At 57.7% G+C, this 46,900-nt stretch carries 57 protein-coding genes and 2 pseudogenes; 29 read left to right on the top strand and 30 right to left on the bottom strand.

All coding sequences use genetic code 11. The annotated features are described in order from the left end of the window. Positions 1-874: IS21 family transposase (istA, locus tag JNB91_RS28475; protein ID WP_346269418.1), on the bottom strand; the 874-nt coding region annotated here is incomplete at its 3' end. Positions 875-1,275: 401 nt separating this feature from the next. Beyond that, a complete protein-coding gene (locus JNB91_RS28470; RefSeq protein ID WP_220328821.1) occupies positions 1,276-1,461 on the bottom strand; it encodes a hypothetical protein in 186 nt (61 codons plus the stop codon). Between the two features lie 463 nt (positions 1,462-1,924). On the opposite strand from JNB91_RS28470, the gene JNB91_RS28465 reads away from it, so the two are divergent. Both JNB91_RS28465 and JNB91_RS28460 read left to right on the top strand, forming a co-directional pair. Next, positions 1,925-5,113 (top strand): PAS domain S-box protein, encoded by a 3,189-nt coding sequence (locus JNB91_RS28465; RefSeq protein ID WP_220328820.1) that lies wholly within the window; start codon positions 1,925-1,927, stop codon positions 5,111-5,113. Further along, positions 5,106-5,468 (top strand): response regulator, encoded by a 363-nt coding sequence (locus JNB91_RS28460; protein ID WP_220328819.1) that lies wholly within the window; start codon positions 5,106-5,108, stop codon positions 5,466-5,468. The genes JNB91_RS28465 and JNB91_RS28460 overlap by 8 nt, the downstream gene beginning before the upstream one ends. 193 nt (positions 5,469-5,661) lie before the next feature. On the opposite strand, the gene JNB91_RS28455 is transcribed toward JNB91_RS28460, so the two are convergent. Together JNB91_RS28455 and JNB91_RS28450 are read right to left on the bottom strand one after the other, a co-directional pair. Continuing rightward, a complete protein-coding gene (locus JNB91_RS28455; RefSeq protein WP_222857657.1) occupies positions 5,662-6,042 on the bottom strand; it encodes a response regulator in 381 nt (126 codons plus the stop codon). A gap of 2 nt (positions 6,043-6,044) precedes the next feature. Next, positions 6,045-7,751, bottom strand: coding sequence for a PAS domain-containing protein (locus JNB91_RS28450; protein WP_220328818.1), 1,707 nt, complete (start codon positions 7,749-7,751; stop codon positions 6,045-6,047). Between the two features lie 91 nt (positions 7,752-7,842). Between JNB91_RS28450 and JNB91_RS28445 the strand changes: the two genes are divergently transcribed. From JNB91_RS28445 to JNB91_RS28435, 3 genes and pseudogenes are all read left to right on the top strand, one after another. After that, the gene (locus tag JNB91_RS28445; RefSeq protein WP_220328817.1) at positions 7,843-7,989 is read left to right on the top strand and encodes a hypothetical protein; all 147 of its coding nucleotides are present in this window, start codon (positions 7,843-7,845) and stop codon (positions 7,987-7,989) included. A gap of 259 nt (positions 7,990-8,248) precedes the next feature. Further along, positions 8,249-8,488, top strand: a pseudogene (locus JNB91_RS28440) (chromate transporter); the annotation flags it as partial. Between the two features lie 60 nt (positions 8,489-8,548). Continuing rightward, positions 8,549-9,439: an MBL fold metallo-hydrolase gene (locus JNB91_RS28435; protein ID WP_220328816.1), complete on the top strand. Its 891-nt coding sequence runs from the start codon at positions 8,549-8,551 to the stop codon at positions 9,437-9,439. 85 nt (positions 9,440-9,524) lie between these two features. Here JNB91_RS28435 and JNB91_RS28430 read toward each other — a convergent pair whose 3' ends face one another. Both JNB91_RS28430 and JNB91_RS28425 read right to left on the bottom strand, forming a co-directional pair. Next, positions 9,525-9,764: a hypothetical protein gene (locus JNB91_RS28430; RefSeq protein ID WP_220328815.1), complete on the bottom strand. Its 240-nt coding sequence runs from the start codon at positions 9,762-9,764 to the stop codon at positions 9,525-9,527. Continuing rightward, positions 9,764-9,964 (bottom strand): hypothetical protein, encoded by a 201-nt coding sequence (locus JNB91_RS28425; RefSeq protein ID WP_220328814.1) that lies wholly within the window; start codon positions 9,962-9,964, stop codon positions 9,764-9,766. Before JNB91_RS28425 ends, JNB91_RS28430 begins: the two co-directional genes overlap by 1 nt. A 236-nt stretch (positions 9,965-10,200) precedes the next feature. Between JNB91_RS28425 and JNB91_RS28420 the strand changes: the two genes are divergently transcribed. Next, the gene (locus tag JNB91_RS28420) at positions 10,201-10,401 is read left to right on the top strand and encodes a hypothetical protein (protein WP_220328813.1); all 201 of its coding nucleotides are present in this window, start codon (positions 10,201-10,203) and stop codon (positions 10,399-10,401) included. A 392-nt stretch (positions 10,402-10,793) separates the two neighbouring features. Here JNB91_RS28420 and JNB91_RS28415 read toward each other — a convergent pair whose 3' ends face one another. The 3 genes from JNB91_RS28415 to JNB91_RS28405 all read right to left on the bottom strand — a co-directional run bounded on the left by JNB91_RS28415 (position 10,794) and on the right by JNB91_RS28405 (position 13,122). Next, positions 10,794-11,804 (bottom strand): sensor histidine kinase, encoded by a 1,011-nt coding sequence (locus JNB91_RS28415; protein WP_220328812.1) that lies wholly within the window; start codon positions 11,802-11,804, stop codon positions 10,794-10,796. Positions 11,805-11,935: 131 nt separating this feature from the next. Continuing rightward, positions 11,936-12,331, bottom strand: coding sequence for a hypothetical protein (locus JNB91_RS28410; RefSeq protein ID WP_220328811.1), 396 nt, complete (start codon positions 12,329-12,331; stop codon positions 11,936-11,938). A 581-nt stretch (positions 12,332-12,912) separates the two neighbouring features. Continuing rightward, the gene (locus tag JNB91_RS28405; protein WP_220328810.1) at positions 12,913-13,122 is read right to left on the bottom strand and encodes a cold-shock protein; all 210 of its coding nucleotides are present in this window, start codon (positions 13,120-13,122) and stop codon (positions 12,913-12,915) included. Positions 13,123-13,525: 403 nt separating this feature from the next. Between JNB91_RS28405 and JNB91_RS28400 the strand changes: the two genes are divergently transcribed. Then, entirely contained in the window at positions 13,526-13,771 is a 246-nt protein-coding gene (locus tag JNB91_RS28400; protein WP_220328809.1) for a hypothetical protein, read from the top strand. Between the two features lie 463 nt (positions 13,772-14,234). Here the strand turns inward: JNB91_RS28400 and JNB91_RS31015 are convergent. Next, a pseudogene (locus JNB91_RS31015) lies at positions 14,235-14,472 on the bottom strand (histidine kinase); the annotation flags it as partial. Positions 14,473-14,692: 220 nt separating this feature from the next. Between JNB91_RS31015 and JNB91_RS28395 the strand changes: the two are divergent. Beyond that, positions 14,693-15,073: a response regulator gene (locus tag JNB91_RS28395; protein ID WP_220328808.1), complete on the top strand. Its 381-nt coding sequence runs from the start codon at positions 14,693-14,695 to the stop codon at positions 15,071-15,073. 5 nt (positions 15,074-15,078) lie between these two features. Here the strand turns inward: JNB91_RS28395 and JNB91_RS28390 are convergent, their stop codons facing one another. Both JNB91_RS28390 and JNB91_RS28385 read right to left on the bottom strand, forming a co-directional pair. Beyond that, complete coding sequence (locus JNB91_RS28390; RefSeq protein WP_220328807.1) at positions 15,079-15,576, bottom strand: sigma-70 family RNA polymerase sigma factor; 498 nt, start codon at positions 15,574-15,576, stop codon at positions 15,079-15,081. A 178-nt stretch (positions 15,577-15,754) separates the two neighbouring features. After that, positions 15,755-15,958, bottom strand: a complete 204-nt coding sequence (locus JNB91_RS28385) for a CrpP-related protein (RefSeq protein ID WP_220328806.1) — start codon at positions 15,956-15,958, stop codon at positions 15,755-15,757. 469 nt (positions 15,959-16,427) lie between these two features. On the opposite strand from JNB91_RS28385, the gene JNB91_RS28380 reads away from it, so the two are divergent. After that, positions 16,428-16,667 (top strand): DUF982 domain-containing protein, encoded by a 240-nt coding sequence (locus JNB91_RS28380; protein ID WP_220328805.1) that lies wholly within the window; start codon positions 16,428-16,430, stop codon positions 16,665-16,667. Between the two features lie 6 nt (positions 16,668-16,673). Here JNB91_RS28380 and JNB91_RS31010 read toward each other — a convergent pair whose 3' ends face one another. Beyond that, positions 16,674-16,847 (bottom strand): hypothetical protein, encoded by a 174-nt coding sequence (locus JNB91_RS31010; protein ID WP_223218443.1) that lies wholly within the window; start codon positions 16,845-16,847, stop codon positions 16,674-16,676. On the opposite strand from JNB91_RS31010, the gene JNB91_RS31810 reads away from it, so the two are divergent. After that, positions 16,797-16,997: a DUF982 domain-containing protein gene (locus JNB91_RS31810; protein WP_223218441.1), complete on the top strand. Its 201-nt coding sequence runs from the start codon at positions 16,797-16,799 to the stop codon at positions 16,995-16,997. The genes JNB91_RS31010 and JNB91_RS31810 overlap by 51 nt on opposite strands. Before the next feature lie 62 nt (positions 16,998-17,059). Here JNB91_RS31810 and JNB91_RS31005 read toward each other — a convergent pair whose 3' ends face one another. From JNB91_RS31005 to JNB91_RS28355, 4 genes are all read right to left on the bottom strand, one after another. Then, on the bottom strand, positions 17,060-17,512 hold the full coding sequence (locus JNB91_RS31005; protein ID WP_223218439.1) for a hypothetical protein: 453 nt from the start codon (positions 17,510-17,512) through the stop codon (positions 17,060-17,062). A gap of 213 nt (positions 17,513-17,725) precedes the next feature. Then, entirely contained in the window at positions 17,726-18,001 is a 276-nt protein-coding gene (locus tag JNB91_RS28365; protein ID WP_220328803.1) for a hypothetical protein, read from the bottom strand. A 212-nt stretch (positions 18,002-18,213) separates the two neighbouring features. After that, positions 18,214-18,438 (bottom strand): hypothetical protein, encoded by a 225-nt coding sequence (locus JNB91_RS28360; RefSeq protein ID WP_220328802.1) that lies wholly within the window; start codon positions 18,436-18,438, stop codon positions 18,214-18,216. Positions 18,439-18,559: 121 nt separating this feature from the next. Further along, positions 18,560-18,769 carry a cold-shock protein gene (locus JNB91_RS28355; RefSeq protein ID WP_220328801.1) on the bottom strand — a complete coding sequence of 70 codons (210 nt, stop codon included), beginning with the start codon at positions 18,767-18,769 and terminating at the stop codon, positions 18,560-18,562. Positions 18,770-19,238: 469 nt separating this feature from the next. On the opposite strand from JNB91_RS28355, the gene JNB91_RS28350 reads away from it, so the two are divergent. Together JNB91_RS28350 and arsK are read left to right on the top strand one after the other, a co-directional pair. Then, entirely contained in the window at positions 19,239-19,598 is a 360-nt protein-coding gene (locus tag JNB91_RS28350) for an ArsR/SmtB family transcription factor (RefSeq protein ID WP_220328800.1), read from the top strand. Beyond that, on the top strand, positions 19,591-20,793 hold the full coding sequence (arsK, locus tag JNB91_RS28345; RefSeq protein ID WP_223218438.1) for an arsenite efflux MFS transporter ArsK: 1,203 nt from the start codon (positions 19,591-19,593) through the stop codon (positions 20,791-20,793). Before JNB91_RS28350 ends, arsK begins: the two co-directional genes overlap by 8 nt. A 4-nt stretch (positions 20,794-20,797) precedes the next feature. Here arsK and arsH read toward each other — a convergent pair whose 3' ends face one another. From arsH to JNB91_RS28320, 5 genes are all read right to left on the bottom strand, one after another. Beyond that, positions 20,798-21,544 carry an arsenical resistance protein ArsH gene (arsH, locus tag JNB91_RS28340; RefSeq protein WP_220328798.1) on the bottom strand — a complete coding sequence of 249 codons (747 nt, stop codon included), beginning with the start codon at positions 21,542-21,544 and terminating at the stop codon, positions 20,798-20,800. Continuing rightward, complete coding sequence (gene arsC, locus JNB91_RS28335; RefSeq protein WP_220328797.1) at positions 21,501-21,926, bottom strand: arsenate reductase (glutaredoxin); 426 nt, start codon at positions 21,924-21,926, stop codon at positions 21,501-21,503. The genes arsH and arsC overlap by 44 nt, the downstream gene beginning before the upstream one ends. 2 nt (positions 21,927-21,928) lie before the next feature. After that, positions 21,929-22,987 (bottom strand): ACR3 family arsenite efflux transporter, encoded by a 1,059-nt coding sequence (gene arsB / locus JNB91_RS28330; protein WP_220328796.1) that lies wholly within the window; start codon positions 22,985-22,987, stop codon positions 21,929-21,931. 106 nt (positions 22,988-23,093) lie between these two features. Then, a complete protein-coding gene (gene arsN2, locus JNB91_RS28325) occupies positions 23,094-23,558 on the bottom strand; it encodes an arsenic resistance N-acetyltransferase ArsN2 (RefSeq protein ID WP_223218437.1) in 465 nt (154 codons plus the stop codon). Further along, complete coding sequence (locus JNB91_RS28320; RefSeq protein WP_220328795.1) at positions 23,528-23,881, bottom strand: ArsR/SmtB family transcription factor; 354 nt, start codon at positions 23,879-23,881, stop codon at positions 23,528-23,530. The genes arsN2 and JNB91_RS28320 overlap by 31 nt, the downstream gene beginning before the upstream one ends. A gap of 288 nt (positions 23,882-24,169) precedes the next feature. On the opposite strand from JNB91_RS28320, the gene JNB91_RS28315 reads away from it, so the two are divergent. The 10 genes from JNB91_RS28315 to JNB91_RS28270 all read left to right on the top strand — a co-directional run bounded on the left by JNB91_RS28315 (position 24,170) and on the right by JNB91_RS28270 (position 35,694). Then, positions 24,170-24,553, top strand: a complete 384-nt coding sequence (locus JNB91_RS28315) for a response regulator (RefSeq protein WP_262928041.1) — start codon at positions 24,170-24,172, stop codon at positions 24,551-24,553. 86 nt (positions 24,554-24,639) lie between these two features. Beyond that, positions 24,640-26,577 (top strand): methyl-accepting chemotaxis protein, encoded by a 1,938-nt coding sequence (locus tag JNB91_RS28310; protein ID WP_220328793.1) that lies wholly within the window; start codon positions 24,640-24,642, stop codon positions 26,575-26,577. A gap of 4 nt (positions 26,578-26,581) precedes the next feature. After that, positions 26,582-28,015 (top strand): chemotaxis protein CheW, encoded by a 1,434-nt coding sequence (locus JNB91_RS28305; protein WP_220328792.1) that lies wholly within the window; start codon positions 26,582-26,584, stop codon positions 28,013-28,015. A 2-nt stretch (positions 28,016-28,017) separates the two neighbouring features. After that, positions 28,018-29,103, top strand: coding sequence for a protein-glutamate methylesterase/protein-glutamine glutaminase (locus JNB91_RS28300; protein ID WP_220328791.1), 1,086 nt, complete (start codon positions 28,018-28,020; stop codon positions 29,101-29,103). After that, entirely contained in the window at positions 29,103-29,969 is an 867-nt protein-coding gene (locus JNB91_RS28295; protein WP_220328790.1) for a CheR family methyltransferase, read from the top strand. The genes JNB91_RS28300 and JNB91_RS28295 overlap by 1 nt, the downstream gene beginning before the upstream one ends. Further along, positions 29,970-31,928: a chemotaxis protein CheA gene (locus JNB91_RS28290; RefSeq protein ID WP_220328789.1), complete on the top strand. Its 1,959-nt coding sequence runs from the start codon at positions 29,970-29,972 to the stop codon at positions 31,926-31,928. Then, positions 31,925-32,179, top strand: coding sequence for a hypothetical protein (locus JNB91_RS28285; protein ID WP_220328788.1), 255 nt, complete (start codon positions 31,925-31,927; stop codon positions 32,177-32,179). The genes JNB91_RS28290 and JNB91_RS28285 overlap by 4 nt, the downstream gene beginning before the upstream one ends. A gap of 95 nt (positions 32,180-32,274) precedes the next feature. Next, positions 32,275-32,661: a response regulator gene (locus JNB91_RS28280; protein ID WP_220328787.1), complete on the top strand. Its 387-nt coding sequence runs from the start codon at positions 32,275-32,277 to the stop codon at positions 32,659-32,661. Further along, positions 32,658-33,296, top strand: a complete 639-nt coding sequence (locus tag JNB91_RS28275; protein WP_220328786.1) for a chemotaxis protein CheX — start codon at positions 32,658-32,660, stop codon at positions 33,294-33,296. Before JNB91_RS28280 ends, JNB91_RS28275 begins: the two co-directional genes overlap by 4 nt. A 31-nt stretch (positions 33,297-33,327) precedes the next feature. Beyond that, a complete protein-coding gene (locus JNB91_RS28270) occupies positions 33,328-35,694 on the top strand; it encodes a PAS domain-containing hybrid sensor histidine kinase/response regulator (protein WP_220328785.1) in 2,367 nt (788 codons plus the stop codon). Positions 35,695-35,722: 28 nt separating this feature from the next. Here JNB91_RS28270 and JNB91_RS28265 read toward each other — a convergent pair whose 3' ends face one another. Continuing rightward, a complete protein-coding gene (locus JNB91_RS28265) occupies positions 35,723-37,768 on the bottom strand; it encodes a response regulator (RefSeq protein WP_220328784.1) in 2,046 nt (681 codons plus the stop codon). Between the two features lie 386 nt (positions 37,769-38,154). Between JNB91_RS28265 and rpsU the strand changes: the two genes are divergently transcribed. Together rpsU and JNB91_RS28255 are read left to right on the top strand one after the other, a co-directional pair. Next, positions 38,155-38,397 carry a 30S ribosomal protein S21 gene (gene rpsU / locus JNB91_RS28260; protein ID WP_220328783.1) on the top strand — a complete coding sequence of 81 codons (243 nt, stop codon included), beginning with the start codon at positions 38,155-38,157 and terminating at the stop codon, positions 38,395-38,397. 70 nt (positions 38,398-38,467) lie between these two features. Beyond that, positions 38,468-38,704, top strand: a complete 237-nt coding sequence (locus JNB91_RS28255; protein WP_220328782.1) for a hypothetical protein — start codon at positions 38,468-38,470, stop codon at positions 38,702-38,704. 265 nt (positions 38,705-38,969) lie between these two features. Here the strand turns inward: JNB91_RS28255 and JNB91_RS31350 are convergent, their stop codons facing one another. From JNB91_RS31350 to JNB91_RS28240, 3 genes are all read right to left on the bottom strand, one after another. Continuing rightward, positions 38,970-40,244, bottom strand: coding sequence for a diguanylate cyclase (locus JNB91_RS31350; RefSeq protein WP_220328781.1), 1,275 nt, complete (start codon positions 40,242-40,244; stop codon positions 38,970-38,972). A 464-nt stretch (positions 40,245-40,708) separates the two neighbouring features. Continuing rightward, a complete protein-coding gene (locus JNB91_RS28245) occupies positions 40,709-41,005 on the bottom strand; it encodes a DUF982 domain-containing protein (protein WP_220328780.1) in 297 nt (98 codons plus the stop codon). Positions 41,006-41,101: 96 nt separating this feature from the next. Then, positions 41,102-41,572, bottom strand: coding sequence for an Hsp20 family protein (locus JNB91_RS28240; protein ID WP_220328779.1), 471 nt, complete (start codon positions 41,570-41,572; stop codon positions 41,102-41,104). A gap of 455 nt (positions 41,573-42,027) precedes the next feature. Here JNB91_RS28240 and JNB91_RS28235 point away from each other — a divergent pair, with 455 nt between their 5' ends. Then, a complete protein-coding gene (locus JNB91_RS28235; RefSeq protein ID WP_220328778.1) occupies positions 42,028-42,273 on the top strand; it encodes a hypothetical protein in 246 nt (81 codons plus the stop codon). Positions 42,274-42,354: 81 nt separating this feature from the next. Here the strand turns inward: JNB91_RS28235 and JNB91_RS28230 are convergent, their stop codons facing one another. After that, positions 42,355-43,086, bottom strand: a complete 732-nt coding sequence (locus JNB91_RS28230) for a Crp/Fnr family transcriptional regulator (RefSeq protein ID WP_220328777.1) — start codon at positions 43,084-43,086, stop codon at positions 42,355-42,357. Between the two features lie 265 nt (positions 43,087-43,351). Between JNB91_RS28230 and JNB91_RS28225 the strand changes: the two genes are divergently transcribed. Further along, the gene (locus JNB91_RS28225; protein ID WP_220328776.1) at positions 43,352-43,591 is read left to right on the top strand and encodes a hypothetical protein; all 240 of its coding nucleotides are present in this window, start codon (positions 43,352-43,354) and stop codon (positions 43,589-43,591) included. A 48-nt stretch (positions 43,592-43,639) separates the two neighbouring features. Continuing rightward, positions 43,640-43,858 carry a hypothetical protein gene (locus JNB91_RS28220; protein WP_220328775.1) on the top strand — a complete coding sequence of 73 codons (219 nt, stop codon included), beginning with the start codon at positions 43,640-43,642 and terminating at the stop codon, positions 43,856-43,858. Positions 43,859-44,054: 196 nt separating this feature from the next. Here JNB91_RS28220 and JNB91_RS28215 read toward each other — a convergent pair whose 3' ends face one another. Continuing rightward, on the bottom strand, positions 44,055-44,849 hold the full coding sequence (locus JNB91_RS28215; RefSeq protein ID WP_220328774.1) for an SDR family NAD(P)-dependent oxidoreductase: 795 nt from the start codon (positions 44,847-44,849) through the stop codon (positions 44,055-44,057). 125 nt (positions 44,850-44,974) lie between these two features. Between JNB91_RS28215 and JNB91_RS28210 the strand changes: the two genes are divergently transcribed. Continuing rightward, the gene (locus JNB91_RS28210) at positions 44,975-45,916 is read left to right on the top strand and encodes a GlxA family transcriptional regulator (RefSeq protein ID WP_220328773.1); all 942 of its coding nucleotides are present in this window, start codon (positions 44,975-44,977) and stop codon (positions 45,914-45,916) included. 112 nt (positions 45,917-46,028) lie between these two features. Here JNB91_RS28210 and JNB91_RS28205 read toward each other — a convergent pair whose 3' ends face one another. After that, positions 46,029-46,229: a hypothetical protein gene (locus JNB91_RS28205; RefSeq protein WP_220328772.1), complete on the bottom strand. Its 201-nt coding sequence runs from the start codon at positions 46,227-46,229 to the stop codon at positions 46,029-46,031. A gap of 176 nt (positions 46,230-46,405) precedes the next feature. Continuing rightward, entirely contained in the window at positions 46,406-46,549 is a 144-nt protein-coding gene (locus JNB91_RS28200; protein WP_220328771.1) for a hypothetical protein, read from the bottom strand. Positions 46,550-46,775: 226 nt separating this feature from the next. Between JNB91_RS28200 and JNB91_RS31805 the strand changes: the two genes are divergently transcribed. After that, a partial coding sequence (locus JNB91_RS31805) for a DUF2934 domain-containing protein (protein WP_220328823.1) occupies positions 46,776-46,900 on the top strand: 125 nt, incomplete at its 3' end.

The following is a 46,900-nucleotide window of genomic DNA, read 5'->3' as shown; positions in this document are numbered from 1 at the left end:
TCTCGAATATCTCCTGGCGGGTTTGGCCCAACCGCTTCATGACGTGCGTGTTGATCCGCTCGACGGCTCCGCGGATGGCGGCATTGGCTTCCTCCAGCGAGAAGAAGGTCTGATTGCGCATCCGGCCGAGAATGCAGCTCTGGGCGAAACGTACGCCGGCCTCGACTTTTGGCTTGTCTTTCGGCCGCTTCGGTCGCGCGGGGAGGACACCGATGCCGTAGTAGGCGGCCATGGTGCCGTAGCTGCGATTGATCTCCGGGTCGTAGAAGCTCGCCTTGTTGACGCCGGACTTCAGATTATCCGGTACGATCAGGCGGGGCACGCCGCCGAAGAAGGCGAACATGCGCACGTGCGAGCCGATCCAGTCCGGCAGGGTCTGGGTCCAGGTGGCTTCTGCAAAGGCATAGCTTGATGCGCCGAGCACGCCGACAAAGATCTCCGCCTCGCGGATCTCGCCGGTCTTGCGATCGACGATAGGCAGCTTCTTGCCGGAATAATCGACGAACACCTTGTCGCCAGCAATGTGGACCTGCCGCATCGTGGGCGTCAGACGCCGCTCAAAGCCGCGGAACAGGTCGCAGAACCGACTGAAGCCGTAGCCATCAGGATGGACGGCCCGATATTCCTCCCACAGGATCGTCAGCGTCACGCCGGGCTTCTTCAGCTCGACCGCAACGACGCTCCAATCCGGCTCTGGTAGTCGCCGTAACCCTTGTTTGGTGCCTTGCCGGGCAAAAAGTTTGCCTTCCAGGACGTCGTCAGTCAGATCGGCGGGCAAAGGCCAGGACAGCCCTGCAGTCGCAGCTCGCCCGATCCCGTCTTGCACCGTGCTGCGGGCAATCCCGAGCAGATCGGCAATATCGCGAACGCTCACGCCGTCTGATCGCAGTCGAAGCAAATGTCGTAGTTGTCTCATGGTCAGCCTTCGTCTCTTCGACATGCCATCTCCTAACGTTCGAAAGGAAATGCATGCCAAGGTTGCTGACCCAGGGGCACTGCTTACGTTGAAAAACTGTCCGGTATCAAATCGGAATCGCGTCCGGTTAATTCTCGGAATCGCGTCCGTTTTTTGATCGGAATGCCGTCCGGTGAATCATCGGAATCTACACAAGAGCACGTCTTGACCCTTAGTCACCACCGCCTACGGACCATTTGGTGGTAATGGCTGAATAGTACGCCTCAGGATTGAGGAGTCCAGACCATTAACAAATCGTGATACCAACTCAGGTAAGCTGTGCTGCTGCGCATCCTACTGCTCGAAGGGCTAGGCCACAGTCAACCATAGTTTGGCACGGGAGGTATTCGTTCAGCCACATCGAGTGGGTCAACGTCATCTTGAAACATAGAACCCTTGAGCGTCATTCTCTCGGCCATAATGTCAGCCATCGCATCGCAGAAAGCTTCCATGCCATGCTCGTTCTCGTATGCGAAACACGCGTCGCGTAATTCTTGCTGGGTCATGTCCGTAACCTCCAATGGACAGCCGCGAACAAACCCAAGATCACGTAGTTCCATTATCGGAAAAAATTTGCCTCATTTGCCGGAGCCAAATTGGACGAAAGCCATCGAAGGCGGAAAAGTCGGAACCGCGCTCGTCTGAATTTGTCATTCTATTAATAGGCATGGAATTTCTCGATGGAGAGGACTTTGCATGTTTCTCAAGAAAGAACTCTAACTTAAGAGGGTTCGGCATTGGCCTGGCGATCTTAAAGTGCGGCTGCCTTGGAGCCCTTGGCTCAAGGCTGCCGGTCGAACCAATCGCAATAAACCTGGCTCACGCGCCGTGGCCGCAAAAAATCTTCCCCATCCGAAACATGGTATGCATGGCAGCGCCAATTCTATAGCCTCAACTCCCGATAATCGTGATTTTGAACCGCCGACGCCGTCGGCAGTTAGGCAGCCATAACGAAGAGGAGAGCTGCCGATGAGCGATCACCCGCGATCGGACAACGCGTTCGAACAGGATAAGCCAGGCACGGAGGCTCGCGACCGGGTGGAGGCGAGGATCGACGAGCTGCGGCAGCGCGGCGGCGTGTTCGTTGAGGCAGTCCGCGCCACACGCATGGCCATGGTGCTGACCGATCCGACATTGCCCGGCAATCCTATCGTTTTTGTGAATCAGTCATTTCTTGATCTCAGCGGCTACCGCATGGATGAGGTGCTTGGGCAGCAGCCTTACTTCATGAACGGAACGGGCACGGACCCGGACGACGCCGAGCGATTCCGGACCATTTTGAAGAATGATCAGGACGGCGTGGTCGAGACCGTTCAATATGCAAAGGACGGCCGCCGCTTCGTGGCGACTGTTCTCCTCAGCGCCTTCAAGGACGGTGCAGGCGATACGATCCACCATTTCCTCTCATGGGCCGACATCACCCGTCAGGTGGAGGCGGAAGGCGAAGCAGATGATTTGCGTGAGGCGCAGAAGGCACTCCATGCGAGCGAGGAGCGTCAGTCATTCTTGCTTGCACTGGGTGACGCCATGCGGGCTCAACCCGATGCAACCGCGGTCATGGAGGTCGCAGCCCGCATGCTGGGCGAGCGCCTGAACGCCTCGCGGATCATGTTCGCGGAGTATGACCACAAGAACCGCTTGGCCGATATCTTCCACGGGTGGTTTGCTGATGGTGCCACGCCCTTTCCAGCGGTCTTACGCCTAGACGATTTCGAGGGACATATTCTGGACGACCTGCGGGCCGGCCGAACAGTGCGCATCGACAATACAGGCCCTCCCTTCGAGAGACCCGATCTCGCGGCTGTCGCTGAACTCGGCGTCAAGGCGCTGCTCAGCCCTCCCCTGATCGTCAATGGCACGCTGGCGATGAACGTGAGCGTGCACCAGCATGAGCCTCGTCGCTGGACCGATAACGAAGTTTCACTCGTCCAGGAGGTCTCCGAGCGTCTTTGGGCTGAACTGAAGCGAGCCCGCACCGAAGCCGCCCTGCGGGCAAGCGAAGAGCGGTATCGCGAACTATTCGAGCGGATAGATGAAGGCTTCTGCATCATCGAGGTCATCTTCGATGATAGCGGTAAGGCCGTCGACTATCTTTTTGTCGAAGTCAATCCTGCATTCGAGCGCCACACCGGCATTTCTGGCCCCGTAGGTCGGAGAATGCGCGACATTGCACCCGAGCATGAGGAGTACTGGTTCAAAACGTATGGCGAAGTCACCCGGACCGGCCAAGCCGTGCGGATCAAAGCCCCTGCCAAGCAGTTGGGAGACCGCTATTACGATCTGAACGCATTTCGCGTAGGCAGTCCCGAGCAACGCCTTGTGGCGATCATCTTCAACGATATTTCCAAACGCAGACGCGACGAGGCAGCCCTGCGCGAGAGCACGGAGCGCTTGCGCCTGATCGTCGAGAGCGCACGCGACTACGCCATATTCACCATGGATTGCGATCGTCAGATCACGCAGTGGCTGCCGGGCGCGCAGGCGGTATTCGGTTGGACGAAGGAAGAGATCGAGGGCCGCTCGGGAGACATCCTGTTCACCCAAGAGGATCGCGAGCAGCAGGCTCCACAGGCCGAGGCCGACACTGCCTTGCGAGACGGTGTCGCGGCCGACATCAGATGGCATTTGCACAAAGATGGCCGGCGCGTGTTCATAGAAGGCCAGGTTGTCCCACTTTCAGAAGGCGACGACGAGCGCGGATTTCTGAAGATCGGGCAAGACGTCACGGCTCGCCGCGCGGCCCAGGAAGCCTTGCGTGAAAGCGAAGAGCGGCTTCGCCAGTTCGGCGAGGCCTCGCAGGACATACTTTGGATACGAGATGCCGAGACGTTGGCCTGGACGTATCTCACACCGGCTTTCGAGGAAATCTATGGGCTCAGCCGCGAGGAGGCGCTTCAGGGCGATACCTTCCGCAACTGGCTAAAACTGGTTGTCCCCGAGGATCGGGAGCATGCTCGATCCATGATTGATCAGGTCTGTGGCGGCGACCCTGTGACATTCGAGTATCGCATCCGCCGTCCCGCTGACGGAGAAATCCGATGGGTCCGTGACACCGACTTCCCGATACGAGGCGAGAATGGCCAAATCGCCAGCATCGGAGGCATAGGCCAGGACATTACATCCATGAAGGCGGCTGAAGAACTCCTGGCGACAAGCGAGGAGAGATTGCGAAATGCCGCAGAAATCGCAAACTTCGCGCTCTGGGACTGGAATGTGCAGACAGGAGACGTCGCCTGGTCGGACGAGCACTTTCGCATGGAGGGATACCAAGTCGGCGAAGTCAGGCCCAGCTATGAAGCGTGGGTCGCGCGCATACACCCCGACGATCGCGCCCAGACGGAAGCCGCGATCGCTCAAGCCCGAGACACACGCAGCGAGTACGTCCACGAATTCCGGACACTCCACCCCGACGGCTCGGTTCATTGGCTCTCCGCACACGGCCGCTTCTTTTATGATGTTGCCGGAAGTCCGGTGCGGATGATCGGAGCCATGCTTGACACCACGGAGCGACGGGAATGGGAGGAGCGGCAAAAGGTGCTTGTCGCCGAGCTGCAGCATAGGACCCGCAATCTGATGGGCGTGGTCCGGTCTATGGCTGACTCGACCGCGCGAACGAGCCTGGACTTTCCTGATTTCCGGGAGCGGTACCGAGATCGCCTGGCAGCACTCGCAAGGGTCCAGGGTCTTTTGTCACGTCTGAACGAACACAACCGGGTGACGTTCGATGAACTGATCCGCACGGAATTTTCGGCGATGGGTGCTGGGCCGGAGCGTGTTACGCTTGAAGGGCCAAGGGGTGTTCGTCTGCGGTCCTCCACTGTTCAGACATTGGCTATGGCCGTCCACGAGCTGGCAACGAACGCCTCGAAATACGGCGCATTGATGCAACCAAACGGGCGGTTACTTGTTCGGTGGTCCTTCGAGCGTGTCGGGGATGCCGGCAAGCCGTGGCTTCACATCGAATGGCGGGAGACCGGATTGATCATGCCCCCAATTGACGCCGCCCCACAAGGCACGGGCCAGGGACGCGAACTGATCGAGAAAGCACTGCCCTATCAGCTGGGGGCGAAGACTTCCTACAAGTTCGAAACGGACGGCGTGTATTGCACGATCTCGGTTCCGGTTTCGGCGACCATTGCGGAGATGATGGATGCCTGAGCACAGTCTTCATGGACGTCGCATACTCGTCGTGGAAGACGAGTACATGATCGCAAACGACCTGCGAAACGAGCTCGAGCAAGAAGGTGCCGTGGTCGTTGGTGCCGCTGGTCGTCTCGATACAGCGTTCGAACTCCTCGAGAGCAAGGTGCAGATTGACAGCGCGATCCTTGATGTCAACCTGGGCGGCGATGACGTGTTCCCGATCGCTGCCGCGCTCATTGAGCGGAACGTTCCGTTCGTATTCGCCACTGGCTATGAGGCTTCGACCATTCCTGCGAGGTTCAATGGCATCCCTGTATGCGACAAGCCTATCGAGATGCACAAGATCAGAAAAGTGCTGACCGAGATCTGAGGCACCCGGTCGGCTGCACACGCGGCAAAAGCCATTCGAAACGTTCTCCAGATCGACAGGCCCGCCTCTGTCTCGTCTCAAATGCTGAGCGCTAATCGAGGTTTTAGTGGCCCTTCCCGCGCCAGACTGTAACAAATGCGGATCCTTCCGTACTCAACCGCCATTAATTGGGCAAAGAGAGACCGTTTGGTCATTACGTTCTGGCGATCTCCTCGATGTGCTTGAGCAAGCGATTTGGATCGAACGGCTTCGTGATGAACAGGCTGTTTTCCGGCATTTCGTCCAGTTCGATTTTTCGCATACCGGACGTGACCAGAAGTACGGTCGGCGGGTAACGGTCGCGGATATAGTGTGCCAGTTTCAGCCCGTCCATTGAACCAGGCATCTGGACATCTGTTAGAACAATACGGATCGAATCGTGTGCCTCAAGAATGGCGATGGCCTCGTCCGCGTCAGCAGCATCGTAGACATGGTAACCAGCGTCCATGAAAAAGTCCGCAAGGTCGAACCGCAGGATCGCCTCGTCGTCGACGATGAGGATCGAATGGGTGTTGAACGGTTTACTCTGCCCCATATTCAGCTTTCCAGACTTCCAGCCGCCTCAAGCGGACAATCAATTTCAAAACGGAGACCTTCAGCCCGGTACTCGAGCTTTGCTTCGCCTTTAAAATAGGCTCTCAGCGATCTTTCGATCATCGTTGAACCGAAGCCTCGGCGAGAGGGTGGCTGAACCGGCGGCCCACCAACCTCTTCCCACAACAGCTTCAGTCTCGGTCCATTTCCGTCATCAGCCTCGCCAGCAGACCAGGTCAAGCGTACTTTTCCGGTCTCGTTCGACAAAGCGCCATACTTCGCCGCGTTCGTGGCAAGTTCATGGAGCGCGAGTGCAAATGCCATTGCGGCCTGCGGATGCAAGACAAGCTCGGGTCCGTCAATGATGATGCGGTCGCCAATATCGGCGTGATGTCCAAGCACGGTGCGGACAAGCTGGCGGATTCCGGCCGACGACCACTCGTTTGCCGTCAGAACACTTGCAGCCTCTCCAAGCGCGACGAGCCGCGACATCAACGCGGTGTTTGCAGAAGCAAGGTCTTGCGATTGCCTGAGGGTTTGTGATGCGACAGACTGGACTACCGACAAGACGTTCTTGAGCCTGTGGCTCAGTTCGTCATTCAGCAGACGCTGTCGCGCCTCGGCGTTTTTTCGTTCTGTGAAGTCGCGGGTGACCGTGCCATAGCCGACGAGCTTGCCATCGGTATCGGTCACTGGGAATACGTTGTACAGAACCGGTATGAGCTGACCCGTCACGAAGTGCCGAAACGACAGCTCACCGATCCAGTGCCCCTTCTCCGCAACGGCGGGAAGGACTTCCTTTTCCACCTGCGAGGCATCGTCCGGCGGGAAGAAATCCGTGACATGCACCCCGCCCAACCGCTCCCTCGACAGTCCGACCATGTTGAGGGCGGCGTCGTTGAGGAAGTATACGACACCGTCCAGATCGGCCATGCCAACGAAATCCGTCGTTGTTTCGACAATCCGGCTAAGCTGGCGATGTTGCTCTTCGTTGTAGCGTGACGCTGTAATATCGCGGGAGACCGAAAGAATTTGCTTCGGCTGGCTGTCAGCACCTAGGATCGGGCTAACCGCCACATCCCACCACTTCTCGGTCCCTCCCATAGTACTTGCCCTGGCAATGAAGCTGCTGGACCTTCCTTCCCTGGCGGCCTTGACTGCCGCTTCAGCCTGGACGTTGCCCGCACCATTCCAGAAAATAGGCCACGGACATCCGGAGATTGCATTGAAATCGCTCACTTCCATAACCTTTTGTCCACCCTCGGACATGAAGGTCAGCCGTCCATCCAGATCAAGCACCTTGATACAGTCAGTCGAGCTCGCGAGCACACTAGCCAAAAAGGCCTCTCGCTCCCCGAGCAAAATATTGGTCTCGGCATTCGTTTCCGTTAGACCCCGGTTGCGCGTGAACGTGTAGCGCAGCTCTCCCACCAGAACGGCAAGTCCCAGCACCACAAGAAGGAACAGAATGCTGCCCGCCCATTGCGGGCCGGTCATCCAGAACGCGTGGTCGGAGTTTCCAATCGTGAAGCCCGCGACAATCGTCGCAAGCACGCTTGCGAAAATCCCGGCGTCGCGGCTCAACAACAGAGCGCTTGCGATGATCACGGGTATGAAGAAAAGCCACGGCACAAGCTCCGTGATGAAAAGACCTCTGACGAGGCCAACCACGAACACAGCCACGGCCACGATTGCGAACTGACGCGACAACGAAAAGCGGTTTGCAATGGACCATGCCAGGGCCTTATCAAGGGTAGCGGAATTTTGCAGAATGAGATCCTCGGCCGGGTAGCAGACATATATGGTGCAGCAGACGGTCAATGGAAGAGAAGCATTCGAAATCGCGGGCTTCTTCGCAACGTCAGTTCAAGCATCGGCCGAAGCGTTAAGGCCAGCCGAAAATATCAATGATCGTAAAGACTTTTTGACTGAGCAGGTTACAGATTGAGACGCTGCTTCAAAGTGCGTCCCTCCTTTTGGCAGGGAAGCGCGTCACGCTCACACGGTCTCGCCGACCGCATTGTTGGCGCCAGCTTACCGTGGTAACAGCGCGCGTTTCGTGCCTGTCCGGATCGTCTTTCTTCGAAATTTAGCAAACCGGTCGGGCGCGGTCGAGCGGCACACGATCCACGCGTAAATATAGTGTCATCATTCTGTCATGGGCAGAATAGTACGGCGTACATATCGGAAAGCTGAGGCATAAAGATATGGACGCAATATCGAGTGACCGACAGACAGCGTCACAGCCGCGGGGATCAGCTTCCGAAGTCTTTTGGGCGTTCCTGAAGCTAGGCCTGACGTCCTTTGGTGGCCCCGTCGCCCATCTGGGCTACTTCCGGGACGAACTCGTCACTCGCCGCCAGTGGCTGGATGAAAAGGCTTACGGCGATATCGTCGCGCTTTGCCAGTTCCTTCTAGGACCTGCTTCAAGCCAGGTAGGGTGGGCCAAAGCGACGATGGAACTTTGAAGAGCGCGGCCGGTTCGCCCGCCACACAAGGAGCCTCTCGTGACCCTACAGCTCGCCCTCGACGAAGAAGATCTCGCACCGGTAACGCAGGCAGGATCCGATACTTCGATCATCGCCCCTGATCTTTCCTATCGGCGGATGTCGATCGTCAATGTCGTCTTCTATGGCGATCCCGCCAAAGGCGAAGGATGGGTGCTGGTAGATACGGGGCTTCCGACGTCGAAGAACGCGATCATCGAGGCCGCAGAGCACCGATTTGGTCGCAACACCCGGCCATCGGCAATTGTCATGACCCATGGTCATTTCGATCATGTGGGCTCTCTGGAGGCGTTGGCACGACACTGGGATGTGCCGGTCTACGCTCATCCACTGGAATTTCCGTATCTGAACGGGCAATCCTCCTATCCTCCGGCCGACGCATTTGTCGGCGGAGGAGCAGTCGCGTTGATGTCGCCGCTCTTCCCCCGCTCACCTGTCGATGTGAGCGCTTGGTTGAAGATGCTTCCACGTGATCAAAGCATCCCCGAGATGCCAGGCTGGCGATGGTTGCATACTCCCGGCCATGCGCCGGGACACATCTCTCTTTGGCGCGAGAGCGATCGGACGCTGATTGCAGGCGACGCTATTGTCACGACCGGCCAGGAATCGGTCTATGAGGTCATTACCCAAAAGCCGGAAATGCACGGGCCACCTCGATACCTGACACCGGATTGGGAGGAGGCGGAACGGTCAGTTGCCATCCTCGCTGCACTTGAGCCGGAGCTCATCATAACTGGCCATGGCCGCCCCGTGCGCGGAGAGAATGTTCGCAAACGGCTGCAGGAACTCGCTACGAACTTTGTGGCAATCGCGGTACCGGAAGGTCGACGATATGCGCTGGATCCTGCTAAACCGGGCAAGAGCGATAACGACGTCTATCGTTCGTCCTGAGGACGATGCCGCTGGGTTGGCGCCCCGATCAGTCGAGGCTCTCGCCTGCCGACGTCGCCGAATCTATCGGCGAGATCATATAGACTTAGTTCCGCCCTGCGAGCTCGATCCAAAGCAGCGACCAGCGATCATCTGCGTGTGTCGGCTCCTTGTAGTAACCCTGCCCTTCATGTTGCATACGCAAGGTTCGCTCAATGATCGGCCTTGACGGCGAGGTTCCCGGCAAGCCTGATGCGTCCAGATAAGCTTCCAGCTCGTCGAGCGTCCCGATAGCTTCGAAGTCCGGCCGACCCGGAGCCGAGACTTTCCATGCGTAATACGACATCAGGTATTCTCCCCAGTGCCATCTTCGGAAAGCTTGCTCACGAAGGTGCTGGCCCGGCCCTTCGACACTGCGACGCCGCCCTGAACGCCATCCTTGCTCATATCCACCTCTTCGAGATTAAGAGACGCAGATCGGTCTTGGCGCTTGCTAACCATCGGAGCAGGAAAGTCGTTCTTCGGTTCAGATTTACGGTCTGCCATTGGCTGTACTCCTTCGCCGTCGACGGACTGAACCCGCCTTAACAGGACAGATCCATAGTTGATGGCGCGCGAACTGGTGCAGTCGGCGCAAGTTCCATTCCGTCTGAATGGCTTCGCGTCTGTACGCTGGCGACGAGGACAACCATACGCCATGCATTGGAAATTGTCGTTGAAGTGGGGTCAAGCGCGGAACTCCCGTGGGTTTGCGATGTTGGCTGCGGAATAGGAGATTAACGATGGGTATCGATTCACCAAAGGACGGCGCACCGGGCACCACGGACCAGTCGCCACGTTGGGAAGGTCCACAGGAGAACAAGCCGCGAGGCTATCTACCGGCGAAGGACGATCCGGATACGGAAGAAGATGCAGTTGGCGAGACCAACGCCGATCCGGTCAAGCGCAAGGTTACCGATGCGATGAAGACCAAAGGCGACTAGGTTCGCTTCGGTCGGCTCGCGTTCTTTGCCCAGCTCGCAGTGGGCTTAACCGTCGCGGCCGACACGTTTGCGCGGCATTGCCCTTTTGTCACCCCGTCTCGCGGAATTTTCTCAGTCGAGTTGCTGCCGCGTGTACTGCGGCTAGCAGGGCGACTGGTGTGAGCGCGGCTAGACGCGTCACGATTTTATTGACGAGGCCCGGGACCGCCACGGCTTTTCCTTTCATAAGCGCCTCGAAAGCTACGAGTGCGCGGTTCGGGTGTTTGGCCGGAGCCACGGTGATGCTGCAAATTTATTCGTGTATCTTCGGACAGATTGATTCAGGCCGAACTCGCGATCCCGGTTACCGTGGGAGCGCGAGCGGATCGCTTCTCCCGCGAGGATAAAGACAATCAATCTCGGTGAATTCTTACCCGTGACAGTGGGGCAATCAGCGTCCAGACCAACACATCACCCTCGACACGCCACTCGCTGGTCCCGCCCAAGGCGGTCGCGACAATGCGTCTGAGGACCAGCGACCCGAAACCGTTTCCCTGCGATAGAAGATCAGCATGGAGGACGTTGCTTTCCTGCCAAGTCAGCTCAAACATCGCGCTGTCAGAGCCATCCCCCAAAATCCGCCAAGAAACCTTGACGCGTGAACGTTCCGGGTCGGCATATTGAACCCGGTTGGTGATGAGCTCGTTCAGCGCCATCCCGATATTCAGGACAGCGTTCGCATCCAGCAAAATGTCCGATCCTGACAGGGCGAATTCGCCACCGGTATCGAATGGTTTGACCTGATGAGCAACCAGCTCTCGCAGATCCACCCCGGACCAATCCACTGAGGACAGCAAGTCATGAGAATGTGATAACCCCATGATGCGTTCTCGCACGCGGCGCTCAAATACTCGGATATCCTGGCTTCGGGCCGCGGTCTGCGAGATCACGGCTAAAATAACTGCGTATTGATTTTTGACGCGATGATTGATTTCCCGCATCAGTAGCCGGAGGCGGCGCTCGGTTTCCTTTGCTTCGGTAATGTCTCTCGCGATCTTCGACGCGCCAACGATTTTGCCGCGCTTATCGGCAATGGGCGAAATCGTGATGGAGACCTGCACGCGCTCACCCGTGCTCTTCTGGCGCACTGTCTCGAACGTTTCAATCTGTTCACCAAGCTTAAGACGTCGGATGATCTCGACTTCTTCCGCGTGTCTGTCACCAGGGATAATCATGTAGATCGATTGACCGATCGCTTGCTCGGCCGAGAAACCAAAAAGCCGTTCCGCCGCTCTGTTCCAGCTGACGATCGTTCCGGATAGATCTTTGCTGATGATGGCATCGAATGAGGAGTTTACGACTGCTGCAAGCCGCGCCTCGCTATGGTTCTTTTGTCTGCCCTTGGAATTCTTCTTCTCAACCATTGCTTACTTCACTTGAGCGTCGGCTAATCAAAGCCACGAGCCGAAACACGGTTACGGAACGAACGGTGGGCGTCGGCGGCGTGGCACCCCGGGCATCCTGTTTCCCTTATCACTGGCCAAGCACTGGGCGTTTAGCGATCACTTAGCAGGACCCGAAGTGCTTCATGTTCAGGCCCCCTCGGCGCCAATGCGAGGAAGGAGCCAACGGACATCCGCGTTTCATGTCCACCCGAGCGGGGATTGCTACGATGCAGGACAAAAATTTCATCTGCCTTTTCATGCTCGCAAAGTAACCAACGATCGCCGTTCGAACTCGCGTAAAATTCGACGTCATTGTCCCGGCTGAGTGCCACCCGCGTCGCTGCGGGCTGGAGATAGTCGTCAGGTGCAATCATGCCGGACCGGATTTGCGCGATAAGAGCAACCTCCGCCAAGTGATTTGCGCCCGCTTCGGGCTTAAGATCGAGCGTGGCATAGTCTGCGCGCTTGAGAAGCCTGCGCAGCAGCAACTGCTTCATGTCGCTCATGTTCACCATAGCCAGCCTTTCCCAATCATAATCATGACGAACGAAAAGCTGATCATACTGACGACTGCTGGAGTTGCGCTAAAACAGTAGCGCGAGATCTTTTCTGGGGCGGGAAACATATCCCCTCCTCTTGTTTCAAATGCGGACGGCCTTCGAACGAGCGGAGCAGCATGACCGCCCCAGCTGAGCGGCGCTCACAGCCATACTGCTGGTGCTGCCTTTCGACGCCGAGGCGGCCGATCCACCTCTGGCTCGATCGGCTGCGCTTCGCGTAACTGACGCAGCCGCGTTGTTTTGCTGACCCGGTCAGCCGTTTCCATTTCTGTGATTTGCCGCGCGACATCTGTCGTGGTTTTGGCCTTGTCCCGAGCGGAAATCTTTTCGGGTTTGAAAAACGCATCTTTCGTGGCTGTCACGATGATCTCCCTTAACTTGCGTGGTGCACCGTTTCGGCCTCCGATGAGAAACACCCAAGAGAAGCGCCCAGTCGAAAACAAAAAGGCCGGGCGCTAGCCCGACCTTTCAAAGTCACTCAGCCCTGCTGCCAGTACATCCGTGGTCAGCGGAGCGAATGTGAACTTTTACGCTGCCTGAAGGTTTTCGGCCGAGCTTTTGCCGGACTTTCGGTCCTCAACGACCTCGTACGAGATCTTCTGGCCGTCCGAGAGCGAACGCATCCCGGCGCGCTCGACAGCAGACACATGGACGAAGACGTCCGCGCTACCGTTGTCGGGCTGAATGAAGCCGAAGCCTTTGGTGGAGTTGAACCATTTAACTGTGCCAGTGTTCATGACGATTTCCTTTCAGAGCAATCGTTGATGCTCCCGCGATGCCTTGCGGGTTGAGATCGATTATTTGAGAGGAAATCCGACGGGAGCGAGGCTCCGGACCAACGTCACAAGCAATGGTCGATGAAGTCTATATAGGTACAATTTCTGATGTTGCAAGGGAGCGGGGACAAAGCCGGACATTTTTCGGATATTGCGTCTGCACCTTGAAATGCTGCTTCTTGTTTGAGTCGTAGCGTCAAAGCGAAAGAAGAGGCAGCAGCGCAAACAAACTCCTCGAATGAGAAACGTTCTGTATCTGGAGCATTTGTTTCTCATTCCCTCCCCTTTACCCGCAGCCGGCTTCGGTGTTCCTTAAGCGTTTCCTGAACAATGCCGACCCTCAGCGCTTCTAAGGGAGGTGATGATGAACCGAAGACATGTCTTGCTGCTTTTAGCCCTGAGCTTACGTGTCTATCGCGCTTTGCCGAAGGGCGTTGGCATGAAGACCGTCATCGAAGCAGAAGCGGCCGGCTGGATCGTCAAGTCCGGCGACTTCCGTGCCGACCGGATCAGATGCAAGCTTACGCCCGCTGGGCAACGCGTAGCGAGGGAGCTTTCTCACGGTCTTCGGACGCCTGTCGAACTGCCGCGCGGACGAGATTATGCATAACGCAGAACAACGCATTCTCGAGGGACGGGCCCTCCAGCAAATCCGGATCGTCGCAGGAGCTGCTGATCGTTCGCTCGACAAGACGACGTTGTTCTAAGGGGTCAGGCGTGTACGTCTTAGCCCGTCGTTCCAGGATTTCCTTCAATCCCGGTTGGATGCCAACTGTCTGAAGCATGATGACGCTCCCTGTTCTGGCAGGCGGGAGCACGTAGTACTCTCAGTCGCCACCGCCCACGAACAATCGGGTGACGATGGCTCGGTTTAGCATAGATGCGAGGTTGAGTCGAATTAACATCTCATGACAGCCGGGCGGCGCCAATGGCAACTTGAGCGGACCTGCCAAAGCGCAGGTGCGACTGTTTTTTCGTTCTTCGGCGGGCATTGCCACTCAGATTTGACGAGCTTTGGGATGTTCGGTCCAGGCCGTGTTGTGGTTTCACTCCGAATAGGCCGACGGTACCAAGATCGTCGAAACGGTCTGTCCATTGGGAACGTTCGCAGCGAGAGAGGCGACCGCTTCGTCGCATTCAGCTGTATCAAGGTGCCGCCGCACGGCCGGCATCGAGGTTATTGCCACAAGGAGAGACCGCAGCCCCTCAACGATGCGCTCCACTTCTGATGACGCTTGTCGGGCGGCCTGACCGGCCAGCGCTTGGACCTCGTCGTTGCTGGCGCATCACGATCCCGTTGTAACCGAGCATAGTAGCCACTGGCACAAGCGCTGCCACTGCGACCGCAATGAGCTTCAGTCTCCTCGTTCGCGGGACAGATAGCACGTGAATTGCTGGGGCGCTATTGCGAGAACTGTGAAGGAAAGCGCGGAGAAGACACGCGGGAGCTGCCGCGCCAACCTAATTTTAAGCCGCGAAACTTATCCTGACCTCGCCGGTTAGCGGCCATGCTCGATAAAGGATCCGAGTGTTGTCAGCACTGAAAGCCTTCCGTGGCAAAAACATACTGGTTGTTGAGGATGGATCGTTCTTGAAGAACGATGTTCGTGCGATGTTCGTCGCGGCGGGAGGCAGGATCGTGGGTCCCACGGCCATGGCCGAAGATCTTATCTACTATCTACGAGGTGACATCGATGGTGCGATCGTAGATGTCGAGCTTCCCCAGGAAACGGTCCTGTACATCAGTGAAGTGCTAGAAGCCCGAGCCATTCCGTTCGTGTTTGCAGCGAATGCCAGCCCAATGCGTGATGTGCCGTCCTTCGGCGGCTTCTTGCTCGTTGCTGATACCATCCAACTGAACAAGATAGCAGCAGCGCTGTTTGATAACACCTCACCAAAGACGCGACACTGATCGCCTTACCGTTCCCCCAAGGACTTCGTGATTTCGAGACGAGCACGATTAACGCGGCTCTTGATCGTCCCAACCGCACAATTCGACCTCGTTGCGGCCTCGTCGTAGCTCATCCCCTCGATGAAGACCATATGGAGAGCCGTGAACTGATGCGAAGGGAGATCTGCGAAGGCGCGGTTCAATTCCTGGCCTCTGATATGCCATTCCTGGGTGGGGGCGGTGACGGCTCGGTCGCAGATGTCGTCTTCGATGCCGACCACTTCTCGCTTCGCAATACCATACCGCGTGCAGAAGCAGTTGCGCATGATGGTGAACAGCCAGGATTTCAGGCGCGTCCCGCGCTGAAATTTGGCGGCATGAGCTAATGCCCGTGTGAGGGTTTCCTGCACGAGATCATCTACATCCTCCTCTTTCGAGACGAAGCGCCGCGCGAAGGCTCTCAGTGGCTGGACGAGGACAAGAAGTTCGGCTTGCGAAAAGCTGGAGGGGGCATCGACAGTCATGTGCGGCTCTCCTTGGAAAGGAGAACAACCCTGGCGTGAGGGTTATGTTCCTGCGACTGCCTTCAAAACCATCGCATGTACGAAACCGGACGGTCGCCATTGTTGCGGTTGGTTCGCCTGCGTGGATTTCGGGCGTTTGCCGGACCAAAAGTTCACGACGGCCTCGCTCGTCAGCCCGTCATGAGAATGCTCTCGTCGCATTCTCGATATTCCAGCCAAACAACCAGGCTTCTGCTTTTTGCACCCAGCTGTCTCTTTCTTTCGAACAGATCGCAGTCTCGAGAAAAGGCACGACAGGGTTTTTGCTCACGGAAAGACCAAGCACTCGGGCATTCATTCCCCGCTGTTGCCAGTCAAGCATCGTATCGACGTCGAAAGTCATCTCCGATCCTCATGATCGCTGCTTGGCTTCCGCAAGCATCTGGGTTGCCACGCCCTCTTGCGGCCTGAACCTTGCGTGAACCTTGCCCAACAGCGCGATAGATCCGTCGAGATGGCAGACACCTTTAACTTCGCCAGCGTACAGAATGTTCTGCAACAGTAGGCTTTTGGCCATTTCTTGCTGCTGATTGCTGAAGACGGTAAAACGGTGGCCAGCGTAAGCCCAGCCAGTTTGCGGATTTGCTTTTCCGCGTGTCTCAAACTCTCTGACAAACGCTTGAGCGTCAGGTCTTCCTCTTTGAGAACTGGATAGTCAAATCGGCTCGTGGCAGCGGCCGGTCAGAATTCCTCATTGTCGGAAATCGCTGCGCTGGAAATCGTGCCAGGACAGTCGTTTCGAATCGGGGTTCTGCCTTATTTCTCGTCTTCGCTCATTGGCGCGCTATCTGAGTATTTTTGGGAGTACGAAAATGCGCACCGTTTACTGGGATAAGCCGGTTGATTTTGATGGCCGCCTGATCTTCGGGCCGATGGAAGCGTACAAGTCTATGATGGGCGCCAGCTGGGTCACGATCAAAGATCGTACGTTTGCGGCTGCAGCAAACGGCATCAACGACGCTCTGAACGGTCGCGTATCGCCAGATTTCGCTCGCGAATTATTCGAAATGGCGCTGATATCCCGGCGCCGTATTCGGTTGCAGCTTAAGTAGCAGCGTTCAGAGCTCGAATGTTCGCAGCTCCCAGGCATTTAAACCCATCGGAAAGGGAAGCTCGTGAACTCGGTAATCCCCGTGGGCTTCGGCCTCCAATGGGAGTTTGCTGTCTTCGTTCAGGACGGGCTGCTTGATAAGCCCATCACTGGACCAAGAGCGGCTCTCAAATTTCTTCATGAAGATTTTCGACATCAAACCGGGGCGCCGTTCAGAGCTGCGATCGCTGACTGCAACAGTGCTCTCAGATATCGCTGCGACGCCGAGATTGCCAGATTGTCTTTTATTGCGGCCTATGCAGTGTACAGGGTGAAGCTCGACCGCCTCTAATGCTAAGACTCCAGGCAGAAACAGGCGGCACCTGGTTCTCTGTCAGCCCGTACCATCGACGATTATCGTTCGCTGATGCTCGGCAGGTGCAGCGCAACGTCTCGTCGACCTTTTTCATCGAGTATTTCGACATTGGATTGCCAGAAAGCCTCTGCTTCGGAAGGATCTTGCTCCCATGAGCGGGTGGTAACGATATTGTCGTCTACTTTCGCCCGGCGTCGTCCACCGAGATTGAGGTAGCGCATCGCGGTCGCATAGGAGGATGTTTCACCGTTATCCTCGCTGAGCTGGCTTTCCGGCCTCGGATGCGATTGACCCAATATTTGCAGCAGGGCCTCATATTCAGGCTTGCCCACATTGCGATTGAGGAAATCCGCTACAGGGATGCGGGTTACCTGTCCGCCTGACGACGCGTTCGCTTCGTGCACCACCACCGCTTCACACGACACCTGATGCTTTTCAAGCGACCATCGGTCGCCATTTGAACTGAATGAGAAATCTCGTTTGTCTATCATTTAATGTGGCTCCTCACGGTTGCCGATCGACATGCAAAGGCACGTACGATCTGTTTGATAGGAAAGCTATAATACTCACAGCCCCGGCAACCGAACGAGCCACGCATGGCGCTGTTCCGAGTGCTTTTATGCTCCACCTCGATCGCACACCGTTTTCCGGTCAGGCACTATGGTCGCACTCAGGCGTGGCCACTTGCTTCCTGAGGGTGGCGATCAAGCCCGATCGTAGGTAAAGGATGTCAGGAGCGTTGTGACAAAGTTGCTCGCCCGCTCTTTGACCAAAACCTCAGTCCACTCGTCCGTGCCACGAAGCCGCAAGTCCGTTTGGATGCTGTCGACCGCGGCTTCTTCGATCCGTTTGATATGTGTATTGAAAGCTTCTTCGCCGCTTCCGTGGTACATATCGCGTATCACCATCCGCAGGATTTCCTGGATCGCAATCTGCCAGGCCGTATTGATCGCCTGCAGTTCGTTTTTGTCTGGTGACATGGTATGCTCCTGATGCGCGCCCTCACTGGAGCATCGCTTCGTCAAGCCGGCACCTTGACCCTGTCTAATCTGCCGGCGATCTAGGCTTGGCGAGCTTTGCGGTTCGCATAGCGGCGATCATGCGCGTGCTTTCCGGGCAGCATCAACCTCAATAACCAGCTCGGTGTCTCCAAAGTTTTTCAAACGGTATTCATGAAGCGCCGATGGCGCAGTCAACGCGCCCTGGCGCGTTTGGCAACTAGCGCGGCGGTCGCCGACATCCGTTCAGCCTGCTCCTTCGCAAGCCTCGCCTCTCTAAGCCGTAACGTCTTCGCCTCGCGCGCTTGTTCTTCCGACTGCAACTCTTCCAGCGCATTACTTTTGGAAAAGAAATGGGATTGGACGTTGCCGAAGGCGACTTCGGCCTGCTGGCGAGTTTTGCTGTATGTTTCAGTCATGGATTCCTCCATCGTCGGTCGTTCGACCAAATTAAAAAGGCCAGGCAAGCCGCCTGGCCTCAGACTGATAAGTGCTTCCGGCAATGCCAGTACATCCGTGGTCAAAGGGAAGCAGATATCACTAAGCAAACTGCAGATTGCAGGCCGACATCTTGCCCGACTTCATGTCGCGCTCGAGTTCGAAGCCGATCTTCTGGCCTTCCACGAGCTCGCGCATTCCAGCGCGCTCGACAGCCGAGATATGAACGAAGGCGTCAGCGCCACCGTTGTCAGGTTGGATAAAGCCGAAGCCTTTGGTCCAATTGAACCATTTTACTGTGCCAGTGGTCATGATGAACCCTTTCAAAGCATAGATTGAGGGACCGCTAAGCTGACGCTACGCGGAATTGAACCGACTATTTTTGAAAGAGAAGTTCGCTTAGAACGCGGTGCCAATCACGCCGTAGACAAGCTCGGCAAGCAAAAGATCGATGTCCTAGATATAGAGCGTAAACGGATCGGCGTCAACGTTTAGTTTTCTAACTAGAGAAAGGCACCAGTTAAGGTTGTCATAACTGAGCACATCGCGTCTCGTGCAACATGTGGTGCACCTCGGTCGTCAAACCGCGCTTTGGAAGACCTTCACCTCGATGACATAATAGCCGACCGGTCGGAAGTGCCCGTCATAGTTAGACCAAACGCATCCGGCGCCTCCGCATAAATTTCGAGAACTGGCCACGCTGATACTTCTAAAAAACGGACTTGCCGATCGCGCTCATACGGGCTATCCCTCTATCCAATAATTCTAGGATTATTGAAGTATGGATGAACGTCAAGTCCTTTCATCGTTCGCGGCATTGTCGCAGGAGACGCGCCTTGCCATCGTCCGAGCGTTGGTCGTGGCCGGGCCTGAAGGACTGGCCGCAGGCGTGATCGCCGAGCGCATGGGCGTTTCCGCCACGAATGCCTCGTTCCATTTGAAGGAGCTGGAGCGGTCAGGATTGATCTCGCAGCGAAGGGAATCCCGCTCGATCATCTACAGCGCCAGCTACGAGGCGCTCGCGGATCTCATCAAATTCCTGATGGAGGACTGCTGCGCCGGTCATCCGGCGATCAGGGGAAATGTCGAGCGAGGTGACGACTGCTGCATCGCCGCCGACAAGGGTGACGTCATTGCATAGTCCGAAAATCCCGGCCGGGCTTGTCTCGGCTCTCGGCCTGACGCAGATCATCGGTTACGGCACCCTCTATTACAGCTTCAGCATCCTCGCCCCCGGCATGGCGGCGGATCTCGGCTTGTCGCTGGCCGAAGTGTTCGGAGTGTTCTCGGTGTCGCTGTTCATCGGTGGCCTGTCGGCTACCTATATCGGCAAACAGATGGACAGGATCGGCGCCGCCACGATCATGACCATTGGCTCGACCCTCGCAGCGCTGACGCTCGCGCTATGCGCCTGGTCGCCCTCGGCCGCGATCTTCGCCACCGCCATCATCCTGCTCGAAGTGTCGTCCGGTATGGTTCAGTATCAGGCAGCATTCGCGGCGCTGGTCGAAAGCGATCCCCGCACGGCCTCCCGCAGCATCACCTATCTGACGCTGATCGGCGGCTTCGCCTCGACGATCTTTTGGCCAATCTCAACCGCGCTCAACGGCTATCTGTCCTGGCGGGAGATCTATCTCGTCTTCGCGGCGCTGAACCTGTTTCTCTGCATGCCGCTGCACTTCTGGATCCGAAGCCTCGGAAAGAAGGCAGGCGAAGCATCCAGCCGGCCGCGCGAGACGGTGATCGGCGCGATCCAGCCGCCCGCCCGTCGCCGTGCCATGGTGATCGTCTCCTCTGCCTTCGCGCTCCTTGGCTTCACGCTCGCCGCCATCCTTGCCCATATGGTGCCGATGCTCGGCGCGATCGGACTGGACGCGGCCGCCGTGGTGATCGGCTCGCTGTTCGGCCCTGCGCAGGTCCTGAGCCGTCTGATCAACATGGTTTTTGGGAAGAACCTGACGCCTCCGGGGCTTGCCGTGCTGTCGGCCGTGCTGATCGTCTTCGGTGTCCTGATCCTGCTGATGACCGGCAACTGGCTGCCGGGTGCGGTCGCCTTCGCCATCTGCCTCGGGCTCGGTTCCGGCATCAACAGCATCGCGCAGGGAAGCCTGCCGCTCTTTCTGTTCGGCTCGGACGGATATGGCGCCATCACCGGCAAGATGGCCGCCGCCCGCCTGGCCGTCGGCGCAGGAGCGCCTTTCGTGTTTGCAGCAGCCATGGAGAATGTCGGGCTGAGCTTCGCTCTCATCGCAAACGCCTGCCTCGGAGCGGTCAGTATTGCGGCATTCGTCACGGTAGCCGCCTCCTGCCGGCAACCTACCGCCGCGACGGCCTGATCCGTCAGATCGACTTGAGCAAGACGCGTTTCTCGAGCTCGACGGCCTCTTCCTTCCGCTCGCTGTAGCGGTCGGTCAGATAGGACGAGGCATCGCGGGTCATGATGGTGAACTTCACCAGTTCCTCGCAGACGTCGACAACGCGGTCATAATACGACGACGGCTTCATCCGGCCGTCGGTGTCGAATTCCTGAAACGCCTTCGCAACGCTGCTCTGATTGGGAATGGTGATCATCCGCATCCAGCGGCCGAGGATGCGCAACTGGTTCACAGCGTTGAAGGACTGGCTGCCACCGGAGACCTCCATCACCGCTAGCGTCTTGCCCTGCGTCGGGCGGACGGAGCCGAGCGACAGCGGGATCCAGTCGATCTGCGCCTTCATGATGCCTGTCATAGCGCCGTGCCTTTCCGGGCTGATCCAGACCTGGCCTTCCGACCATTGGGAAAGGTCGCGGAGTTCCTGCACCCTGGGGTGAGTGGCCGGAGCCTCGTCCGGGAGCGGCAATCCGGCCGGATCAAATATCCGCACCTCGCATCCGAGCCGTTCGAGCAGCCGAGAGACTTCGAAGGCAAGCAGGCGGCTATAAGACACTTCCCGGAGCGATCCGTAGAGGATCAGGAATCTCGGCTTGTGGGTGGAGAACGCCGGGCGAAGGGCTTCTGGCGAGATCGGCTGAAGATGTTCGTCATGCAGTGCGGGAAATGTTTCAGACAATGCGTTTTCCTTCCTGATCGAGGACCTGTTCGCCATCTTCCTTGGTGAACGGTCCTTTGAAGGCGTCGGCCGGCAGGATGTTGAGCACGACTTCCGAGGGGCGGGCAAGCCTTGTGCCAAGCGGCGTGACGACGAGTGGTCGGTTGATCAGGATCGGGGTGGTGATCATCGCGTCCAGCAACTGTTCATCCGTCACGCCCGGGTTGTCGAGGCCGAGTTCCGCATAGGGCGTGCCCTTCTCACGGATCGCTTCGCGGACCATCAGGCCGGCATCTGCGATCATCTTCGAAAGCTGCGCGCGCGACGGCGGGTTCTGCAGGTATTCGATGACGGTGGGCTCGATTCCGGCGGCGCGGATCAGCGCCAACGTGTTCCGAGACGTGCCGCAGGCCGGATTGTGATAGATGGTGGCGTCCATGGTCAGGTCCTTTCGGTGATAGTGTTGCGGGAGACGGCCGGTGATGCCTCATACCAACCCTTCGAGCGGTTCACGATCCAGACGACCGACAGCATCACCGGCACCTCGATCAGGACACCGACGACGGTGGCCAGTGCCGCGCCCGACTGGAACCCGAAGAGGCTGATGGCGGCGGCAACTGCAAGCTCGAAGAAATTGCTCGCACCGATGAGTGCGGACGGCCCGGCGACGCAGTGGCGCTCGCCCGCCAGGCGGTTCAGAAGGTAGGCCAGCCCGGAGTTCAGATAGACCTGGATCAGGATGGGCACGGCCAGCAAGGCGATGATGGCCGGCTGGGCGATGATCTGCTCGCCCTGGAACGCAAACAACAGGACCAGCGTGGCGAGGAGTGCGACGAGCGATACCGGCTGCAGCTTAGCAAGCAAGCGATCGAGCGCGCCTGTTGTGCCGTCGGCTGTCAGGCGGCTGCGCAGCAGCTGGGCGACGATGACAGGCACAATGATGTAGAGCGCGACCGAAAGGGCAAGCGTCGCCCAAGGCACAGTGATGGCCGAGAGACCGAGCAGCAGGCCGACGATCGGCGCAAACGCGACGACCATGATCGCGTCATTCAGGGCGACCTGCGACAGAGTGAACAGCGGCTCGCCTCGCGTCAGGTTCGACCAGACAAAGACCATGGCCGTGCAGGGTGCTGCAGCAAGGATGATCAGGCCTGCAATATAAGAGTCGATCTGGTCTGCCGGCAGATAGGGCCTGAACAACCAGCCGACGAACAGCCAGCCCAGCAAAGCCATCGAGAACGGCTTGATCGCCCAGTTGATGATCAGCGTGACACCGATACCCCGCCAGTAGGAGCTGACCTTCGCCAACGACCGGAAATCGATCTTCAGCAACATCGGAATGATCATCAGCCAGATCAGGATCGCAACCGGGATATTGACCTTGGCGATCTCGGCGCTGCCGACGATCTGGAAGACGCCGGGCATCAGGTGGCCGAGGGCAACGCCGACGGCGATGCAGAGGAAGACCCAGATGGTCAGATATCGTTCGAAGGTGGACATCAGGCGTTGATTCCAATGAGAGGTGTAGCAGGAACAGAGCGTGCGGACCTGCTCGTGCCGAGGAACAGCGCGTTGCAGGTCTTTTCAGTCATGGTCGTGGTTCGTGTTAGGTCGGCGGCCTGATGAGCTTCATGATTGTCGTCGACGATGGGCAGATGGAGGAAAGCTGGCGGGTCGCAAGCACCGCAGCCGGCACTTCGGCTCGTGGCACCTCGGAAAACCCAATTGTCGAGAAGAACGGTGCGGCACTTGTGGTTGCGAGATAGACATCACCGCTTTTAACTTGTTGCAAGGTCGCCTCGACTATCGAACGTCCCAGGCCTTGACACCGGTGCGCCGGAAGCACGACGACCGATCGCAGAAGGTAATCGGCGCCGCAGCGCTCGATACCGGCATATCCGATCGCTTGGCCGTCGCCAAATAGGGCTTCGAAAAACGCGCGGCCTCCGTCTTCGATATCATCGGTCGGAAGATGCGCGGCACAAAGCGCCTCACGGAGGCGGGCGTTGCTGCCAGCTACTTCGTGCAATGCAATCGCGCTCAACATGACTTCGCCCCCGGCGCGCAGCATGGCGTCAGTTCCGCAATCAGCGGGGCGCAAAGTTCCGCCGATCCACCGCAGCAGTCCTTCAGCAGAAACAGCGTCAGGTCGCGGAAACCATCGAGATCGGCGCGATAGATGATCGATCGGCTCTGGCGCTCGCTCTTGACCAGTCCCGCACGGGATAGGGTCGCGAGATGCGCTGACATCGTATTTTGTGGGACGTCGAGCAATCGCGCAAGTTCTCCCGCGGGCACGCCGTCGGGTTCATGGCGCACTAGCAGCCGAAACGTCTCGAGGCGTGTGCTTTGAGCCAAGGCCGCAAGGGCCGCAATCGCGCTTTTATTTTCCATATATCCAGATTATTGGATATATTAAACTTGTCAAGGTTTCAGCGTCACGCCGTTTCAAGCCCTTGAAAGGAGCTGAACTGGTGTCCCGTAGTTGTCTATGCCCCCCGCGAAAGCAATCTCGTCTAAGTTCAGGAACTTACGGCATTAGTTACTCCACCAGCCGTTTACTGCTTGATGAACCCTGCCAGGAGGCGCGGGAACTTTTCTCGCGATCTAACGTTTCCTGCGGAGTTAAGCCATCAGTGCTACTTGGATTCGCGATTTATGACATCAGACGCACACCTGGTTTTGATCGTCGAGGACGAGGGACTTATCCGTTTGAGCCTCGCGGAAGATCTGGAGTACGCCGGATTTCATGTTCTCGAAGCCGCCACAGCGGATGAAGCGCTGAACGTGCTGGAAGCCCATCCCGAGATTGATGCAATCGTGTCCGACATCGATATGCCGGGCTCGATGAACGGGCTGAAGCTGGCGAAAGTGGTACACAAGGTCCGCCCCGACATGGCAATCATCCTGACGTCCGGCTTCCTAAAGATTCCGAAGATGGACCTGCCGAGCAGAATTCCCTTTCTTTCAAAACCCTATGACGTCAGCCACGTCATAAACCATATCCGTGAGCTTATCCTCCGTCCAAGCGCGAACGATTGCTTTGTGCAGCCCTTTAAGTCATAAAAATCAAGTAAGTTAGCTGCCTTATGAGTGTCCTTCGCCTTCTTCTTTGGGCGTGCATCTGAGGCCCAGAGACGGTGGACATCCCTATGGCACTCGTGAAGACCTCCCAATTGGGCTCAAAGCCGGCCGCGAGCAAACAGGTCACGTCGGGCCCGGCGCCAAATGCTGGCGCTGAAAAGTCCGCGGCCTCCCGCCGCTCTCATGATCGTTCCCGCGTCCGTCGACAGAAGGCCGCCGAGCGGATCGGAGCTGCCACGGAGGAACTGTCGAGTGGCGTTACTCAAGCGGCTTCGGCGGCAGAGGAGTTGCGCCGCGCGCTCGAGCAAATCGCTAGCGGCGCGGAGGAAGCAGCCGGGGCGGCGCATGAATCCCTGTCCGCTACCACTCACCTTTCCGCGCGTTTCAGCGAGTCCAGGTCTGAAGCCGAGGCTGCCCGCACGCGTGCCGAGAAGCTGCAGGGTTCGGTGCTGGAGGCTGCTGCACAGATCGATGCGTCGATCAAAGCCATCGAGACAAATGCCTCGCGCCAAATCGCCTCGATTGCCGTCATTGAAAAGCTCCAGTCGCAGGCCGAAACGATTGGTGCGACTACAGCCTCCGTTGCCGATATTTCCGATCGCACCAACCTTCTCGCCCTGAACGCCGCGATTGAGGCTGCTCGTGCAGGCGATAATGGTCGGGGTTTTGCGGTGGTCGCCGACGAAGTGCGCTCACTGGCCGAAATCGCCGAGCGCAGCTCCCGTGACGTGAACAAGCATGCCGATACGATTGTTGAGGGCGTACGCCGAATTGCCGAGCGTATGAATTCGGCTGCCACCAAGGCACGCGAACAAACAGCCTCCGGCCAGTCCACCGCCGAGGAACTGCACGCCATCCGTTCGGGCCTGACCTCCCTGTCGCAGAATAGCCAGACCATCCTGATCGCAGCAGTTGAAGCGGAAGTCGCGACACGGGAGGCGCAAAAGGGTGCCGAAACGGTCGCGTCTGCTGCCGAAGAGCAGTCCGCAGCAGCGTCCGAAGCGCAACGCGCGGTTCTGCAGCAGAGTTCAGCGTTAGAGCAAAGCCAGAAGACGGCGCAAGCGCTGGCCACCCTTGCCGACGATCTCATGAACGAAGGGGGCCGGGCCTCGCAGGCGGAGGAACTGAGTTCAGCCGCCGAGGAATTGTCTGCGACCGTCCAGGAACTATCCGGCGCCGCGGGCGAAATCCTTATTGCCGTCGAGCAGATAAGCCGAGGTGCCGAAGCCCAGGCGGCGGCGACCCAACAGGCCAACGCCGCGATGGTCCAAATCGAAAAAAGCGCTTCCCGAGCCCAAACCGCTGCGGAAAATGCGAGCGAGCGAGCCAAAGAAATCAAGCGGCTGCTTGCGAAGAACAAGGCTGGCCTGACGGGCATTGCATCCGGTATTTCCGACGCTCTGACGGAAACCCGTAATGCGTTGGCAGACCTTACCTCGCTCGGCGAGATCGGGTTTCAGATCGAACGGACTGTGGACCGTATTGTGCTTGTGGCCGTCCAAACCAATATGCTGGCCGTCAGCGGCTCGGTGGAAGCGGCAAGAGCCGGTGACGCTGGGCGAGGGTTTGCCGTCGTGTCCACCGACATCCGCAAGCTCGCCCAGGACGCCGCGGAAAACATCGATGGCGTGAAAGACAGTGTGCGGTGGATCCAGATCCAGATCCTCGCCGTCCAGCGTGAGCTGGACGCGATCATGGCGGCTTCCGAGGCGGAGATCTCCAAGAGCAGGCTGATGGTCGATTTACTTTCCGCTGCGGAAGCCGATACCGAGACGATGGTGCGCGGGAATGCGTCCATCCTGGAAGCAGCTCAGGCAATACTCATTGCGGCCACGCAGGTTCAGGCAGGCACGCAGCAGATCGCCTCCGTAGCCCAAGAGGCAAGTGCGGCCTCGGAACAGGCTGCGACCGCAGCACGACAGCAGGCCCGCGGCGCGGAAGATCTTGCGGCTGCCGTCGAGGAAATCGCATCGTTGGCAGACGAACTCCAGATGTCGGGAAGCTGACGAAATGGAAAGCTCACCCTCGAAGGCCGACTTTCGCCGCCGGCTCGTGTTCAGGGTCGGACAGCAGCTCCGTGAGATCGACGCCGACAGGGTTCTTGAGGTTTTTAAGGCTGGCCACATCACCCGAGTGCCGAATGGTCCGGCGGCGCTGAAGGGCATTGCCAACCTAAGGGGCCGCCCAATAGCGGTCCTTTCGATGGGGCAGATCCTCACCGGAGACGATGGTGCTTCATCTCACGATGGCATGATCATTGTATACGACCACGGCGGAGCGGTCGGCCTGCTCGTCGACAACGTTCTCACGCTTTCGAAAGAAGCCACCGCATCACCGATGGAAGGCCTGAGCGATCTTCTCGATGCTGCGTTTAAAACCACACGGCGTGCGCCGGTGGGGCGAACGGCCTCTGTCGAACACGACGCGGGCATAGAGGCAAGCACGACGCTGATTCCGATTTTGTCATTTCGCGCAGCGGGCCAGCTTTACGGACTTCCGCTCGAGGATGTGCGCGAAGTGGCTTTTATACCACGCGAGGTCGCAATCATGCCGAACGGACAGGAAGCGGTGCTGGGACTTATGTCTCTGCGCGACAGCGTCCTACCGCTTGTTTCACTCGCCTCGGTGATGGGCCTGGAAATCAACCGATCGGCGGCTGAAAATGCGCGGATCGTGATCATCGCGCATGCCGGCGACCTGGTCGGCCTTGTTGTCGATGAGATGGATGTCATCTATCGCCTGCCAGAGCAGGCTATCGATACCGTACCAGCGGTCTTGCAACGTGGCCGGGGCAATGCGCAGATAACGGCAATCGGCAGAATTGCAGATGGCGGACGACTGATCTCGATCCTGTCGCCGGAAAAGCTATTTGGTCACGACGAGGTCGCACAAGCCATCGGCCAGAAAACGGGAGCCGCACCAATGGAGATAGCGCCTCAAGTGGACAGTGCGGTCGAGAAATTCCTGATCTTCCAGCTGGGCGGGGAAAACTACGGCCTTCCGATCACCTCGGTGGACGAAGTCATCAGAGTGCCAGCCGATGTCACCCGCATGCCCGGCGCGCCTGCCTTCGTCACCGGAGTTATCAACCTGCGCGGTAGGGCCGTTCCGCTGATCGATCAGCGAAGCCGCTTCGACAGTCCGACCTCAATGCAAACAGCCGCTGCCCGCGCCATCGTCGTGACGATCGGCAGGCTCCAGGCGGGCTTCGTCGTGGATGCCGTGTCGGAGGTCAAGGCACTTCCGGCCGCGGCCCTTTCCGCAGCGCCCGAGTTCTCCTCCGAGCAGACGGATGTTTTTGATCGCATTGCTCACATCGAGGCGGATGGCCGCATGATACTTCTGGTCGATCCGCAAGAGCTTCTGACACGAGCGGAGCGGGACGTGGTCGCCGCGATCACCGAGGACAAGGCCGGCACTGAGGAAAAGACGGGCGGCATTTGACCATGATCCGTCTCCTGATTGTTGAAGATTCCGCCCTGATGCGGAAGTTGCTGGGCCAGATTTTCGGCGCTGAGCCTGATTTCGAGATCGGGTTCGCCCGCGATGGCGATGAGGCGCTGAAGATTATATCGAACTTTCGCCCCGACGTGGTGACCCTCGACATCCACATGCCGCGGATGAATGGCCTTGAATGCCTCGATCGCATCATGCTCGAACATCCCTGCCCAGTTGTGATGGTATCCTCGCTCACCGAAGAGGGTGCGGACGAGACCTTCGCAGCCCTTGAGATCGGCGCCGTCGACTTCATCGCAAAGCCGAGTGGCGCCATTTCACTCGGCATCGAGGAACTGGCACCCCGCCTGATAGAGAAGGTCCGCATTGCAGCCTCCGTGCGCATCCGGCGCAGCAGGCGCCTCGCCGAACGCGTCCGCCTCGCGCAGTCCCAACCCTCTGCGGTAATAAGGGTATCCAAACCCCGAGAGACCGAGCCCCGTCACGTAGCCGAAGGCAGGACAGGCCACGGCCTTGTCCTCGTCGGCACTTCGACAGGTGGCCCCCCGGCGCTGGATGCGGTGCTCGCCCGGTTGCCGTCCGGGTTCGAATGGCCGGTGGTGGTGGCGCAGCATATGCCGGCTTCCTTCACCGGCGCCCTCGCCCGGCGCCTCGACAAGATATGCGCGATGACGGTGTCGGAGGTAACTCGGCCAACAAGGCTTGAGCCGGGCAATATCTATATCGCCCGGGGTGACGCAGACATCCTGATCTCTTCCCGCGCCGGAAATTTGGTGGCAATGGCGGCGCCGAGCGACCCAGAGTATCGCTGGCATCCGAGCGTCGATCGGATGGTACGCTCGGCGATGAAGCATGTGCCGGCGAAAGCGTTGATCGGCGTGCTGATGACCGGCATGGGAAATGACGGGGCAGCGGCCATGACCGACCTCAGATCGGCCGGCGGTTACACGATTGCCGAGGCGGAGGAGACTGCTGTCGTGTGGGGAATGCCGGGAGATTTGGTGCAGCGCGGCGGGGCAACCGAGGTGAAGCGGCTGGATCAGATCGGCCAGCATCTGCTGGATCGGGTCTGCTGATGACCATGCCACCGATCGCTTCGCAGGAATACCGGGTGGAGCCTCTTTCTGCGGGCGACCTCGAGGAAATCTGCGCCCTCATCTACAAGAGCAGTGGCATGGTGTTCGGTGAAACGAAGCGATACTACATCGAGCGTCGCATCACCGATCTGGTACGACAGCGGGGGGCACAATCGGTCAGGGATTACATCTCGATATTGCGCGGCGATCTCGGTGAATCCGAACTGCTGATCAACAGCTTCACGGTCAACGAGACCTATTTCTATCGCGAACCCCACCAGCTCGCATGCCTGAGCAACTCGATCCTTCCAGACCTCATCCGTGCGAAGGGCCCGGGTGACCGTATCCGCATCTGGTCCATGCCCTGCTCCAGCGGCGAGGAACCCTATTCCATAGCAATCTGGCTTCTCGAAAACTGGCCGCTCGTGGATGCCTACAATATCGAGATCGTCGGCTCGGATATAGATACCGACATCTTGCGCCGCGCCGTCGATGGCAATTTTGGTCAGCGGTCGCTCTCGAAGCTTCCCCATGAGCTTCTCGACCGCTATTTTGAACCCCAACAGGACCAGCAGCGTCAACTGATCAGCGACCTCAGGGAATCCGTCACCTTCGCCAAAGGTAATATCGTCGATCGTCAGAGCCTTAACGCGCTCGGTCGTTTTGACGTGATCTTCTGCCGCAACCTGCTTATCTATTTCGACGAGGCGGCCCGCGAGGCTGCAGCGCGAAACATTCATGAAATGCTCTATCCGGGCGGCTATGTATGCCTTGGCCATACCGAGTCCATGTCCAGGATATCTGAGACGTTCGAACCAGTGCGTTTTCCCGATGCCATCGTTTATCGAGAAACGAGAGACAAATAGATGGATGAATTGATCGAACAGTTCGCCATCGAGGCGCGCGAGCTCGTCCAGCAGGCCTCGGACGACCTGATGGCGCTCGAAGCGGATGCCGGCAATCGAGAACATCTCAAAAGCGCCTTCCGAGCAATCCATACGCTGAAGGGCTCGGTCGGCCTCTTCGAGCTGGGACCGATGCAGGACGTGCTGCACCACGCAGAGGATCTTCTGTCCCAGGCTCGGGCAGGCACCATCGCTGTGGATGCGACCTTCATAGATCCGCTTCTGTCGGTGGTCGAATGGGTGGATGACAGCATCGACGCGATCGTCGAGACCGGGCATCTGTCCGACGCTCACGACAAGCAGGCCACGCGGCTTCTCCGGCTTTTGAACAGCGAGATGACCGAACGCGAAGCCGACGAACCGACCGCCCCCTCGAAAGTGATACCGAATTGGGCCCTCTTGCTCGCCGAACGCCTACCCTCCGCCGACACCTCCGAAACAACGATCGCCATTCGCTACGAGCCGCACCCGGAATGCTTTTTCAACGGTGACGATCCTCTGGCGACAATCTCACGCCTGCCGGATCTTCGACATCTGTCACTTTCCCTCAGAGAGCTGACTCTATCTCTGAAGGATTACGATCCTTTCCGTTGCAACGTGGTGATCGAGGCCATCTCTGGTGGACCGCTGTCGAAACTGGAAGCCGCGTTCCGGCTCATCCCCGATCAGGTGACGCTGGTAGAGTTGCCGCAGTCGGATGATCAGCGGCCGTCTGCCCCAACAGACACGGTGCCGGAACGTCTCGCTGATCGCCAGAAGACGATGCGGGTGGATTCGGCACGGATCGACCGGCTGATCGAGATCGCCGGTGAATTGGTCACAGCCAAGAACGGCCTCGTGCCACTTGCCGAGCAAGCGCGAGGCCACGGTGATGGCGCGCTTGCCAGAAGCATCGGCTCCAGCCATGAGGAGATCGAACGGCTGGTCGCGTCCCTCTACAGCGCCGTGACCCATGCGCGGATGATTCCCCTCGAGCATACCTTCCGCCGTTTCCCACGACTGGTCCGCGAAACGTCAATGAGGCTCGGCAAAACACTCGATCTGGTGATCGAAGGCGAAACCGTCGAAGCCGACAGGGAAATTGTAGGCAACCTGTTCGAGCCACTCCTCCATCTCATTCGCAACGGGCTCGATCACGGTATCGAACCGGAAGGCGAACGGTTGCAATTTTCGAAGCCGGCGAGAGGGCGCATCCTCCTTCGAGCGCGAAAGCGGGGCGATCAGATTGAGATCGACGTGATCGACGATGGCCGTGGCATGGACCTCGAACGCATCCGCAAGACCGCCGTGGACCGCGGCTTGATGACCGCAGCGCAGGCCGCGGTTCTGCCGGACCGCGAAGCAATGCAGCTCGTTTTTGCACCGGGCTTTTCGACCGCTTCAGACGTTTCGGACCTCTCGGGGCGAGGCGTCGGCCTCGATGTCGTGCAGCGTTCCATCCAGCGGCTCGGCGGTATACTCGACATACAGAGCGCGCTCGGATCGGGTACGACCTTCACTTTCAGGGTGCCGATCAGCTTCTCGATGACGAAGCTGATGGTCGTCGAAGCAGGCGGAGAACGTTACGGCATCCCGATTTCCGACATCCTCGAAACCCAGAAACTGCCGTCAGCGGCCGTTCAACCGATCAGGGCCGGCCGCGCATTCATCCTGCGCGATCGCACCATCCCCTTGCTTGATCTCGCTGACCTTCTCAAGATCCCGCGCGCCAAGGGCGCCTGCGCGGACCTGCTTGTTCTGGTAGTTCGGGCCGGCGATGACCGGATCGGCGTGGTGGTCGATGCAATTGCTGAGAGGACGGAAACCCTGACGCGGCCCCTGTCGGGCGTTTTGCAGGGTGTGCCAGGCATAGCCGGCACCACCCTGCTCGGCGACGGTAGAGTCCTGCTCGTCCTGGATCTCGAGGAGCTAATAAAATGACTGTTCAGGTCGATGAGAAGGCTATCCGGTTGACCGGGCAATGCGGCGTCGAGGAAGTCGAAACGCTGGTGGGCTACATGTATCGCCATCCTGACCTACATATTGATCTGAGCGCCGCGACGACGATCCATACTGCCATTTGGCAAGCCTTGATGGTTTTTCGTCCGAATCTGATAGGATTTCCGGTATCATCCTCGACTTCGGACAAAATATTGAGTGAAATCGACGCTTATTTGAGGCAGGCACGCTGACTATAGGCTATTCAAGTCGCGTGATGTTCGTCATGTGAATAAGTGTTGCGGCAGATGAGCGATGTATAGGATCGCCCAGGTTTGTGGGGTATGAGATGACGGTCACGGTTTTGGTCGTGGATGACAGCAAGCTGGCTCGTATAGTGGCGGGTAAGGCAATCGCCGCTTTGCAGCCTGATTGGACCCGTGTCGAAGCCGGTAGCGCAGCTGATGCGTTGAGTCTCGTCGGCTCCCAAAGTATCGACGTGGCCATTCTGGATTTCAACATGCCCGACAAGGACGGACTTGAACTGGCGTCGGAACTGCGTTCCGCCCATCCTCACATGCCGATCGCCGTCATTACCGCAAACGTTCAGGACGAGATCGTCGCCAGGGTGCGTTCCCTCAACGCCACCTTTGTCGCTAAGCCTGTAACCCAAGATGCGCTCAGCCCATTCATCGCGGGAGCCGCGCTCAGGCTCAAGAAAAAGGCCGGCGCATGACCGCCGATACGGTTGATCTGGACGAACTCGAGCGCGACGCGCTCACTGAACTCGTCAACATTGGCGTTAGCCGCGCGGCCGCCAGCCTTCGCAAGATGGTCCATCGCGAAGTCCTCCTGTCGGTACCTTCGGTCGAGATCGTCACCCGCAAGTCGGCCGCGTCCCTTATCGGCCAGCGGGAGAGCGAATCGCTTGTAGCTGTCCAGCAGCAGTTCGAGGGTCCTTTTTCTGGCCGGGCACTGCTGATCTTTCCGCAAAGCAACGGTCTTTCACTGGTGCGCGCTATCGTCGGCGATGACATGGAAGAGGCCGAGCTTCTCGACATGGAAGACGAAGCGTTGGCCGAAACTGGCAACGTCATTCTTAACGGCTGTTTGGGCTCTATGGCGAACATGCTGCGACATGGGTTGAAAATGTCGCTGCCCGATGTCCGCCGGGGAGACAGCACGCTGTTGTTTGAGGACTCCGACGGCAGGGGCGATGGAGGCTTCGTGCTTTTCCTCTATATCAACTTCTCGGTGCGAGAACGCGATATCCGTGGATATATCGCGATGATCATGGATCTGCCATCTTTGGAAAAGTTGAAACAACTCATTGCCGATTTTATCGAGCGCGTGATGACCGAGACTGAGTGAGCATGAGCTTGATGAGTGTGGGCGGAGCGAAATGATTGAAAATGCGAGCGGTCCGATCGCCGAACACTTAGACTCAGAAATGAACGCTGCTCAGCGACGCCTGCAGTTGGTGCTCGATGCCGCCGGCGCAGTCGGCGGCTGGGAATGGGACATCGCCAACAAGCGCCTTGTTGCGGATGCGCGTTTTGCGACGATTACGAACCAGGATCCGGTCGAGCTTGCCGATGGCGTCTCGACCGATCGTTTTTTCGTGTCAATACATCCAGATGACCTGAAACGCGTCAAGATCGCAGTTGCGGGCATTCTCGCTGGTTCGGAAGTTTTTTCCAAAGAATATCGGCTGGTCCGCGCCGATGGTGGCTATCGCTGGGTTCGCGCCAGCGGCAGGGCCGTTCGCGACGATGACGAGGAGCCGGCGAAATTCATCGGAACGTTGATAGATATCACCGAACAGAAGCGTGTCGACGAGCAACTTCGCATTGCTCAATCTGCAGGCGGGATCGGTACGTTCGAATATACCGTCGGGTATGGGACGATCAGCGTTTCGGAACAACTTTGCAGGCTGTTCGGCTTACACCCCACCAAAATTCTGCCGGTGAGAACGCTTAACAACTTTATCCATCCTGACGATGATCCGATTATCGATCTTAGTGCTGCAGATGAACTTCAGAGCGAGGGGAACAAAGAATTTCGCGTCAAGCGCGCTTCCGATGGAAAAGAGCGTTGGCTTGCGCGCCGTGGTGAGTACGTCGATGACGTCCACACCAGCGGCCGTCGTTATGTTGGGGTTATCTTTGATATAACTGAAGCCAAAGAAACGCAGCAAAGCTTGCGACAAGCGAACGAGGCGCTCGCCGAGGTCGCGCGCGAGAGCCTCCGTGAGCGCGACCGCGTCTGGAAGAACTCTCGCGACTTGCTCGTCGTGATCGATACAAAAGGCGTGTTTTTGGATGTCAGCCCATCATGGCTGGAGATCCTCGGTCATGCGCCGAAGGAAATAATAGGCAAAAGGGTACTAGACAGCGTTTGGCCCGAGGACCGCGACCAGACGCGTTCCGAACTAAATAAGGCGGCAGACAGCATCCACACTGAACTCGAGGTGAGGATGACTCATAACGATGGCTCGCCCCGGATCATCTCATGGATGACGTCCCGCGAGGGCGATCGTGTCTACGCGTACGGTCGTGATGTGACGCTCGAGAAGCAGCAAAAGGCTATCCTGGAAGATACAGAGCTGCAGCTGCGGCAGGCTCAGAAGATGGAGGCCGTTGGGCAGTTGACTGGCGGTATCGCGCACGATTTTAACAACATGCTGACGGGGGTGATCGGAGCTCTTTCGATCATTAAGCGGAAAATAGCAGCCGGCAGGACAGACGATCTTGACAAGTTCATCGATGCCGCGACTTCGTCCGCACATCGGGCCGCATCGCTAACGCACCGCCTCTTGGCGTTTTCTCGGCGCCAGTCCCTCGACCGAAAATCTGTCGATGTGAAGCAACTCGTTGCGTCGATGGAAGAACTCTTTCAGCGCACCCTCGGTGAGCAGATCGAACTGGCAATCAACGTCGATGAAGAAACATGGAAGGCCGAGACTGATGTCAATCAACTTGAGAGCGCCATTCTCAACTTGGTGATTAACGCCCGCGACGCTATGCCTGAAGGCGGCCAACTGACAATTGAAACAACGAACGTTGCTTTCACAGAAGCTGATCTCGTCAAGGGCGAGACGCTTCAACCTGGAAGTTACGTCGTGATCGCCGTGAGTGACACCGGGACAGGGATGTCTCAGACAACCATCGATAAGGCGTTCGATCCGTTTTTCACCACGAAGCCGATCGGTCAGGGAACTGGCCTTGGCCTCTCGATGATCTATGGCTTCACACAGCAGTCCGGTGGCCACGCTCGGATTTACAGTCAGCTGGGCCTCGGAACCACAATTAAGCTCTACCTTCCCGCAACCCGTGAAACAGAAGCACAGACTTCATTGGAAAAGGAAGTCGAAGTTGCCCTTCCCAGGGGTGAGGGCGAGACAGTTCTTGTGGTCGAAGATGACGATTCGGTTCGCATGCTTCTCGTCGATACACTCAAAGAGCTCGGGTATCGTGTGATTGAAGCGGTCGACGGCACACGAGCTTTGCCCATTATCGAAGGCAAAGGCCGGATCGATCTGGTTGTTTCTGATGTGGGTCTTCCAGGCCTGAACGGCAGGCAACTCGCCGAGATAGCCATTGCTGCGCGACCTGACCTGAGTGTCTTGTTCATCACTGGCTACGCAGCGGCCGCTGCAGCGCGTGCCGAGTTCCTCGCACCCGGCATGGAAATGATCACAAAGCCCTTCGCAATCGATGATTTTGCTCAGAAGGTAAAAGAGATGCTGACAGCTTCCAGTAGCAGATAAGCTGGCATCGGATCACTGCGTCGCACACTTAAGATCGCGTGGATTGATCGAAAAGAACAACGTTTGTAAGATCAGGCACCGCCGTCCGAGCGACCGCAAATGCGGCGGCGAGTTCTTTTGCCGTGAAAGGCTTGGTGATAACAGGTCGAGCCACGACAGCACCCGCTTCAAGCTTATCGCTATAGCCAGTCATAAGCACGACTGGGAGTTCCGGCCTCCGGCGAGCAATTTCCTCGGCGAGCTCGATGCCTGACAGGCCTGGCATCATGACGTCACTGAGTACAGCGTCAAACCCAGTGCGGCTCTGCATCAGTTCGAGCGCTTCCGATCCGCTGCGCGCCGTGATGATATCGGCAACCAACCCATCCAACGCGAGACGGGCGGATTCCAAAGAAGCAGGTGTGTCGTCTACGATCAACAGACACTTTGGAAAATCTGCTGGCGATGCGTTCCCGCCAATCAGGCTCCCGGCATTTGACCTTGGCAGAAATAGCGTGAAGGCGCTGCCTTGGCCCAGGAGACTCGCTCCCCGGATAGTGCCCCCCGAACCTATGGCGAAGCCGTGGACCTGCGTCAAACCGAGCCCCGGGCTTTTGTCGTCCTTCGTTGAGAAGAAGGGTTCAAATATCCGCTCCAAGTCAGAGGGGGAAATGCCGCTACCTGTGTCACCGACCGTGATCGCAACGACTGGTCCCTTTATCCTTTTGTCCTCAAAAGATCCCTCCGGAACGTTACGAGCGCTGACCGATACCCTTCCCCCGTTCGCCATCGCTTCCCGGGAGTTTGTCAGCAGGTTTATGAGCGCGATTTCGAGCCCAACAGGATCGGCGTGGATCGGCCAGATATCGGTGGGAAGGTCTATGTCGAGCAAAATGCTGTCGTTGAGGGCTTGCTTGAGGAGCGGGGCTATCTCCTCAAACTTAGCCGAAAGCTCGATGTGCTCGGCACCTTGGTTCGACCGCTTTGCGAACGACAGGAGACGGCGAGTGATGTTTTTTCCTCGGATCAGGCCTTCTTTCATATGGCTCAGAAGCCGCGTGATACGCTCCTCGTCGTTCCTGCGCCGCTCGATTCCCTCAACGCCGGACTGAAAAACCATGAGAAGGTTGTTAAAGTCATGAGCCGCTTGACCTGTCAGCTTTCCCAAAGCGTCCATGCGTTGCCAGTTGGCGACACTTTCACGTTCGACGGCCCGTGCGCGCAGCTCGCGGTAAAGCAGCAGAGTAGCAAGAGCGCAAAGCATTGCAATCAAAGCTCCTGCAGCAGCAAGTAGCAATATTGCCTGTTGAGCTGGTCGCTCGAAAATCACCGACGGCAGCCCTACACGCACACGCCACTGTGTACCCTCGAGCAACGCACTGGCTGTCTGAAGACTGGAGCCGTCGAACAACTCGAAACGTTCCCCCTCGACGGCACCTTCGAATTCGGAAGCAGGCCTTCCTTCAAGGTCGGATACAGCGGTGGCAGCAACGAGCCTGTCATGACGGTCAGTAACCCAGGCTGACCAGCCTTTTGGAAGCCCGCTGTCCCTAAGAATGCTCGCAATCATTTCTGGGCGGACAACAGCCGAAAGCACCGCTTTGGTCCGATCGTTGCGTTGGATGGGGACGCGCACCGGGAAGGCGGCCTTGCCCCCTGCACCTATGACTACGTTTCCAACGACGCCTGTGCCCGTCTTCAACACTCGTTCGTGGCTCTCCTGATCGACCACCTTTCGCCCTGCGGAAGCAGCGAGCGCGGGATAGGACAACACGATGTCACCTTCATCATTACTGACTCTGATCTGTTCCCACTGTGGTGCTTTAGCCTTCAGGCGGCGGGCGGTTTCGGCGAAACTGCTTCGAGAAACGGGCAGATCCAGTCGGGGTGACTCAGCGACTAATGAAAGAAGCTGGATCTGGGTTTCGAGATCACGCTGGACGGCTGAGGCGAGCAACGACGCTCGATCCAGAAGCTCGTCCGCAATAGCCGTCTGCCATTCGCGAATGACAAACCAGCCCATCAAAGCGGCCAGCATCAGCATCGGAATAAGAGCGGCGCAAAGCAGAAGAAATACAGGTCTGGCTTTGATCAACAGAAAACCTCAAGTTTCACTGCCTGCTAAATAGCCCATTAACGCATCAGAGCAAGCGGACGGAGGCCCTGACGGAAGATTATCAGCGGAGAGCAGAGAGCAAAAGTGTCGAAAGCTCACGTTTGGTCTTGAGCCGATACGAACCGTTGACACGTCATTTGGGTGGCTAACTTCCAGAAGGGTATTCAAGTTCGACCAAAGGTTCACTCCTCACACTGGCAACTATTGGACCGGAAGAAAACTACCGCAGAAGAGGGGAGGCACCGGCGCGAGGCTAAAGCCGAAGCTTGCGACAGTACAATTCGTCCAGGGATCGACCATTGCAATCTGCGCGAACATGCGTTTATCGATTGCCCCGAGCCGATTTCACCACACTAGGAGCCACCGTGCTTATCCTCGTCCGAGACAACAACGTCGACCAAGCCTTGCGCGTCCTCAAGAAGAAACTGCAGCAGGAGGGCATCGTCCGGGAGATGCGTTTGCGCGAGCACTTCGAGAAGCCCTCGGAAAAGCGCGCCCGAGAAAAGGCAGAAGGCATTCGCCGCGCCCGCAAACTCGCTCAGAAAAAGCTGAACAGGGAGATGGGTCTCGGTCCTGCGAGAAAGTCGAGACCGTCACGATCTAAATAGTCCCCCCTTGACTGCGCGAGACCCGTACGTTGCCAGCCAATGCATCGCCATATCCATCCGGTGACAAACAATGAATTCCCATCAGCCGCACTCCGAACGCTCCGAACTCTCTGGCCGTTACACCGACAATGGGATTACCGTCCTTGTGGAAATCTTCCGGCCCGCGGGCGCAGATGATTGGCGGATGGAAGTGACAAGCCTAGAAGACCAGGTCACCGACTGGAATGAATCTTTCGCGTCGGCTCATGAGGCATGGGAAGAGTTCATCTATGTCGTCAATACGGAGGGGATCGCAGTTTTCCTTTAGCGCTTTCCGACGTCATCGAGGATGAGCAAATTGACAATCGACAGCGACAGACGGCGAATGATCTTCGATCAGGTTCGCACCAAGGCGATGTCACGGGGCACGCCTATCGACGATGACCCCGAGTTCCTGGCTTGGGTAGAGCTGTGGATCAGTGGCGAGTACGAGATGTCCGACCTCAGGTCTAGATACAATGATCTCGTCGCACGTCGATCCCCGCGATCAAAGTCTGCCGCTGGTCCTATGGAACCCGCTTCCTCCGAAGCAACTACCCGGGACGCCGACTGAACCTGACGGCGTCTTTCCCGGCAGCCTTCGCATCGTATAGAAGCGCGTCGGCCTCATTCAGGAGCTCGGATACATCACGCTTTTCGCTCGTCCAGATCCCGCCTATGCTCGTGCGAACGTCGGCGATCTCATTGGACATTGGGATAGGCTCCCTCATCCGTGCAAGGATCCGCTCGGCCGCCGCCTCCCCCGTCAACTGATCACCCGCGACAACCACGACGAATTCATCCCCGCCCGTGCGTGCCACAAGATCCCGGTCTCTGACGGCTGAGGTGAGGCGCGCGGCTGTGGTTTGCAGGACGACATCTCCCATTGCATGGCCATGAGCATCGTTGACCTCCTTGAAGCCATCAAGGTCGAGTGCAAGGACAGCAAAACCATCGGCAGACCGTAATGCCGCAAATTCTATCGACAGACCACGCCGGTTCAGCAATCCAGTCAACGCGTCGGTGCGCGCCGTCTCCTCCAGCATCTCGATCCGGCGTCGTTCTTCGGTAAAATCGATTGCCATCCCGACAATCTTCACCGGTCGGCCATCGCTGTCACGCAAAAGCCGCCGATCGCAACGCATCCAGCGTTCGCCGTGGACGGTGTCCAACCGATATTCGGCGACATTCTGATCGAGCTCACCAGCAATCAGCGGTGTAAGATCGGCCTTGGCGCCGTCGTTGACGTTGACCCTGTTGACGTAGCGCTCAAGATCGAGCCGCGCCGCCGTCGGGCCTCCGATAAACTGAGCCAATCGATCCGACGTCTCGAACTTGCCTGTCAGGATGTCCATCTGCCAAAAACCGCCACGAACAGCTTCAAGCGCCAACTCAAGCTGCGCCGCCCGCTCGGCGAGCTGACGCTCGTGCGCCTTGTGGCGGGTGATATCCTCTATCTGCGATATGAAGCGAACGACCTTGCCCGCAGCATCGCGCATCGCGGCAACATGGATCATGACGTGAACGACCTCGCCAAATGGCCGGAGGTAACGCTTCTCGATCGTGTAGCCGTCGCGCCTTCCCTGCAGCACCTGCTGGAACAGAATGAGGTCCGCCTCGATATCGTCCGGATGGGTAAAGTCCCTAAAATGCGTTCCCAGCACCTTTTCGAGCGGAAGCGATAGTAACTTGGCGAAAGCCGCGTTGCCGCGAATGATGCGCCCCTCAAGATCGACCAGAGCGATCCCGATCGGAGCATTTTCGAAGGCAAAGTCGAACAACGCCAGGCGGGTTTCTGGATCATCGGCCGTATACGGTTCCGCTACCATCTTTCCTCCAAAGACAAGAGCTTCACGGCGATAGGTGTGTTTTAGGGGATGATAATCAAGGTGACGGTCAGCTTTACCGCCCAACGGCAGGCTGCATTGGCGTCGGCTCCTTGATGTCAGACACCTCCGAAATTATTTCGGGCCTCGTCGGAATAATCGAAGGCGCTAATATGGGCGACCTCCGGGACCGGTAAGATCAGGGAGGAAAACATGAACAGAGGGAGCCGGGGTCTTTCCACGAGCGACATGCGCATACTGAGAACGCTGTTGGGCCGTTACGCGGCGCGGTACCATCTCGCTGGACCAGAGAAAGACGACTTGATCGAGCGAACGTTTCAGGCTTTGGCGAGCAATCCGAAAATTTTCTTCGAAATCCCGGTTGAAAAGGCAGCCGCAGAGACAATGCACCGGATCTACACCGGCCACTAGAGCGGTAAAAATTTCTCAGCTTTTCCTTCGGACGATCACGCCCCGCTGATCTTCGCGCCAGTGTCACGCCTGCGATGGGGCGGAACATCTTCTAGCTCGGCAAGCTTATCGTTCTGCTTCAGAAAAATACGAAAGTTCTCGCGGACCGCGTCGATCGGCCAGTGACCGTTCGCCGCTTCACGACAGTACCGGACAAGAGTCTCGTAAGCGAGATTGCGCTTCTCCATGGGCCATTCGTCGAGAAAATCGAATACGTCATCCAGTCCGGTGATCTCCTGCACGAAATACCGGCGCTGTGCGTAGACGGGCTTGTCAAATTGAGCGAGCAACATGGCAACCTCCTTCGTTCGCTCGATACCGATTGATGACTGAAGCCGGCCCTGATCGGGCCGACTGATAGCGATCGCTAATTCTTCCTGGGCCTTCGGTCAGGCGACCTTACGGTCGGGTTCGAGCCGGAGCGGCTCGCTAGCGGCTGAAGCGACGCCGATTTCGATCTTGCGCGGCTTCATGGCTTCCGGCACCTCCCGCTTCAGGGCGATTGTCAGCAGGCCATTCTTTAGATCGGCCCCTTCCACCCTCACATGATCGGCAAGCTCAAATTTTCGCTCGAAAGAACGACTGGCGATGCCGCGGTGGAGATACTCGCCTTTGAGCTCTTCGGCTTTCCCGCCCTTGACCACCAGGACATTACACTCTTGGGTGATATCGACATCGCCGTCGCCAAAGCCTGCCACCGCCATCGTGATACGATAGTCGTCTTCACCAGTCTTGACGATGTCATAGGCCGGCCAGGTCTCAACCGCGTTAAGGCGCTGCGTATTGCTGAGCAGTTTGAACACGCGGTCGAAGCCGATGCTCGAACGATAGAGCGGGGCAAAATCAAGTTCAGTTCTCATAACCATATCCTCCGTAAAGCAACATGGAAGGAAGCGGGGAATCCGCATCCTCGGTCAGCCGACCCCCGGTTGGCCGTCGGCGCTGACCGATTTGGTTTTTGAGATTTTGTCGTTCAAGACCCCGCTCGAAATTTTTCCAGCTCATCTGAAATCATCTTGTTCGCTGAAAATGCGGTCCTATTTCGAGTCGCGATCTTCGCTTTGGGAGCATCGGGATGGATGATGCAATGACCGAGATGTTTTCGGACGCCGACATTGAGATTTTACCGCCGGCGCATAACACTGAACACGAGATGGCCATTTGCCTCTGCTGCTGTCGCCAGCGTCCCAACTCCGCCATGGACGAAGACGGCTGCGGCATTTGTGAGGAATGCCTGGCGCCTTAACCCCTCGAGAGGAAAACGAGTGCTGCACTCCGGCAGCAAACTGAAGCATTGGCTGAAAGGAACATGAAGATGGCTGGTATCACCGATTGGCTGGACGATCGCGTGCAGGAAATCATTCGCGACCCGGGCCTGCACGAGAACAAGGCCGATTTTCGCGATCAGGCGAAAACCTTGGTGGAGTCCGCCGAAGCAGAAGGGTTCACGGTGGCCGAGATCAAGGAAGCTTGTGGTGGAGACGTGGAGCGATATCTCCTCGATCAGCAGAACGCGATGACCGATGTCGACCGACAGCAGAGATTGGCCGACGACGCGTAGCTGCCGAGGCTATATTCGGACGGTGACCGACGGCATCAGCCGGCTGACGCCGACGTCAGTCTGGCGGGTCGGAAGAAAAGTTCAGTCTCCGGCAACTGCCTGAGGTTGATCAAGGATTCTCCGATAAAAGTCTTCGGTACGGCCATAACTAATGCCTGCCTTGGCTCTCAATTTCTGGCGATCCCGCACGTAAATGTGGCTGCGGCAGCCTCTGATCATGCCATCACCCTCCAGCAAGGCGACAGCGTCCGTCACTCCAGATCTTCTGACATCAAGCAATGCTGCCAGGCGCTCATGAGTGATGAACAATGTATCCTCTTCAGAGCGATCGTGAGCCATCAGAATCCAACGGGCGAGCCTTTGGGTGATGGTAAAACGCCCCAGAGATGTCGCGGTGTCAGCAATCTGCAACATACACACATGCGCATATCGCAGCATTGTCGATCGAAGCGATGGGCATTCATCCATGGCTTTAGCCAAGCGATCTAGAGGCAGACGATGAGCCACTCCGCTTATCTGGACAACGGTGCGCAGAGGCGTCTCGTCAGACCCCAAAATCGCAGATACCCCCACTATTCCCTCCGATCCAATCTGCGATACCTCAAGAAACCGGCCGCCAGTTGTTGCCATCGTCACGACGGCCATTCCCTGCTCGATGAAGTGAACGTGTTCGAAATTTGCGCCGGGTATCACGAGCACATCTCCAGCGCAGAGCTGCACCACTTCAAGATCATCGTCAAAGTGATCCAACTCGTCTGGAGGAACACATCGCAGAAGCTGATTGTGAAAGCGATTGGATATGAACGATGCCATCATGTCTCCTCCGTTTCGGCGGGAGACAGAGCCTCTCAAAGTGCCTGCGCCAGAACGATCTGCGACACCGTGAAAGGAAGAATAGTGCGCCTTCGTACGATAGCAAGTATGTCTCATGTTTATGAAGCGTACGGAGCCGTACAGTGTTAACGCTCGACACGTCGCCCGCTTTGATTGAATGTCAGTACATCATCAGCAACCGATCGTGTAGGCGCTGGTGGCCGAGAGTTTTCAAGTGCTCCCGCCTGCAAATGGAGGGGGCACCATGCTCAAATCCTCTCATGAGCCACAAGGCCAGTTCGATACAACGTCCCTCAGGCCGTTGCTGAAGCGATACTCGTTGCGTTATTTCCTTGCCGGACACGAGCGTGAGGCGCTGATCGACCGGACGCTTGCTGCGCTCGCCGCGGATCCAGACCTTGCATATGAAGCCCCGATCGAGAGAGCGGTTGCCCGGATCATGCACAAAGTATTTACCGCAAATCTCAGTCAGCATCTCGAATGAGTGCAACTTCGCCGTCATCCCGCGGTTCGCCGGGCGATCGGAGCAGATATGGTTGAAATCGACCCGCAAAGGCTAAGGGCTCTGATGCGCCACCTCGGACCGATTGCCTGGCGCGTCACGCCTTCGGGCGTTGGCATGAAAACGGGCAACTTGGCAGTCTCCCGAGGGCTGGCCGAAACGCGTGGCGAAGCCGGTAAAAACCGCCAATACCGCCTGACGCCGGCCGGCCTTCGCTACCAACGTGGGCTCTCAACAACCGTCGACTAGCCGGGCTAAGGAACGCCACCCGCGCCAAGCCACCGTCTGACCGAGTTCGATCACGGCATCCGTGTTTGTCACTGCTCGATGTTACCGCTTCTTAAGGGATGATGCCCATCACACCATCCCTTTTTTTGCCATAGCGGATTTGGTTTCGCCTACGTTCTCTAGCTCTTTGCGTGCAGCAGACTTTCTTAGCCAGGCCTCAGGCGACGACCTTAAATCGGGGAGCCGAATGGGTCGCGGAAAGCTGCGGGCCGAGTGCACGGCGGGCGGTCTCGAAGGCATCCCACAATTCGACGTCCTTGAGCGCTGGTATCGTGTTGGTTTCGCCCTGATCGAACCCAGCAAGGGCAGCGTCAACCATGTCCTCTGCCTGCATGACGATCTCAGTCGGGAGATGCTCGACCGGCAAACCACCAAGTGCCCAGAAATCTGTCCGTGTGGCGCCCGGCAGAACTGCCTGTGCACGAATGCCTTTATCTGCCAGTTCATGGTTCAGCGACGTGGTGAACGCCTGAACAAAGGCCTTTGTCCCGCCATAGACGCCGTTGAGCAACTCCGGCGCAACTGCGACAATGGATGCGATATTGACAATGGTGCCGCCACCACGGACGACAAAGCCGGGGACAGCGGCATAGGTCAAGCGCATCAATGCAGTGACATTGAGGCGGATCATCGCCTCCATCCGCTCCACATCGCTTTCCAGCAGCGAGGTATGCGTGCCGATCCCCGCGTTGTTCACCAGCGCAGTTATGCTTGCGTCCTCGCGCAGCACCTTTTCGACTGCAGCAAGATCGGTCGCGTTTCCGAGGTCTGCAGCCAGAACTTCGACCGCCCGCCCCGTCCGGTCCGAAATCGACGAGGCGAGTGACTGGAGTTTATCCTTGTTGCGGGCAACGAGGATGAGGTCGTAGCCGCGAGTGGCAAGCCGGTCTGCGTAGATTGCGCCGATCCCGGTTGAAGCACCTGTGATGAGGGCAGTTCCCTTGGTCGTCATTGGTCGGTTCCTTCCTTGATGATGAGAGCGTCGTCGCTCTCGATAAGGATGTTATGGACCGAATGGCCGTTGTCCGATATGACGTATAAACTACGTTTTTCGGTCATCGTGTTGTAGAGGGCGGCATGCCTCATGTTTCCATGGTTTTGACACAAGGCTTCCAATTCCTGGCGCTGGGCGTACAGGCGGCCTTCGAGTTGGCGAATGGATTGAAAGGCGAAGATTTTTATACGCTGTCGATTTCTTCCGTCGAAGGCGGCCCAATCACGTCTTCGAGCGGCTTTGCTGTTCCGACAATCAAATTGGGAGAGGTCGGTCCCGTCGACACGCTGCTGCTGTTGGCCGGTCTTGCACCGCCTCCGCAGCAAGAAGAGGCAACACTGGCGACACTGCGGGATCTGGCGAAACAATCCCGGAGGGTTGCAGGCCTCTGTACCGGTTCGTTTCTTCTTGGCCAAATGGGCTTGCTCGATGGACGCCGCGCAACCACGCACTGGTCTTATGCCCACGAGATGCGCAAAGCCTTTCCGAACGTACGCGTGGAGGATGACCGCATCTTCATCAATGAGGGGCCGGTCTGGACATCAGCGGGCCTCACTGCCGGGCTGGACCTTGCCGTGGCGTTGATTGAGAACGACCTTGGGCGGGACCTGGCAGGCGCAATCGCACGTCGCCTGGTGATGCACCATCGCCGCGGCGGGGGCCAGTCTCAGCATTCGGAATTACTGCAGATTGCGCCAAGCAGCGATCGTATCCAGAAGGCGCTGATCCATGCTAAATCCCATCTTTCCGACACGCTCACTGTTGACGAACTGGCTGAAGTCGCGGCGCTATCGCCACGTCAGTTCAGCCGTGCATTTCGTTCGGAAACGGGCCAAACGCCGGCCAAGGCGGTTGAGCAGATGCGTCTTGAAGCTGCTCGATTGATGCTGGAAGAGACACGCCATCCGATGGACCGGATTGCGCAGGAGACTGGCTTTACCGACCTTCGCCGCATGCGCGAAGCGTTCATCCGGCAATATGGGCAGCCCCCGCAGACAATCCGGCGGCTGGCCCGGGTAGCTTGATCGTTGGACGGCGCGGTGTTGATGTTCTTGCCGACAGATATGTCCGGTTCAGTGAGGCGCTGACGGGTGGCAGGCTGCGTCGCGACTGTCGTCTTCGTAGCACTGAGTACTATCAGATGGCTGGCACCCATTTCCAGAAAACGCCTTCCATCCTTTCCGGGTAGTATTTAAACTCGCACTCGAAACGTTCTGCGTAGGCCTGTGCCCGTTCCAACGCCTTGGCGCTTACCGGGTTCATGCCGGTGCCCTCGTCAAACCAGTCTTCAAGGAGATCGTCAGGCACGTAGACGCCTACGCGCAATGGAAGCAACATCAACGCCTTCCCAAATTTTCTGGCGGCAAATTTTTCATCCTCCTGCTTCCACGTTTCTTTCCACCGGAATTCAGCGTGAAACGAGCTATCTCTGAGCGTCTCCGGCTGGATGGCGCGACTCAGCGGCGGAGCGGAGATAGCGCCCCTCTATTGTTGCTTCCCCTCGTCGAAGGAAATCAACGAAACCATTTTTCGGCGGCGATTAGAAGCTCACGCTCATCCGTGACACCGTCCTGAAAAAGCCGGACCAGCAACATCGCCAATTCATCGGGATGTGTATCATGTTCTGGTATGACTTGAGCAAATACGCGCTCGAGCATTGCCAGATCGGCAGGCCTGAGTATTACATTGGCTGGTAATCTTCCTCGCATGCGATGACGGTACCGACATATCTCGCATTTCACAACAGCGGATGTCGGCACGATCCCTGGTCGCAACAGATGTGCCAAGTCCGCAGCCCGTCCACCCCTCATAACGGTGCGGGAACTTCCCTCATAAACGTCAATTCGGCGAGCGTGTGGATTCGTATAAAATTGGGAAGAAGATATGCCAGAACAACGGGAAGAGTGGATCACAAAGCGGGCATATGAGCTTTGGGAACAAGCTGGACGTGCTGACGGGCACGACCACGAGCATTGGGCTGAAGCGACCGCAGAATGGGAACGCCTGCA

Origin of the sequence: Aliirhizobium wenxiniae (genome assembly GCF_019511445.1) — a bacterium.
GTDB lineage: Bacteria > Pseudomonadota > Alphaproteobacteria > Rhizobiales > Rhizobiaceae > Neorhizobium > Neorhizobium wenxiniae_A.
Note: the sequence above shows the minus strand (reverse complement) of the source record. Positions and strands in the feature narration are given on the sequence as shown.

Excerpts from the sequence above, each read along its gene's own strand:
- JNB91_RS28470 (WP_220328821.1), bottom strand. The coding sequence starts at position 1,461 with ATGACCCAGCAAGAATTACGCGACGCGTGTTTCGCATACGAGAACGAG.
- JNB91_RS28465 (WP_220328820.1), top strand. The coding sequence starts at position 1,925 with ATGAGCGATCACCCGCGATCGGACAACGCGTTCGAACAGGATAAGCCA.
- JNB91_RS28460 (WP_220328819.1), top strand. The coding sequence starts at position 5,106 with ATGCCTGAGCACAGTCTTCATGGACGTCGCATACTCGTCGTGGAAGAC.
- JNB91_RS28455 (WP_222857657.1), bottom strand. The coding sequence starts at position 6,042 with ATGGGGCAGAGTAAACCGTTCAACACCCATTCGATCCTCATCGTCGAC.
- JNB91_RS28445 (WP_220328817.1), top strand. The coding sequence starts at position 7,843 with ATGGTGCAGCAGACGGTCAATGGAAGAGAAGCATTCGAAATCGCGGGC.
- JNB91_RS28430 (WP_220328815.1), bottom strand. The coding sequence starts at position 9,764 with ATGTCGTATTACGCATGGAAAGTCTCGGCTCCGGGTCGGCCGGACTTC.
- JNB91_RS28425 (WP_220328814.1), bottom strand. The coding sequence starts at position 9,964 with ATGGCAGACCGTAAATCTGAACCGAAGAACGACTTTCCTGCTCCGATG.
- JNB91_RS28420 (WP_220328813.1), top strand. The coding sequence starts at position 10,201 with ATGGGTATCGATTCACCAAAGGACGGCGCACCGGGCACCACGGACCAG.
- JNB91_RS28415 (WP_220328812.1), bottom strand. The coding sequence starts at position 11,804 with ATGGTTGAGAAGAAGAATTCCAAGGGCAGACAAAAGAACCATAGCGAG.
- JNB91_RS28410 (WP_220328811.1), bottom strand. The coding sequence starts at position 12,331 with ATGAGCGACATGAAGCAGTTGCTGCTGCGCAGGCTTCTCAAGCGCGCA.
- JNB91_RS28405 (WP_220328810.1), bottom strand. The coding sequence starts at position 13,122 with ATGAACACTGGCACAGTTAAATGGTTCAACTCCACCAAAGGCTTCGGC.
- JNB91_RS28400 (WP_220328809.1), top strand. The coding sequence starts at position 13,526 with ATGAACCGAAGACATGTCTTGCTGCTTTTAGCCCTGAGCTTACGTGTC.
- JNB91_RS28390 (WP_220328807.1), bottom strand. The coding sequence starts at position 15,576 with ATGACTGTCGATGCCCCCTCCAGCTTTTCGCAAGCCGAACTTCTTGTC.
- JNB91_RS28385 (WP_220328806.1), bottom strand. The coding sequence starts at position 15,958 with ATGACTTTCGACGTCGATACGATGCTTGACTGGCAACAGCGGGGAATG.
- JNB91_RS28380 (WP_220328805.1), top strand. The coding sequence starts at position 16,428 with ATGCGCACCGTTTACTGGGATAAGCCGGTTGATTTTGATGGCCGCCTG.
- JNB91_RS31010 (WP_223218443.1), bottom strand. The coding sequence starts at position 16,847 with ATGAAGAAATTTGAGAGCCGCTCTTGGTCCAGTGATGGGCTTATCAAG.
- JNB91_RS31005 (WP_223218439.1), bottom strand. The coding sequence starts at position 17,512 with ATGATAGACAAACGAGATTTCTCATTCAGTTCAAATGGCGACCGATGG.
- JNB91_RS28365 (WP_220328803.1), bottom strand. The coding sequence starts at position 18,001 with ATGTCACCAGACAAAAACGAACTGCAGGCGATCAATACGGCCTGGCAG.
- JNB91_RS28360 (WP_220328802.1), bottom strand. The coding sequence starts at position 18,438 with ATGACTGAAACATACAGCAAAACTCGCCAGCAGGCCGAAGTCGCCTTC.
- JNB91_RS28355 (WP_220328801.1), bottom strand. The coding sequence starts at position 18,769 with ATGACCACTGGCACAGTAAAATGGTTCAATTGGACCAAAGGCTTCGGC.
- JNB91_RS28350 (WP_220328800.1), top strand. The coding sequence starts at position 19,239 with ATGGATGAACGTCAAGTCCTTTCATCGTTCGCGGCATTGTCGCAGGAG.
- arsH (WP_220328798.1), bottom strand. The coding sequence starts at position 21,544 with ATGGCGAACAGGTCCTCGATCAGGAAGGAAAACGCATTGTCTGAAACA.
- arsC (WP_220328797.1), bottom strand. The coding sequence starts at position 21,926 with ATGGACGCCACCATCTATCACAATCCGGCCTGCGGCACGTCTCGGAAC.
- arsB (WP_220328796.1), bottom strand. The coding sequence starts at position 22,987 with ATGTCCACCTTCGAACGATATCTGACCATCTGGGTCTTCCTCTGCATC.
- arsN2 (WP_223218437.1), bottom strand. The coding sequence starts at position 23,558 with ATGCTGCGCGCCGGGGGCGAAGTCATGTTGAGCGCGATTGCATTGCAC.
- JNB91_RS28320 (WP_220328795.1), bottom strand. The coding sequence starts at position 23,881 with ATGGAAAATAAAAGCGCGATTGCGGCCCTTGCGGCCTTGGCTCAAAGC.
- JNB91_RS28310 (WP_220328793.1), top strand. The coding sequence starts at position 24,640 with ATGGCACTCGTGAAGACCTCCCAATTGGGCTCAAAGCCGGCCGCGAGC.
- JNB91_RS28305 (WP_220328792.1), top strand. The coding sequence starts at position 26,582 with ATGGAAAGCTCACCCTCGAAGGCCGACTTTCGCCGCCGGCTCGTGTTC.
- JNB91_RS28300 (WP_220328791.1), top strand. The coding sequence starts at position 28,018 with ATGATCCGTCTCCTGATTGTTGAAGATTCCGCCCTGATGCGGAAGTTG.
- JNB91_RS28295 (WP_220328790.1), top strand. The coding sequence starts at position 29,103 with ATGACCATGCCACCGATCGCTTCGCAGGAATACCGGGTGGAGCCTCTT.
- JNB91_RS28290 (WP_220328789.1), top strand. The coding sequence starts at position 29,970 with ATGGATGAATTGATCGAACAGTTCGCCATCGAGGCGCGCGAGCTCGTC.
- JNB91_RS28285 (WP_220328788.1), top strand. The coding sequence starts at position 31,925 with ATGACTGTTCAGGTCGATGAGAAGGCTATCCGGTTGACCGGGCAATGC.
- JNB91_RS28280 (WP_220328787.1), top strand. The coding sequence starts at position 32,275 with ATGACGGTCACGGTTTTGGTCGTGGATGACAGCAAGCTGGCTCGTATA.
- JNB91_RS28275 (WP_220328786.1), top strand. The coding sequence starts at position 32,658 with ATGACCGCCGATACGGTTGATCTGGACGAACTCGAGCGCGACGCGCTC.
- JNB91_RS28270 (WP_220328785.1), top strand. The coding sequence starts at position 33,328 with ATGATTGAAAATGCGAGCGGTCCGATCGCCGAACACTTAGACTCAGAA.
- JNB91_RS28255 (WP_220328782.1), top strand. The coding sequence starts at position 38,468 with ATGAATTCCCATCAGCCGCACTCCGAACGCTCCGAACTCTCTGGCCGT.
- JNB91_RS31350 (WP_220328781.1), bottom strand. The coding sequence starts at position 40,244 with ATGGTAGCGGAACCGTATACGGCCGATGATCCAGAAACCCGCCTGGCG.
- JNB91_RS28245 (WP_220328780.1), bottom strand. The coding sequence starts at position 41,005 with ATGTTGCTCGCTCAATTTGACAAGCCCGTCTACGCACAGCGCCGGTAT.
- JNB91_RS28240 (WP_220328779.1), bottom strand. The coding sequence starts at position 41,572 with ATGAGAACTGAACTTGATTTTGCCCCGCTCTATCGTTCGAGCATCGGC.
- JNB91_RS28235 (WP_220328778.1), top strand. The coding sequence starts at position 42,028 with ATGGCTGGTATCACCGATTGGCTGGACGATCGCGTGCAGGAAATCATT.
- JNB91_RS28230 (WP_220328777.1), bottom strand. The coding sequence starts at position 43,086 with ATGGCATCGTTCATATCCAATCGCTTTCACAATCAGCTTCTGCGATGT.
- JNB91_RS28225 (WP_220328776.1), top strand. The coding sequence starts at position 43,352 with ATGCTCAAATCCTCTCATGAGCCACAAGGCCAGTTCGATACAACGTCC.
- JNB91_RS28220 (WP_220328775.1), top strand. The coding sequence starts at position 43,640 with ATGGTTGAAATCGACCCGCAAAGGCTAAGGGCTCTGATGCGCCACCTC.
- JNB91_RS28215 (WP_220328774.1), bottom strand. The coding sequence starts at position 44,849 with ATGACGACCAAGGGAACTGCCCTCATCACAGGTGCTTCAACCGGGATC.
- JNB91_RS28210 (WP_220328773.1), top strand. The coding sequence starts at position 44,975 with ATGCCTCATGTTTCCATGGTTTTGACACAAGGCTTCCAATTCCTGGCG.
- JNB91_RS28205 (WP_220328772.1), bottom strand. The coding sequence starts at position 46,229 with ATGTTGCTTCCATTGCGCGTAGGCGTCTACGTGCCTGACGATCTCCTT.
- JNB91_RS28200 (WP_220328771.1), bottom strand. The coding sequence starts at position 46,549 with ATGCTCGAGCGCGTATTTGCTCAAGTCATACCAGAACATGATACACAT.